We start from the raw sequence: 56596 nt of genomic DNA on the forward strand, positions 1-56596 counted from the left end.
AGCTTGCCCGAGTGGTATTCGCTCTGTTGAAGAACCAGAGCGAATATTTACCAAAAGGCATTTAGGGGCTAGCCCTGCACCATAGAATCTCCCACAGGGATTGCAGCGATCGCACGACTGAATATTTATTCCAATATTTGCAATTAGCGAATATTTATTCCATAAATAGCCCTCCTGAAAATAATTATTCAAAGGGCTCTTCTCATGCATGACCTCGGCATCGGTCTGATTGGCACCGGCTTCATGGGCCGTGCCCACGCCTTGGCGTTCAACAATGCCAGAGCGGTATTCGACCTCCCCCTGAACCTGACCCTGGCGGCCCTGGCCGATGCCGATCCGCAGCGTGCCCGGCAATGCGCCAACAGCTGGGGGTTCGAGACGGTGCATAGCGACTGGCAAAAACTGATCGACGACCCGAAGGTCCATCTGGTCGCCATCACCACTCCCAACCACCTGCATTACCCAATGGCCATGGCAGCGCTGGCGGCAGGCAAGGCAGTCTATTGCGAAAAACCCCTGGCGGTGTCCCTGGAACAGGCCGAACAGATGCGCCAGGCCGCCAAGGCCGCCGGGGTGGTCACGCGGGTTGGCTACAACTACCAGCACAACCCGATCATCCAATTGGCACGGGACCTCATCCAACGCGGGGAGCTGGGGTCGATCGTCAGTTTCCAGGGCGAGTTCAGCGAAGACTTCATGGCCAATCCGGCCTCGCCATGGTCATGGCGCTGCGAAGCGGCCCATGCCGGCGGTGCACTGGCGGATCTGGGCAGCCACTTGCTGGCGATGGCCCGTTACCTGCTGGGCGATGTCGAAGCGGTCTGTGCCGACAGTCAGACCGTACACACCCGACGCCCCGCCAGCGCCGGCAATTCCGAACAACGCGCCATCGCGGTGGACGATCAGGTCCACGCCCTGCTGCGCTTCAGCAGTGGTGCCCGTGGCACGGTGAGCAGCAGCTGGCTCAAGCACGGCTACAAGAACCACTTGGCGTTCGAGATCAGTGGCACTCTGGGAACACTGACATTCGATCAGGAACGGCTCAATGAACTGCGCCTGTGCCGCGCCGGCGAAACCGGTTTCCAGTGCCTGCTGGCCGGCCCGGATCTTCCTGGCTATGCCGCCTTCAGCCCCGCCGCCGGGCACCAGCTGGGCTACAACGAATTGAAAACCCTGGAGGTGCAGGAGCTGATCCTGGCACTGGCCGGCGAAGCAGGTCACGGTACGGATTTCGAAGAAGCCTGGGCGGTGGAACGCCTGGCGGCGGCGATTCGCCTGGCGGCGCGGGAACAGCGGTGGGTGAGGCTCACTGAGCTGTAACCCTCACTTAAGTGAACACGTTCCCTTGTGGCGAGGGGGTTCATCCCCTCGCCACAAGTTTTTGCTCAATTTCAATATTAGGTTTGCAATTCGGCCAGACGCGCCGCCAGTGCCTTGGCTTGACTGGCAACGTCGGTCACCGCGGTACTTTCCCACCACATCCCACGCAACGGCGGGCCCATGGCGAACAAACGTTCGGCGGGCTCGCCTTGAGCGTTGAGCACCGCACCGTCGGGACGGGCGGCGATGCCCAGGGCCAGTGGGCCGGGCTGGATCAGGCCGCGGGCCAGGAGCTGTTGCGGCAACGGTCTTGCGACCCGTCGCCAATCATATTCGATGCCACTGGAGTTGATCAGCGCGGCGCCCTGCACCATCGTTAACCCCGCCTCACCCCGCCGGCGTATGCGAATCCCCACTGTCCCCTCGGTAGACTCAACCAGCCCCTTGAACGACGCCGCCTGAATCCGCAGCCGCCCCTCTTCGTGCAGGCGCGCCACCAGTTCGGCACTCAACGGCGGCGAACGATGGTGATGGCTCTCCCACCACGGCCGGACGTGCCGGACGAATTGCCGACGCTGCACATCACTGGCCTGACTCCACAAGCGCCCGATATGGGCACGTACCGTGTCCAGCGGCGCCTGCCAATCGATGCCTTGGGCCTGGGCCTGACGGCATTGCTCACGCAGGGCTCTCATCAATTGGCGTGGCGAACGTAGGCTGTGATCTTCAGCGAGGAAATCCGCCCAGGCGGGCGGTTGGCGCCGCACATGGGGCAGCAAGCCATGGCGGGAAAACACTTCGATGGGCCCACGGTGCCCGGCCTGCTCCAGGGAAACCACGGCATCAACCATGGTCAGCCCCGAACCGATGATCAGCACCGTGGACTGCGGATCGAGCTGGCGCATCGCAGTCACGTCCCAAGGATCCAGGGCAGCGGCATTCAGGCCAGTGGACTCGGTTTGCGGGGTTCGTGCCGCCGGGAACATGCCAGTCGCCAGCACGGCGAAACGTCCACCCAGGGTCTGGCCGTCGTTCAGCGTCAGCAGGACCCGGTCATCGGCGAGTTGCAGGTCCACCACCTCCCCTCGCACATGCTCGGCCATAGAACCGTTCGATTCGCCCAGTGCCTGGGCCTCGGCCAAACGCTGTTGCACATACAGGCCAAACATTCCGCGAGGGGGAAACAGCTCACTGACCGGCACGTGCTGCTGGTCCGACTCGGGCCAGCCACCGGCTTCGATGAAAGCGGTCAGCCATTGGGTCAGGTCGTCGGCGTTGTCCGGATCGACGCTCATCCGTGCCGCATTGCCGTTCAAGGTGTGCCCCAGCTCCACGGCACTGTAGGCCTCGCCCCGGCCCAGTTCGCTGCGCGGCTCGACGATCAGCACCTTGCGTCGACCCGGCAGACGCAGCAATTGCGCCGCCAGCATGGTGCCGCTCAGACCGCCGCCGACAATGACCACATCGGCTTCACGGGCGATGTCGTTCGCCTGTTGCTCCGGCGTTGTATCCATACCGCTCTCCCCCAGGCGTCAAATCACCACGTTGCGTACAAATCGTACCGCCACCGGCCCCTCATTACGATAAGCGTGGGGCTGGTTGCTGGCGAACATGAAAAACTCCCCCGAGCCTATCCGCCGCTCTTCATCGCCCAGCAGCACAGTCAGGCACCCCTCGAATACATAGAGTTGCACGCTCCAGCCGTCGTTATCCGGTTCAGACGCGTAGCGTTCGCCCGGCTCCAGGCGCAACTCCCACAGTTCGACTTCGCGGCTGGCATTGGCCTTGGCCAGGAGCACGGCTTTGCTGCCGGGGATCGCGCCGGCCCAGGCCAGCTCGTTGATGCGGCTCGGATCACGGGCATCGGGCGCCTGGATCAAGTCGCTGAAAGCTACATCAAGGGCTTCGGCGACACGATCCAGGGTGCTCAGGCTGACATTCTTTTCACCGGCCTCGATGGCGACCAGCATCCGCCGGCTGACCCCGGACAACTGTGCCAAGGCCGTCTGGCTGAGCTGCGCGGCGTGTCGCAGACGGCGGACGTTCTGACTGACGTGTTGCAGGACTGAGGCGCGCTGGCCGTTTTCTTTGTGCACGGTATGGCTCATTTATCGAGATTGCGCATTATACTGCCCAACTTCGGACGCATTGTGCGTCCCCCTCCAATGGCGCGCAAGGTCATGGCATCGGTGAACTCCCCTCAAACTTCCTCCCGTTTCCTGCGGCTCAGCAAGGCCGAGTGCGTGCTGGTGCTGATCACCATGATCTGGGGCGGTACTTTCCTGTTGGTGCAGCACGCCATGACCGTCAGCGGGCCGATGTTTTTCGTCGGCTTGCGCTTTGCCGCCGCGGCGGCGTTCGTCGCGTTGTTCTCCTGGCGCCATCTACGGGACCTGACCCTGTTCGAACTCAAGGCCGGCTGCTTCATCGGCGTGGCGATCATGCTCGGCTACGGTTTGCAGACGGTCGGCCTGCAAACCATCCCCAGCAGCCAGTCGGCGTTCATCACCGCGCTCTACGTGCCCTTCGTGCCGCTGTTGCAGTGGCTGGTGCTGGGCCGGCGGCCGGGTTTGATGCCGAGCATCGGCATCATGCTAGCGTTCACCGGGCTGATGCTGCTATCCGGCCCCGCCGGCGCGTCGCTGAATTTCAGTCCCGGCGAAATCACCACGCTGATCAGCGCCATCGCGATTGCCGCCGAAATCATCCTGATCAGTACCTATGCCGGCCAGGTCGATGTACGCCGGGTGACCGTGGTGCAACTGGCAAGCACCGCGGTGCTGGCGTTCCTGATGGTCGTGCCGACCCAAGAGGCGGTTCCGGGATTCTCCTGGCTGCTGCTGTTCAGCGCGGTGGGCCTGGGCGCAGCCAGCGCGGCGATCCAGGTGGCGATGAACTGGGCGCAGAAAAGCGTCTCGCCGACCCGTGCCACGCTGATCTATGCCGGCGAGCCGGTGTGGGCCGGTATTGCGGGGCGCCTGGCGGGCGAGCGGTTGCCGGGGATTGCGCTGGTGGGTGCCGGTTTGATCGTGGCGGCGGTGATTGTCAGTGAACTCAAGACCCGGAATAGAGGTGCCATCGAGGCGGAGAAGGTGCTGGAACGGGAGGGTTGAGGCCTTTCCTTGAAACAACGCAAAACAGGAAAAATCCACCTATCTTGTAGGATTCTGCGACATCCTCGCGGTTGGTGATCAGACCTACGCCACGTATGATCCCCCGCAACCTCCCGCCGAATAGAAGCCTATGTCACTGATAGTTCTATTGCTTTTGCCCTTCATCGGCAGCGGAATCGCGGCGCTGCTGCCGCATAACGCCCGTAACGCCGAATCGATGCTGGCAGGCCTCATCGCGCTGGTCGGCACCGTTCAGGTGGCCTTGCTCTATCCACAGATCGTCGACGGCGGCGTGATCCGTGAAGAGTATCTCTGGTTGCCCAGCCTGGGCCTGAACTTCGTGCTGCGGCTGGACGGGTTTGCCTGGTTGTTTTCGTTGCTGGTGCTGGGCATCGGTACGTTAGTGTCGTTGTACGCCCGCTATTACATGTCACCGGAAGATCCGGTGCCGCGCTTCTTCGCGTTCTTCCTGGCATTCATGGGCGCCATGCTCGGGCTGGTGATCTCCGGCAACCTGATCCAGATGGTGTTTTTCTGGGAACTGACCAGCCTGTTCTCGTTCCTGCTGATCGGCTACTGGCATCATCGCTCCGACGCACGGCGCGGCGCCTACATGGCCTTGATGGTGACCGGGGCCGGTGGGCTGTGCCTGTTGGCCGGGGTGCTGCTGCTTGGCCATGTGGTGGGCAGTTACGAGCTGGACAAGGTCCTGGCGGCGGGCGACCTGATCCGGGCCCATGCCCTCTACCCCATCCTGCTGCCGCTGATCCTGATCGGCGCCCTGAGCAAAAGTGCCCAGTTCCCGTTCCATTTCTGGCTGCCCCACGCCATGGCCGCGCCCACGCCGGTCTCGGCCTATCTGCACTCGGCGACCATGGTCAAGGCCGGGGTATTCCTGCTGGCACGGTTGTGGCCGTCGCTGTCGGGCAGTGAACAATGGTTTTACATCGTCGGCGGTGCGGGGGCCTGTACGCTATTGCTGGGTGCCTACTGCGCGATGTTCCAGAATGACCTCAAGGGGTTGCTGGCCTATTCCACCATCAGCCACCTGGGGTTGATCACCCTGCTGCTGGGCCTGAACAGCCCGCTGGCGGCGGTGGCGGCGGTGTTTCACATTCTCAACCACGCCACCTTCAAGGCCTCGCTGTTCATGGCAGCCGGGATCATCGACCATGAAAGCGGCACCCGGGACATTCGTAAGCTCAGCGGCCTGGTGCGGCTGATTCCCTTCACGGCGACGCTGGCAATGGTCGCCAGCGCGGCGATGGCCGGGGTGCCGTTGCTCAACGGTTTTTTGTCCAAGGAGATGTTCTTCGCCGAAACGGTGTTCATTTCCGCCACGGCCTGGGTCGAGCTGGCGCTGCCGATCGTGGCCACCATCGCCGGGACCTTCAGCGTCGCCTACTCTCTGCGCTTCACCGTGGATGTGTTCTTCGGCCCGACGGCCACCGACCTGCCCCATACCCCCCACGAGCCACCGCGCTGGATGCGCGCGCCGGTGGAATTGCTGGTGTTCACCTGCCTGCTGGTGGGGATCTTTCCAGCCCAGGTGGTCGGTTCCTTGCTGGCGGCGGCCGCGCTGCCGGTCGTGGGCGGCGCCCTGCCCGAATACAGCCTGGCGATCTGGCATGGCCTCAATGCGCCGATGATCATGAGCCTGGTGGCGATGTCCGGTGGCGTCGTGCTGTACCTGCTGCTGCGCAAACAGTTCAAGCGCGGGCAGATCACCCATACGCCGCTCATTGGCCGGTTCAGCGGCAAGCATCTGTTCGAGCGCTGCCTGGTGCTGATGATGCGCACCGGCCGGCGATTGGAGCGACTCATCAGTACCCGGCGCCTCCAGGCCCAACTGTTCCTCCTGGTGCTGGCCGCGGTGCTGGCCGGGCTGATCCCGATGCTGCACAGCTCGCTGGTCTGGGGCGACCGGCCGAAAATTCCCGGCTCCATCGTCTTCGTCATCCTTTGGCTGCTGGCCATCGCCTGTGCCCTGGGTGCGGCATGGCAGGCCAAGTATCACCGTCTCGCGGCCCTGACCATGGTCAGCGTCTGCGGCCTGATGACCTGCGTGACCTTCGTCTGGTTCTCCGCCCCCGACCTGGCCTTGACGCAACTGGTGGTGGAAGTGGTGACCACGGTGCTGATCCTGCTGGGCCTGCGCTGGCTGCCGCGGCGGATCGAGGACGCATCGCCGCGGCCCAACAGCGAACGGCGCGCGCGGATCCGTCGCCTGCGGGACTTGCTGTTGTCCGGCGCGGTAGGTGGCGGCATGGCGTTGCTCTCCTACGCGATGCTGACGCGCCAGACGCCCAACGACATTTCTTCGTTCTACCTCAGCCGGGCCCTGCCCGAAGGCGGCGGCAGCAACGTGGTGAACGTGATGCTGGTGGACTTCCGTGGCTTCGACACCCTGGGGGAAATCACCGTGTTGGTGGCGGTGGCCCTGGCCGTGTTCGCCCTGTTGCGGCGTTTCCGCCCACCGAAGGAAAGCATGCAGCTACCGGCGCAGCAGCGCCTGCTGGCACCGGACGTGGTCACCGACCTGGTCAACCCGCGCCATGCCAGCGACACCGCATTGGGCTTCATGATGGTGCCCTCGGTGCTGGTGCGCCTGCTGCTGCCGATTGCCCTGGTAGTGTCGTTCTACCTGTTCATGCGCGGCCACAACCAACCGGGGGGCGGCTTCGTGGCCGGGCTGGTGATGTCGGTGGCGTTCATCCTGCAATACATGGTGGCCGGCACCCAGTGGGTCGAGGCGCAAATGAGCCTGCGGCCGCTGCGCTGGATGGGTACCGGGTTGTTGTTCGCCACGGCGACGGGCCTGGGGGCGATGGCCGTGGGCTATCCGTTCCTCACCACTCACACCTGGCATTTGGAACTGCCGCTGCTGGGTGATATTCACCTGGCCAGCGCACTGTTCTTCGACATCGGCGTATATGCCGTGGTGGTCGGCTCGACGCTGCTGATCCTCACCGCGCTGGCGCACCAGTCGGTGCGGGCCCACAAGCCGGCCCTGCAATCCAAAGCCGCCGCCCCTCTCAAAGGAGCCACCCCCTGATGGAAGAAGTCATCGCTATAGCAATCGGCGTCCTGGCCGCCTCCGGCGTCTGGCTGGTGTTGCGGCCGCGGACCTTCCAGGTGGTCATGGGCCTGTGCCTGCTGTCCTACGGCGTCAACCTGTTCATCTTCAGCATGGGCAGTCTGTTCATCGGCAAGGAGCCGATCATCAAGGACGGCGTACCCCAGGATCTGCTGCACTACACCGACCCGCTGCCCCAGGCCCTGGTGCTGACCGCCATCGTCATCAGCTTCGCCATGACCGCGCTGTTCCTGGTGGTATTGCTGGCCTCCCGGGGCCTGACCGGCACCGACCATGTGGACGGCCGGGAGCCCAGGGAATGATGTTGACACCCCATCTGATCGCCGCGCCCATCCTCCTGCCGCTGCTCACCGCCGCGTTGATGCTGATGCTGGGGGAAAAGCACCGCGCGCTCAAGGCACGGATCAATCTGTTTTCCAGTCTGCTGGGCCTGGGCGTTGCAGTATTGTTGCTGTATGGGACCCAGGAGCAGGCCCTGCCCGCGTCCATTGGCGTGTACCTGCCGGGCAACTGGCAGGCACCGTTCGGCATCGTCCTGGTGGTGGACCGCCTGTCGGCGCTGATGCTGGTGTTGACCGGCATCATCGGCGTCAGCGCCCTGCTGTTCGCCATGGCCCGCTGGCACGGCGCCGGGGCCAGCTTCCATGCCTTGTTCCAGATCCAGCTGATGGGTCTCTATGGCGCCTTCCTCACCGGGGACCTGTTCAACCTGTTCGTGTTTTTCGAGGTATTGCTGGCCGCTTCCTACGGCTTACTGCTGCATGGCTCGGGTCGGGCACGGGTGTCGTCGGGCTTGCACTACATCTCGATCAACCTGCTGGCTTCGTCGCTGTTCCTGATCGGCGCGGCGCTGATCTATGGCGTCACCGGCACCCTGAACATGGCCGACCTGGCGCTGAAAGTGCCTCTGGTGCCGGAAGCCGACCGGGGCCTGCTGCATGCGGGTGCGGCGATCCTCGCCGTGGCGTTCCTGGCCAAGGCCGGCATGTGGCCACTGAACTTCTGGCTGGTGCCGGCCTATAGTGCCGCCAGCGCTCCTGTGGCAGCGCTGTTCGCGATCATGACCAAGGTAGGCATCTACACGATCTTGCGCTTGTGGACCTTGCTGTTCTCCGGCCAGGCCGGCGCTTCGGCGTATTTCGGCGGCGACTGGCTGATCTACGGCGGCATGGCGACCATTGTCTGCGCGGCCATCGCCATCCTGGCGGCCCAGCGCCTGGAGCGCATGGCCAGCCTGAGCATCCTGGTATCGGCCGGCATCCTGCTGTCGGCCATCGGCTTCGCCCAGCCGAACCTGGTGGGCGCTGCGCTGTTCTATCTGGTGAGTTCGACCCTGGCGCTGTGCGCGCTGTTCCTGCTGGCCGAGTTGATCGAACGCTCGCGTTCGGCCAATGACCTGTCGCTGGAGGACGACCTCGATACCTTGCCGCGACCGCTGGAGTCGCTGCAACCGCCCAAGGGCACCAACCTCGATGACGAGCAGAAAGCCGTGGTCGGGCAAGTCATTCCCTGGACCATGGCCTTCCTCGGCCTGAGTTTCATTGCCTGTGCGCTGTTGATCGTCGGCATGCCGCCGCTGTCGGGATTCATCGGCAAACTGGGGCTGTTGAACGCCTTGCTCAATCCCCAGGGGCTCGGAGCCGACGTCGGCCAGCCGGTGTCGCCTCAGGCCTGGGGCCTGCTGGCGTTGTTGATCCTGTCCGGGCTGGCCTCGTTGATCGCTTTCTCGCGCCTGGGTATCCAGCGCTTCTGGACCCCGCAGGAACGACCCTCGCCGCTGCTGCGGCCGTTCGAGTGCCTGCCGATCCTTGCACTGCTCGGCCTGGGCATCGCCTTGACGTTCAAGGCCGAACCCCTGCTGCGCTACACCCAGGACGCGGCCAATGCGCTGAACACGCCGGAACACTACGTGATGTCAGTGCTCGGTACTCGGAGCGTTCCCGGCCCCGACGCCATCAGTGCCGTGCCGCAGGTGCAGCCATGAAGCGCCTGTTCCCCGCGCCATGGCTGTCCCTGGCACTCTGGGCACTGTGGTTGCTGTTGAACCTGTCCCTCAGCGCCGGGCACCTGCTGCTGGGGGCAGCGTTGGGCTTCCTGGCACCTTTGATGATGCGCCCGTTGCGGCCACGGCCCATTCGTATCCGCCGCCCCAGGGCGGTGCTGCGACTGTTCCTGCTGGTGGGGCGCGATGTGCTGGTGTCCAATCTGGCGGTGGCCTGGGGCGTGCTGAACGCCGGCCGGCGCCCGCCGCGCTCGCGGTTCGTCAAGGTACCGCTGGACCTGCACGACGCCAATGGCCTGGCGGCGTTGTCGATGATCACCACGGTGATCCCCGGAACGGTCTGGTCGGAACTGGCGCTGGATCGCCGCATCCTGCTGATGCATGTGTTCGATCTGGAAGACGAAGCGTCGTTCATCGCGCATTTCAAGGCCACTTATGAGCGGCCCCTGATGGAGATTTTCCAATGAGTCCGTTGCTGTCCAATGCGATTGTGCTGAGTCTGTTCCTGTTCTCCCTGGCGCTGGTGCTGACCCTGTTGCGCCTGTTCAAGGGGCCGTCGGCGCAAGACCGGGTCCTGGCCCTGGATTACCTGTACATCGTGGCGATGCTGATGATGCTGGTGCTGGGCATTCGCTACGCCAGTGACACCTACTTCGAGGCGGCGCTGTTGATCGCCCTGTTCGGCTTCGTCGGCTCGTTTGCCCTGGCCAAGTTCCTGCTGCGTGGCGAGGTGATCGAATGACCGGACAATTGTCACTCTGGATCGAGATCCCGGTGGCGCTCCTGTTGGTACTCGGCAGCCTGTTCGCCCTGGTCGGGGCCATCGGCCTGGTGCGCTTGAAGGATTATTTCCAGCGCATGCATCCACCGGCCCTGGCCTCGACACTGGGGGCCTGGTGCGTGGCGCTGGCCTCGATCATTTATTTCTCGGTGCTCAAGTCCGGGCCGGTGCTGCACGCCTGGCTGATACCGATCCTGCTGTCCATCACCGTTCCGGTGACCACCCTGTTGCTGGCCCGGGCGGCGTTGTTCCGCAAGCGCATGGCCGGGGATGATGTGCCGGCGGAAGTGAGTAGCCGGCGGAGTGCTCAGGCCCAGGCCACCGCCAGCAGCCCCGCGCCCAGCACGACGCACAACGGCGAATAGACCCAGGTGTCGAGCCGGGCGAAGGTCGATTCCTTGAATTCCTTGAAGAAGCCCACCAGGTTCGACTCGCCAATGGCCCGGGCAAACATCAGCAAGGCAATCGCACTGATCAGCCATTGCAGCGCGCGATGGGTGACCGGCGGCGCCAAAAGGCCGCCGCGCAGGCACACCAGCACAGCGATGAACAGCAGGGCCAGGGCCACCAACAGGGTCAACCAGCCCGAGGGGTCGAACGCCGGGCGCAGGATGTCCCCCTGCTTGACCGGAACCTGGGGGACCACCGCCTGGGCCGCCCAGCGTCCACCCAGGGCCCAGTACAAATGAATCAAACTGATGGTCGCAAACACCGCGACCAGCGTCCGTGCCAATAAAAGCGTCATTCGCCAGCCTCCTGGAAAAGGTTGAACAATCATCCTAGCTCGAATTTGGCATTTCGCAGGACGGGCGCAGATTGCCCGTTTCCAGCGGATGACACATTGCTCGGGATCAAGTGTTCAGACACCGGCAATCGACGCTACAGACCGGCAGACACTTTTTCCGCCACCTCGCTGGGCACCCAGGCCTGCCACACCTGCGGATGGGCCTTGAGAAAGGCCTGGGCAGCCTCACGGGGCGGTGTGCGCTTTTCGCTCATTTCGGCCAGGGCCTTGTTCAAAGGATCGATGGGCAGGTCGACCTTGCTGAAGAATTCGGCGATCTCCGGATACTGTTTCTGGAACGGCGCCGAGACGCCAATCGACAGTTTAGAGGCCAGGGAACGGGTCGGCCGGGGGTTGGGATTGTCGGCGTCGGTCAGGGTTTTCCACGCTTCGGCATCGAAGGGCGGCTCTTGTAGCTGCACCAGCTTGAATCGCCCCAGCAGCGGCGTGGGTGACCAGTAGTAGAACAGGATCGGTTTGCCCCGGCGAATCGACGAGGTGATTTCCGCGTCCAGCGCCGCGCCGGAGCCGCTGCGAAAATTCACATAACTGTCGGTCAGGCCATACGCCTTGAGCTTCTGCTTGTTGACGACTTCGGATGTCCAGCCGATGGGGCTGTTGAGGAAGCGCCCCTTGTCGGGACTCTCCGGGTCCTTGAACACATGCTTGTAGCGCGCCAGGTCGCTGACGCTGCGAAGGTCCGGCGCCAGGGGCTTGATGCCTTTGGCGGGATCGCCCTTGATCACGTATTCCGGCACCCACCAGCCTTCCGTCGCGCCCTTGACCGTATCGCCCAGGGCGATCACCTTGCCCTCGGCTTCGGCCTTGACCCATACCGGGCTGCGACCGGCCCACTCCTCGCCGATGACCTGTATGTCGTTATTGGCCAGTGCGGTTTCCAGGGTGATGGTGGTGCCCGGCAAGGTGTCGGTGTTCAAGTCGTAGCCTTTTTCGACGATGATCCGCAGGATATCAGTGATCAGGCTGCCGCTTTCCCAGTTCAGGTCGGCGAAGTGGATCGGTGCCGAAGCAGCCGATGCCGGGAACGATGAAGCCAACACAGCGCAGGTGGCCCAGGCAGCCAGCCACTGTCGAACTCGTTTCATGCGATGTTCCTCATACCAGACAGCAAGAGCTGAACGGTCCTGCGTAATCGAACGCAAGCCCCTGAATAATTCAGTCAACTGACTGTAGCCGAGGTTCCAGTAAAACGGTCGCCGCGCCTGGGTATCACTCGCTGGCCTTGAACGTCACCAGTTCGCCCTTGCGCCACTTCGCAGCCTTGGCGGTGACCGCCTTGAGGGTCTTGGTCAAACCTTCTTGCAGCTGTTCGTTCGCCGCATACACGGTCACCACGCTGTGGCCTTCCTTGAACAGGATGGCCTGGCCGCCCGGGGTCGTGACGAACGCGTAATCCCCAAGGCCATAGACCGTCAGTTTGATTTCGCGAAACCTGATTTCGAACTTGCCCCCTTCGCGACTGGGCAATACCGCCGCACGAAAATGATCGCCCACCTTGAGCTCGAGCCTGGGCTTGTCATCGACCACAAGAGCCGATTCGGTGTCGATTTCGGCGACGTAGATACCTTCGGCGGTCTGCTCGGTGATGTAGACGAAACGTGACTGGAACAGTTTGACCAGTTTTGCCCGCAGGTCACCCAGTACAAATAACGCATGCGTATCGAGATTACTTACTGCCAAGGAAACATCCCCATCTTGAAAACGGCCCGCTGCGCAGAAAGAACGGACCACGAGAACCCGTGCCGACTGCAGCGTCGCAATGACCTGTAACTGAAATTCGAAGTGAACGGCGCACCCTGTCCCGGGGCGAGAGAAGACTAAAGGATTGCCACTCTCGCCGTCTTTCCCAGGAGGTCGTCAGAAGCTGAAGGAAATAGCCACTCTGAGCATCGGAAAAGGTGGGACTACTAACTTTAGGGAAAATTCTCACTTAGAAAAGCATTTTTCTGACATCGAGCCTAAAAAAAATTGCTTTAGATAGGCGCAACCGTCCGCACAGCGCAACCGATTCTAGAGCAGCCGGCGGTACGGAGACTACGAAACACTTGGCAATTCGTCGGTAAACCATAGAAAAGGAATTCACATGGGCACTTTCACAACCTTGCGCCACCCCACTACACCACCCATCGTCAATCCCCATGACGCCTTTGACGGGATTCATTACCTGCCGGTCTCGCTGGTTCAACCGCGATATCGGGTCGTACTGGCCGGCAAGTGTTTTTTCCATATTGAAGAAACCTCGACTGGACGTGTAAGAGGTTTCCGCACCGATCATAACGAAGCCTGCTACCTGGCCAGGCATCTCGAGCGAAGTGCCGGAACACAGCAATAATCGAACTCCTGACGCGCGCTTGCCTCAGATAAAGGGACGCAACCGACGCGCCATGACGGCGCATGCCCAAAGGAGAACCCCATGGAACAGCCTTCTCACGAACTCAAGACCTTGTTCGATCAACTGGGCCTGCCCTCGGACGACAAAGCCATCGACAGCTTCATCGTGGCACACCCCCTGGACCCGGAGACAAAACTGGTGGAGGCCGATTTCTGGTCGGATCAGCAAAAGGACCTACTACGGGAATGGTTGCTCGCTGATGGCGAAGAGGCGGTGCTGGTGGATCAACTGAACGTGCGCCTGCACGACGGAAAATAGCGGCTCAACAGCATGTTTTGTGGGAGCGAGCTTGCTCGCGATAGCGGTGCATCAGTCGATACTTTGCTGACTGCACCATCGCTATCGCGAGCAGGCTCGCTCCCACAGGGGATTTGTGGTGCTCCCGGAACTTGCGGCCACTGAAGGCCCCTGTGGGAGCGAGCCTGCTCGCGATCAGCGGTGAGCCTGGCCTATCCAAATGAAAGCCTAGCGCGGCTTCTCGGGTTTGTAGCCCAACCGCAACCCACCCCAGTGGCGGCCCTTGATCATGATGGGCACGGACAGGTCATGCATCAGCTCGCCTGTGTCGCGGGTATAGGTCTGCAACAGCACCGGTTGCTGGTGGCTGCCGCATCGAATCCCGGTGCGATCGGAGAACTTGCGCTTGGTACGGTTGTTCAGCGTGTCGACGGCAGGATCGCCGGTCAACGGCTGGCTGAAGACTTTGTTGTGGGTCGGCACATACCCTTGCTGGGTACAGGCAATCGCAAACACCAGGCCTTCATGCCGGGCGAGCAAAGGCTCCTGGATGGCCGGCAGGACCTGGTCGGTATAACGGTCGAAGCGGGTCTGGAACTTGGCGGGATGGGTATTGGGAATGGCCTGGTAGTTACGATCGAACAGATCCTCCAGGCTGACACGCCCTTGATCGATATCCGCCTCGAATTGCGCGGCGATCTGGCTCGCGCCTTCACGCGCCAGGTCGTAGACCCGCTGGTGATAATCGTCGAGCCCCACCTCCGCCAGGCGCTCGCTGATGGTTTCGGCCTGGCCTTCCATCTGCACGGCCGCTTCGGCCAGGCGCTGGGTCTGCTGGTCGCTGATGGACAGGTCACTGCGCATCTGCTCGATGGCGTGGAACAGGCTGTCGAGTTGTTCGCGGTTGGTGTCGGTGCCCTGGGCGATGGCGCTGACCTGGGTTTCGACACCGGCGGCGAGCCGGGCAATGTTCTCCAGGTGCTGGCCGGTGTGCTCGACCTGCTGCACACCGCTGTCCAGATCGGCGGCCAGTTGGCGGATCTGCTCGACCACCTGGGCAGTGCGCTGCTGGATATCCGCCACCATGACGCCGACCTCGCCAGTCGCCGCCGCCGTGCGGCCCGCCAGGCCACGGACTTCGTCGGCAACCACGGCGAAGCCCCGACCATGCTCCCCGGCCCGAGCCGCCTCGATGGCCGCATTCAGCGCCAGCAGGTTGGTCTGGCTGGCAATCGACTGAATCACCAGGCTGACCCGCTGGATCTCGTCGCTGCGCACGCTCAAGGCCTCGATCAGCTCGCGGCTGTCGTTGGCCCGTTGGCTGAGTTGGTGCATGCGACTGATGGACTCCACCAGTTCGCTGCGCCCGGCAACGCTGCTGCGATGGGCTTCGCTGGCAGCGCCCAGGGCCTGCTGGCTGAGTTGGGAAGTGGCCTGTTCGGTGGCAATCATCGATTCGGCACTGCTGACGATCTGCGCCGCCGCATCGAGCTGCGACTGGACCTTGCCGGCCAGCTGCCTGACCGAATAGGCGACGCCGGCGGCCGACAACGCGTTATGACTGGTGGTGTAGGACAGGTCACGGGTCAGCTCGGCCAATGAGCCGGTATTCAACGAAGGCTGGGGCGCGATGACCAGGCGCGAGCGCAAGCGCGGCAACCAGACAATCAGCATCGCCAGGGGCAGGCCCAGGTACAACGACCAACCTCCCAGCACCATGCCGCACAGCAGCAAGGTCAGGGCAAGGCTCTGCAAGGTCGGCGTCAGCCAGCGCGCCGTGCTTTTCGTAGCCGATACCGAGGCAGGCACCGCCGCCAGAGATCCGTCTGTCGCCATGTTCGTCACCACACTTCTCGTTGTTATGCCCGCATTAAACGCCACTACGGAGCCATTATCCATGGTCCATTAGTCGCGTTCTTGCAGCAGATCAATGCAGGTGTGTGATTTTCGAGGAACGCTACATGGCCTGGCGGGAGCAAGCGCCCTCGCCCCAAGGTCTGTGCAGCCTTCGGTAGCTCGAATGGCAGGTAGTGGATCAGGCCTGACGCTGGTGCTTGTCGATCTGCTCGTGACGTTCCTGGGCTTCGATGCAGTACTTGGTGGTCGGGCTGATCAGCAGACGCTTGAGGCCGATCGGCTCGCCGCTGTCGTCGCACCAGCCGAAGCTTTCGTCGTTGATGCGATCCAAAGCCTGCTCCAGCTGGGGCAGCATGCGCTGGTCACGATCGATGGCGTTGACCAGCCAGGTGCGCTCTTCTTCTACGGAAGCAGCGTCGGCCGGGTCAGCCGGGGAATCCAGGCTTTCAATGGCGATTCGGTTCTGTTCGATGCGCTCGTGGGTTTCGACTTTCATGTTCTGCAACAGCTTGGTGAAGAAAGCCAGTTGCTCGGCGTTCATGTAGTCATCCGCCGGCATGGCCAGCAACTTTTCCTTTGTCATTGATATCTCTATAAAAAAACGTGCATTAAGGCGAATTATGGAGCGTCCCGCAGCGCAGCTGCCACGCTCGTCAGGAAGGCGCCGTCTATTCCAAGCGCCACCCGGCACTCAATTTACGAGGGGCGGCAGTCTAAGGCCGAGTCGAGGCCTCAGCAACCGAAAACATGGGAAAATGTCCGACAACCCCTTCAAATGTTCTCTGACAGGCTTTTAGCGATCATCGGAGTGCGTTTATAACAAGAAATTCGCTGTAATGGCTGTATTAAGAAGACAAATGGCAACGCCACGCGGGTCAGGCGTGGCGCTTTGTCGCAACTGGGCGGTCGTTAACGCTTGAGTTTGCGCTTGTTGCGATATTGGTCGATGACCACCGCTACCACAATGATCAGCCCCTTGATGATGTCCTGGATATAGGCATCGACACCCACGAATGTAAAGCCGCTGGCCATGACGCCGAGGATCAGCGCGCCGATCACCGTCCCGGTGATGCGCCCCACTCCACCGGCCAGGCTGGTACCGCCGATCACGGCCGCGGCGATCGCATCCAGCTCATAGGACATGCCCATGCCGGCCTGCCCGGTCGCGGCCCGCGCCGAAGCCACCACCCCGGCGAGACCGGCCAATAGCCCGGCGATGCTGTAGACGATGACCAGGTGCCGCTTGACGTTGATCCCCGAGGTACGCGCCGCCTGCATGTTGCCGCCGATGGCGTAAGTATATTTGCCGTACTTGGTGTAGCGCAGGGCAATATGGAAAATCACCGCCACCACCAGGAAGATGATCACCGGCATGGCGCCATGACCGATGGCAGTGTAGGAATCCGACAACATGCTCACCGGCTGGCCTTCGGTGTAGTAACGCGCCAGGCCGCGGGCCGATACCATCATGCCGAGCGTGGCAATAAAGGGCGGGATGCCAGTGATGGCGATAATGCTGCCGTTGATCGCCCCGGCCAGCAGCCCCACGCCCAACCCTGCCACCACCGGTATCCATGCCGGTAGATCGGTGAGGGACGGAAACACGGCACGGGCAAAATCCGAGGTCTGGGCCAGGCTGGCGGCGATCATGGCCGACAACGCCAGCACGGAACCGGACGACAGGTCGATGCCGGTGGTGATGATGACCTGGGTCACTCCGATGGCCAGCAGGCCGATGATCGACACTTGCAGGATCATCAGTACCAGGCGCTGGGAGTTCATCAGGAAACTCTGGTCGCGCATGATCCAGCCGAACAATTCGAACACCAGGCCAATGCCAATCAGCACCAGGAAGATACTCAGCTCTGTCGGTAACCGCCGGCGCGTCCTGGCCGGTGCGGCCGCGGGTTTGTTTTCCAGTATCGCGTTCATTGCCATCCACCTTTTTTGTTCGTTGGCGAGGGGATGTTCCCTGCCGGGCGGTGTAGTACGTCCCGGACGGGGCCGCTTCGCGGCCCGGCGGGAGCAAGCTCCCTCGCCACCATGTTGCTCGACGTTATTGATGTGTGCGGGTGTCAGGCCAGGCCGGAGGCCAATTGCATGACCCGCTCCTGGGTCGCTTCGCTGCGGTCGAGGGTGCCCATCAGGTCGCCTTCGTGCATCACCAGGACCCGGTCGCTCATGCCCAACACTTCCGGCAGCTCGGAGGAAATCATGATGACTGCCATACCCTCACTGGCGAGGTAGGCAATGAGCCGATAGATCTCGGCCTTGGCGCCAACATCGATGCCACGGGTCGGCTCGTCGAGAATCAGGATCCGCGGATTGGTCATCAGCCAGCGGGCCAGCAGCGCCTTCTGTTGATTGCCGCCGGACAGGGTGTCGATGCACTGCTCCAGGGACGGGGTCTTGACCCGCAGCTTCTTGCACATGTCTTCACACAAGGCGCGCAAGGCTTTCTGCTGGATGAATCCGTTGCCGACATAATGGGGCAACACGGCCATCTCCATGTTTTCCAGCACCGACAGGCACGGGAACAGCCCACTGAGCTTGCGATCCTCGGTCAGCAAGGCGAAGCCCTTCTCGATGGCCATGTGTGGGTCGCTGATGCGCACCGGTTGGCCGTCCAGCAGAATCTCGCCACCGGTACTGGGCGTGACGCCGAAGATCGCTTCAGCCACGTTGGTCCGTCCCGAGCCCATCAGCCCGGCGATGCCGAGGATCTCCCCGGCGTGCAGGTCGAAGGAAACCTCCTTGAAGACGCCGTCCAGGCTCAGGTCGCGTACCGACAACACCAACTCGCCAATGGGTTTTTCCCGTTCCGGGAACAGCTGGCTCAATTCCCGTCCGACCATCATCGAGATCAGACTGTCGCCGTCCATGCTGTCGGCCCGTTGCAAGCCGATGTAGCGGCCATCGCGAAACACCGCCACTTCATCGGCGATGGCAAACACTTCATTCATTTTATGGGTGATGTAGATGATGCCCTTACCCTGAGCCTTGAGGTCGGCAATGATCGAGAACAGGTGGGCGACTTCCGTTTCAGTGATGGCTGAGGTTGGTTCGTCCATGATCAGAATGTCGGAGTCATAGGACACCGCCTTGGCGATCTCCACCATCTGTCGCTCGGCAATACTCAGGTTGCCCACCTGCTCCTCGGGGTCGAGGTTGATCCGCAAGCGCTCCAGCAGCCTGGCGGTGCAACGGTGCATCGCCCCATGGTCGACCATGTGCAGGCCATTGAGCTGCTCGCGGCCGATCCAGATGTTTTCGGCGATGCTCATGTGGGGCATCAGATTCAGTTCCTGATGGATCATCGCGATGCCGGACTGCAACGCCGCCAGGGGCGTGTCGAATGTGACCGGCTTGCCCCGCAGGCGCAGTTCACCGGCGTCGGGCGGGTAGATGCCGGCAATGATTTTCATCAAGGTGGATTTGCCTGCGCCGTTTTCCCCCATCAGCGCCAGCACCGAACCGGGGCGTACCCGCAGCTCTACATCAGACAGGGCCACCACGCCGGGAAAACCTTTGCTGACGTTGACGACTTCCAGTAGATAGGGCTCGTCAGGTAGTGCGTCCGGCTGGGGAATCATCGCCGGGGCGCTCGATGCAATCGCTGAAGCGAACATGATCAGGTACTCCCTCGGCAAGGTCGGCGCGGCGACCCTGCCTGCTGGTTATGGGGTGGGACGTCACTTGAACTGATTGACGTTTTCCGGGGTGATCAGGCGATACGGCACCCAGACGGCTTGCTCGACCGGCTGTTTCTTGACCATTTTCACCGCCGTATCGATCGAGCCATCGGCCTGGCCCTTGGCGTCCTGAAACACCGAAACCGTCATATCGCCCTTCTTGATCGCTTCCAAGCCGTCCGGTGTACCATCGACACCGGCAATCAGTACTTGGCCCTTCCCTTTGTTCACATTCTTCAGGGCCATGGCAGCCCCAATGGCCATCTCGTCGTTGTTGGCCACCACGGCCTGGAAGTCGGTGCCCTGGGTCAGCCAGTCGCCGACCACATTCATACCCTTGTCCCTCAGCCAAGTGGCAGTCTGCCGCTCCTTGATCTTGATGTTCGGGTATTTCTTCAACACGTCCTCGACGCCCAGGGTACGGTTGGTGGTGGAGTTGTTGGCCAGGTCGCCCAGCAGGATCACGATGTCGCCCTTGCCGCCCATTTTGTCGGCCAGATACTGCATCTGCATGCGCCCCGCTTCCAGGTCATCGGAGGCCACGGTGACCACGCCTGCCGGCAGTTTCAGTTCATCAGGACGGCGGTTGACGTAGACCAGCGGAATCCCGGCGGCCACGGCGGCCTTGGTGATACGCGCGGTGGCAGCGGTGTCGACGGGGTTGACGATGATCGCATCGACCTTCTGGCTGATGAAACTTTCCACCTGACTCAATTGCTTGACCACATCACTGCGTGCGTCTTCGAACTGCAGGGTGACGCCGTCCGGCATGGACTTGGCTTTCTTGTCCATGGACTCACGCAGGTAAGTCAGCCAGGTGTCGTCGAACTGCGACATGCTGACCCCAATCTTCAGGTCCGCCAGGGCAGCGCCGCTGGTGAGCATCAACGACAGGGCCAACGAGGCGATACGGGTCTTGGTCTTCATGAACGGTCTTTCTCCACATTCTTGTTGGTTTTATGGATAAGGCGTGTCGGAACTCAGGAACGGGGCAAACGCACGATGGGCGCGCCGGGCATGCAACACACCACGGCACCGCTGCGCTGGATGCACAGGGATTCGAACAGGGGAAGGACTGCGGACAAGCGCAGCAGGTGTGGCAGGTGAAACGCAGAGCGGCTGAAGGTTTTCATCGACGGTACCTGGCTGTGTTTCTTGTTTTTGTTGAGTTCGCTGCTTGTTTAAAAAACCGTTGCACGAGCGGGAACTGGATGTCGGTAACCTGGAAAAGACTTTATTGGAAAATATTTTCCACATCAACAGATTTTAGAATTTTATTCGTTTTTTGTTCCATGGCCGATGGGCGTGGCCAACACCACGACTTCATGGCGTTCCGCGCTCTGCCGGGCAACGTCCAGCAAACGGGTAGTCGCCAGTGCATCACGGGGCAGGACTGGCAGCGGGCCAGCTCCCTGCAAAGCGGTTTGCAGGCGCTGATAGAATTCGATCCAACAACCGCGCTCCGATGTCACCCGCTCGCGCTCGGTGCCGTGCTCGAACCAGCCCCAGCGTCGATGTTCTTCGGTTCCCCAGCGTTCGCCCTCGGTCGCCGGACTCAACCCGGCCAAGGCCTGGGCCTCCTGCCCGTCCAATCCCTCGACGGTGTAGCAGCCCTGGGAACCACTGACCCGGAACCGTGGGCGCGGCGCGTTCTGCAGGCAATTGCCACTCAAGTGCGACACCACGCCGTTGACATGGCTCAGGGACATGAAGAAGCCATTGTCGAAAACCTGGCCTGGCTGTCGGTAGTCCAGCTCGGCGTACACCCGCACCACCGGCCCGAACAGCTGCAACGCCTGATCCACCAGATGACTGCCCAGGTCACGCAGGAATCCGCCACCGCTGCTTTTGCCGACGGACGTCGGTGAATAACGCTCGACGCTGGATTCGAACCGCAGGACCTGTCCCAGGACACCGGACGCCAACAATTTGCGCACGGTCAGAAAGTCCGAGTCCCAGCGCCGGTTCTGGTACACGCAGAGCGGCACGTTGTGTCGTTCGGCTGCCAGCACCATCGCCTCGGCCTGCTTGGCATCAGCGGCAAAGGGTTTATCGCTGACCACCGCCACGCCCCGCTCGATGGCCTCCATCACCAGCGCCGGACGACCGTCCAGAGGCGTGGAAACCACCACCGCGTCGATGCCAGCCGCCACCAATTGCTCCAGTGTGTCGAAAGCCTGGACATCGGGGTGTTCGGTCGCCAGTTGCTGGCGACGCTCGGCGGACCGGGTCACCACACCGACGAACGTCGCCCCGGGCAAACTGCTGATCAGCGGCGCATGAAAGAAGCGTCCACCCTTGCCGTAGCCCACCAGTCCGATTCGCATGGCAACTCCTTATTAAATCACTGAATCAACGCCCCCCCTGTGGGAGCGGGCTTGCTCGCGAAGGCGGTGGATCAATCGGCATCAATGTTGAATGTCAGGCCGCTTTCGCGAGCAAGCCCGCTCCCACAGAGATTGGGGTCAGCCGTAGAACCGCGGGCGCTCAGGCAGTTCCACCTTGACGATCTGCCCACTGCCCTGCGCCTCGATACAGGCATCCGCCGCTACCGCCGCGGCGAAGCCATCCCACGCCGAAGGGCCGTCCACCTGGCCGGCGCGAACGCCGTCGATAAAGGCCTGCAACTCGACGTCATAAGCGGCGATGAAGCGATCCTTCCAGTCCATCAGGATGGCATTGGACAGCTTGGCGCCGCTGCGCAGCTGCACCTGAGACGGTTCCGGCAACTTGGCGATGCCGGTCTCTCCCACCACTTCGCACTGAATGTCATAGCCGTACTGGCAATTGACGAACACTTCCACGTCGATGCGCGTGCCCTTGGCGGTTTCCAGCAGGACGATCTGTGGATCACGCAGGTGGGCCAGGGCCTTGCTGGTCTTGCGCGGAAATACCACTTGCACCGACACGTAGTCGTCGGCCAGCAGCCAGCGCAGCACATCCAACTCATGGATCAGGGTGTCGGTGATCGCCATGTCGGTCTTGTAGTTTTCACCCACGCGGGGGTTGCGGTGGGCGCAATGCAGCATCAGGGGTTCGCCGATCTGGCCGCTGTCGATCACCGCCTTGAGCGCCCGATAGCCTTCATCGTACGGGCGCATGAAACCGACCTGCACCAGTCGCTTGCCATGGGCCACCTCGGCCTCGACGATCCGGCGGCAACCTTCAGCCGTGACAGCCAGGGGCTTTTCACAGAACACCGGTTTTCCGGCGGCGATCGCCGCCAGCACGAATTCCTCATGACTCGGCCCCCAGGAGGTGACGAGGATCGCCTCGACTTCCGGGGCCTTGATCAGCGCGTGCCCATCGGGATAGACCTCGGCGGTCAGTTTCAGGTCGGCCACCACTTTCGCCGCCTGGGCCAGGTTGATGTCGGTCACTGCCACCACCTGGCTGTTGAGCAAGGTCTGGCTGCAACGACGGATATGGTCCTGGCCGATGGCCCCGGTGCCGATGACGCCCAGTTTCAAAGACATTTGGAACTCCTTGTTGTGTGATCAGTACTGACGGGCCTGGGCCAGTCGTTCATTGAGGGCCTTGGCGACGACATTGGTCCGGGCGCTGGTGGAGACTTGCGCCACACCGACCCGCCACCAGGACAGGTAGCCGTGAATCATGGTCTTGGGCAGGACCTTGATGTCGATCAGAGTCGAGACCGTTTGCCGCCGTGCGTCGGCCAGGGCCGCGTGCAGTTCGTCGAGGGTCTTCACCTTGTAGGTCTTGCAGCCGTAGGCCGCCGCACTCATGGCGAAATCCACCGGCACGAAACCGCCGTCGAGCTTGCCGGTGTCCGGGTTGCGGAAACGGAACTCGGTGCCGAAGCTGTCCATCCCGTTCCCCATCTGTAAATTGTTGATGCAACCGAAGGCCATGTTGTCCAGCAACACCACATTGATCTTGCGCCGCTCCTGGATCGAGGTCGCCAGCTCCGAATGCAGCATCATGTAGGAGCCGTCACCCACCAGGGCATACACCTCTTTATCAGGCTCGGCGAGCTTCACCCCCAGTGCCGCATTCACTTCGTATCCCATGCAGGAATAGCCGTATTCGAGGTGGTAGGTGTTCACGCCCTTGCAACGCCAACTGCGCTGCAAGTCACCGGGCAGGCTGCCGGCGGCGGCGACGATGATCGCATCATCCGCCAGGGTTTCGTTGAGGGTGCCCAATACCCGGCTCTGGGTCAGGCAGGAGCCGGTGAGCTCGATGAATTCGCGAAACACCGCCGGGTCCATGCCGTCGTTGATTTCCGGGATGAAATCCTCGGCCTGGTAATCGGCCTGGTAGACCCGGTCCACCTCGGCCTCCAGTTGCCCCTTGGCGGCGGCGATCCGCCCGCCCCATCCGGCACGGTAATCCCCCATGGCGGCGGACAGCGCTTCCAGCCCCACACGAGCATCGGCCAACAACTGCACGCCGTCGAGTTTCAGCGCATCGCATGGGCTGATATTGAGGTTGAGGAACTGCACATCCGGATGCTGGAACAGCCATTTGGAGCCGGTGGTGAAATCGCTATAGCGAGTACCGATGCCGATGATCAGGTCCGCTTCCTTGGCCAGCAGGTTCGCCGCCAGGCAACCGGTTTCGCCGACACCACCGACGTTCAGCGGATGGCTGGACACCACCGCGCTCTTGCCGGCCTGGGTCTCGGCAAAGGGAATATCGAAGCGTTCGGCAAAGGCCTGCAATGCGGCGTTGGCGCCGGCGTACTTCACCCCGCCGCCACAGATGATCAATGGCCGGCCCTTGCCCTTGAGCAGGGCCAGGGCATCGTCGAGCATCGCCGCAGTGGCCGGACGGCGGTCGATGCGATGCACGCGCCTGGCCAGGAAATAGTCCGGGTAGTCATAGGCTTCGCCTTGCACATCCTGGGGCAACGCCAGGGTGACCGCGCCGGTTTCGGCCGGATCGGTGAGCACACGCATGGCCTGGATCGCAGCGCTCATCAATTGCTCGGGACGGTTGATCCGGTCCCAGTATTTGCTCACCGCTTTGAACGCATCGTTGGTGCTGATGCTCAGGTCGTGGAACTGCTCGATCTGTTGCAGCACCGGGTCCGGTTGACGACTGGCGTAGACATCGCCGGGCAACAGCAGCAGAGGAATGCGATTGGCCGTCGCGGTGGCCGCCGCAGTCACCATGTTCGCCGCACCAGGGCCGACCGATGAGGTACAGGCGTAGATCTTCCGGCGCAGGTGCTGCTTGGCGAAACCGATGGCGGCGTGGGCCATGCCCTGTTCGTTGCGGCCCTGATGGACCACCAGGTCGCCGCTGTCCTGCTCCAGCGCCTGGCCCAGGCCCAGCACGTTGCCGTGGCCGAAAATGGTAAAGACCCCGGCAACGAACTTGCTCTGGACACCGTCGACCTCGACGTACTGGTTATCGAGGAATTTCACCAGGGCCTGGGCCATGGTCAGTCGTGTTGTGGACATGCTTGCACCTTTTCAAACGCAACTCGGTTCAAGTGTGGGAGCGGGCTTGCTCGCGAAGGCGGTATGTCAGGCAACACCCATGTTGGATGTACGGCCGCCTTCGCGAGCAAGCCCGCTCCCACAACGGGATCTTCATCAGGTCGATGCCGGTATCAGACCTGTGAATCCTGCAAATGGCTCATGCTCGCGCCCAACGCCTGGCGGATGTCGGCCAGTTCATGAACGCTCTCGGCGAACGGTTCGAAGGACAAGTAACCTTCATAGCCACCGGCCCGCAGCGCTTCGATCTGTGCGGCGTTGCCGAGGATGTCGGCCTTGCCCACCAACACCCGGTGGCCGTCGCGGATCGTCGCCAACGGCGCCTGGGCATCTTCCACGCCGGAGATGTGCACCAGCCCGGTGAGTTCGGGGAAGAACACCTGCTCACCCGCCAGATGGTGATGAAAGGTATCGTGCACCAGGCGGAACACATCCAGCCCGCCGATGGCCTTGATCGCTTCTACCGCCGTCTCCTTGCGGCGCAACGAGCACTCCTCGAACCCCAGGGGCTCGATGAAGCCGTAGATGCCAAAGGCCCTCAGGATCGGCGCCAGTTCGCTGAGCGCCGTACGCAGCCCCGCCGCGCGCTCGGCCTCGCTGCGTGGGTCGGCACGCTCGTTGAGCGGGCACATGACCAGGCCCTCGGCGCCACATTCGCGGGCATAGTCGGCCAACCTCAAGGCCTGGGCGCGGCGCTCTTCGTTCCACACGTCGAAGGGATAGAGGGCGTTGATCGACAACACCTTGATGCCCCTCTCTTCGCACAACTCGCGCACGCTGGCCGGCGCCATGCCGTTCTCGATCTCGACGCCTTTGAGATCGTTGCGGATCTCGATGGCATCGGTCTTCAAGGCCAGGGCCAGATCGATGAATTCGGGCAACGACAGGCGCGGGGCAACCATTCGGTTCAAGGCAAAACGCAGGGGTTTATTCATCTTGTTATCCCTCCAGTGTCCATACGAAACGGCGTGGGTGAGCGGGCAGCAAACGGTGTTCAGAGATCCAGCAACCAACTGTGCTGCGGGTCGTTATGGAACTGCCAGACCCGCTTCGGGCCGGCCATGACGTTCAAGTAGTACGACTCGTACCCGTAAGGCACGCTGACCGGGTGGTAGCCCTTGGGCACCACCACCAGGTCGCCGTTTTCCACGGCCATGGCCTGGTCGATGCTGCGGTCGTCGGTGTAGACCCGCTGGAATACGAAGCCCTGGGACGGATTGATCTGGTGATAGTAGGTTTCTTCCAGGAAACTCTGGTGCGGCAGGTCGTCGGTGTCGTGCTTGTGGGGTGGATAGCTCGACGAATGCCCCGACGGCGTGCGCACTTCCACCACCAGTAGCGAGTGGGCCGGTTCGCTGTCCGGCAGGATGTCGCAGATATACCGGGTATTCGCGCCCTTGCCACGCACGCTGCGCTTCATGCTGTCGGGGCGGATCAGCCGTGGGCCGTAATCGTTCTGGCTGGAACCCGGCGCGGCACAGACGGCGACCTGAACGTCGCTCAAGGCGATCACCTGGGCCTGGCTGCCGGGCGGCAGGTAGGCGGCGTAGGGCGATTTATCCTCGAACACCGACTGGCGATCGCCAAGGTTGTCCCAGGCGAAACTGCCCTGCCCCGGCGCTTCGCCCTTGAGACTGATGCGACCACTGAGCAGCACCAGGCACAACTCCTTGTCGCCGGCGGCCACCGGCAGGGTTTCGCCGAGGCTCAGGCGGTAGGCGGCGAACACGACGTACTCCAACTCGCCCTCGGGCAGTTGGACCATGGTCCGGCCAGCGGGCTGGTTCTTGATCAACAGACTCATGAGGAACTCCTTTCCAGCAACAAGGTGCGCAAAGTGTCGTAGCCCTTCTTGGCGTAGGCATAACTCGGCGCCACGGCCGGGTCCTGTTCGGCTTCCACCACCAACCACCCCTGGTAATCGGCGGCCAGCAGGACATCCAGCAACGCGGCGAAATCAATGTCGCCGTCCCCCGGCACGGTGAAGGTGCCGTTGACGATGCAGTCCGGAAAGCTCCAGAGATGGTTGCGCGCCAGTTGCACCACCGGCTTGCGCACATCCTTGAAGTGCACATGACAGACCCGCTCGATGTGCTTGCGCAACACCTGCAGCGGCTCGCCACCGCCCATGTAGCAGTGACCCGAGTCGAACAGCAGACCAACCTCGCTGCCGGTCAGGGCCATCAGCTTGTCGATGTCCGAGGGGGACTCGACATAGGCGCCCATGTGGTGGTGATACGCCAGGCGCACGCCTTGGGACAAGGTGAAGCGGGCCAGTTCGGTGAGCTTGTCGGCATAGGCCTGCCAGGCGTCGTCGGTGTGAAAGCGCGGCCGCTCGATCAGGGGAATGCGCTGGCCTTGGATAGAATCGGCGACTTCGCCATAGACCAGCACCGTGGCGTCGTTTTGCGCCAGCAACTGCACATGGGCGGCAATCGCGTCGATTTCCTCGGCCGCCGAACGTCGGGCCAGGCGGCTGGAGTACCAACCGGACACCAGCGCCAGGTCATAGGGACGCAGCACATCACCGACGCCCTTGGCGTCCCTGGGAAACTTGCCGTTGAGCTCGAACCCCTCGTAGCCGATGGCCTTGCCTTCGCTCAGCGCAGTGCTCAACGGCGTCTCACCGCCCAGGGACGGCAAGTCGTCGTTGCTCCAGGAGATCGGGTTGATGCCAATTCGAATAGCGGGCATGGCTGCACCTTTTATTGTTTTACATAGCAATTGAAAGCTGCGGAGGACCTTGGTGGGAGCGAGCCTGCTCGCGATAGCGGTTTGTCAGGCAACTGATTATTAACGGTTAGTCCGCTATCGCGAGCAGGCTCGCTCCCACACTAGGTTCAGTGTTCGCACTATTCAGCTTCGGGCAGCACGCCATGCCTCGATCAACTCCACAAACGTGCCCTGCACCTGCCCGATCAGCGTTTCATCATCGATTTCCCCCGCCAGCCAGGCCCGGCTCGGCTCTTGGAAAATCGTGCGGCCCACGGCAAATCCCCGGCAGGTCGTGCTCTGGCTGGCCTGGCGAAACCCCTCGGCCAAAGCGGCAGCCGGGGCGTTGAGCCCCAGAAGCACGACCCCACGACAGTACGGGTCGCGCTGCTGGATCAGCTCGTCGAGCTGTTTCCACTCCTGCGCTGTCTGGGCTTCGATCTTCCACCACGCCGGGTAGATGCCCAGGTTGTAGAGGCGTTTGAGCGCGCGGTACAGCACATCAGGATGGGGCGACGGATGATCCTTCGGCGGAATGACCTCCAGCAGCAATTCATGGCCGCTGACCTGTGAGGCCTTGTAGAGTCCCATCAGTTGGGCCTCCTGCTCCAGGCGCAGCAGCGGTTCGTCGTCGGGGTGGAACTGCACCAGGCACTTGATGATTTGTTCGCTGGGCCAGGCGATCAGGTTGCTGCCGATGGAACGCCCGTGTTCGAACGCCAGCGGACGCGAGCCTTGCACCTCCACCGGGCGGGCAACCCACCAGCCGCGCCCGGTGGCGGCGTTCAACGAGTCCTGGCCGAAGCGTTGATCGGCCAGCAAGCCGACATCGGCCTCGACGCCCTGGCGCTGCAGGTCGGCTTCGACCCGTTCCACCGCCTGGATGAACAGTTGCTTGAGGGCAGCAATGCTACTCAAGTCTCGATCACTCTTTTGCGCCAGTTCCACCAGTTGCCACCGATGGTCGAAGGCAAAGATGAACAGTTGCTTCCAGGCCTTGCGCGGCACGCTGACCTGATGCAACCGCTGCAACGCGAGGTCCTGGTCCGGCCGGGTGATCGGCACCGGGCTGTCGAACAAGTAGTCGAGTTCAGCCCGGGTCGGCATCGCCGGCGCACAGCCGTGACGCGACACCACCAGGCCACCGCAGGCATTGGCGAGCTGGCAGCAGCGTTCATCGCTGGCGTCCTCCAGCCAGCCGGCGAGGAAGCCCGACATGAAGGCATCGCCGGCACCCAGTACATTCAGTACCTCAACGCGGACACCCGGATAAATGGCACCGTCCTCGAGTCGGGCCGGGATGGCGCCGTGTATCACCGTGCAACCCTGCGGGCCGAGCTTGACCACCAGGGTGGCCGCCGTCAGCGAACGGACAGTACGCAGTGCCGTCAGCAGGTCTTCGCTGCCGCCGGCAATCAGGAATTCTTCTTCGGTGCCGACGATCAGGTCGAAACGCGGCAGGATGCCTTGCACATGCTGGCTGACTTTCTGGTCGGCGACGAAACGGGTTTCCCCGTCGGCCTTGCCCGTCACGCCCCAGAGCACCGGCCGGTAGTCGATGTCCAGTATGCGTTTGACGTTGTGCCTGTCGGCATGATCCAGCGCCTGGAGGCTGGCGTTGTAGACGCCTTCAGCAGAGAAATGAGTGCCGGTGATCAGCAGCGCCTTGCTCGAAGCGATGAAGGCCTCGTCGATGTCTTCGGCGCGCAGCGCCATGTCGGCGCAGTTGTCCCGATAGAACACCAAGGGAAAGGTTTCCCGATCCTTGATGCCCAGCAAGACCAGGGCGGTCAGGCGCTCGGGGTCAACCTTGATGCCGCTGACATCGCAGCCTTCGCGGGCCAGGGATTCCACCAGGAAACGGCCCATGTGGTCGTCCCCTACCCGGCTCAGCATCGCCGACCTGAGCCCAAGTCGCGCGGTACCGAAAGCGATGTTGGCCGATGAGCCGCCCAGGTATTTGGCGAAGCTCGACACATCCTCCAGCCGTGCCCCGACTTGCTGCGCATACAGGTCCACGCCCAGGCGTCCCAGGCAGATCACATCCAATTGACGCCCACTGGCAAAACGAGTCTGGCCCATGCTGGCTCCTGTTATTTTTATCAGCCTGCGTTCGCTGCCGGACCGGCGCCAACGCTCTTGGTGGGTGCAGACTAAAACGAGCGAGGAGCAAAAATCAATAATTTTTCTATAAATTTTTATGTGGAATATATTTTCCAATAAACTGCAAATCAGCTGTGTCAGACACGGTGCGTCGGTTCAGTCATGGATTGCGACGTTACCCGTCATGATTTTCCCTGCGCCTACGCTGTAGACTGCGAGCAGCCAACTTATTGTCGAGGGCCGGTCTTTCAGCGGACGGCTCTATAAGAACAAGCCAGAAGGATTATCTATGACCCGCCCCGATCTGCCGGCGCCATCCGAGCGCGCGTCCGAGGCCGCCCTCGCCAGCCCTCCGATCAATGCCGAGCGTCTGTTGCAACTGATTACCGATGAATATGAAAGCCTGCCGCGCCAGCTCAAGCGCATTGCCAGCTACATGAGCCAGCAAAGCGACCGGATCATGGTCGATCGCATCAGCGACATCGCCCGCGAGTGCGAAGTGCATCCCTCGGCCATCGTGCGCTTCTCCCAACGGTTCGGCTTCAGCGGGTTCAGCGAAATGCAGGCCTTGTTCCGCGAGGCCTATACCCACAAGACCACACCGGTGCAGAACTATCAGCAACGCATTCGCAGCATGATCGCCAACAAGTCGCAGAAAGCCAGCGGCGGCGACCTGGCACGCGAGTGCATCAACGCCACGCTGTCGGGCATCGAACGACTGGGGCTGGAATTGGACGACCAGGCGTTCGACAAGGCCGTCGACCTGGTGGTCAATGCCGACAATATCTATGTGGTGGGCGTGCGACGCTCCTTCGCCGTGGCCGATTACCTGGTCTATAACCTGCAACACACCAACAAACGCATCCATCTGGTGTCCGGCCTGGGGGGCAGTTATCGCGAGCAGATGCGCAGTGTCCGGGCCAATGATCTGGTGATCGCCATCAGCTTCACGCCCTATGGCAAGGAAACCCAGCACTGCCTGCGCATCGCCCAGCATCACCAGGCCAAGACGCTGATCATCACCGACAGCAACCTGTCGCCCCTGGCAAAACGCGCCAACACCATACTGCTGGTGAACGAAGGCAGCTCCTTCGCCTTCCGCTCGCTGAGCGCCACCCTGTGCCTGTGCCAGGCTCTGTTCATTGCCGTGGCCTATCGGCTGGAGCTCAAGGTGGATGAGATTCATGAACAGGTGGGGTTCGAGGATTAACGCTCAACACCATTCCCACAGGGTCCTGAGGTGATCGCAGACTTGGCGTTCACTGCAAATCCCCTGTGGGAGCGGGCTTGCTCGCGAAGGCGGAGTGTCAGCAAAACATCTGTTGACTGACACTCCGCCTTCGCGAGCAAGCCCGCTCCCCCAAAGTCCGCGCGCGGCTGCAACTGTGTGTTCACCCGACAGGGTTCTTCTGTCTCAGGCCAGCTCAACATCCTTCGGCTCAGCAACCCTCGTCGTCACCTCGAAGCGATCCGCCAGGAACGGTGTGATATCCAACGGCAGCGGCTCGTTGTTCACCAGCCTGTCCAGCAGCACCCCGGTGATGGCCGAGGTCAGGATGCCGGTGCGGAAATGTCCGCAAGCATTCAGATACCCTTCCACCCCTCGCATCGGCCCCAGGATCGGCAATTCATCGGGAGAGCCCGGACGCAGGCCGGCCCAGGTTCGCTTGAGATTGATGTCGGCCAGTTGCGGGATGCACCGCATCGCCCCTTGCACCAGCCCCTCGATCTCCGGGTAGGTGGTGGTCACGTCAAAGCCTTTGTCTTCCGTGGTGCTACCAATGAGGATTTCACCATTGTCTTTCTGCGCCACGTAGCAGTCGCTGGTGGTCAGGCAGCCGTTGAGAAGCTTCGGCATGCGCTCGGTCAGCAGGATCTGCCCCTTGACCGGCTTGACCGGAATCCGCACGCCGGTGGCCTGCTCGCTCAGGTCGGCCGCCCAGGCACCGCTGGCATTGATCAGGGTCCGGCAGTTGAAGGTGCCGGCCTCGGCGGTGTCTACTCCCGTCACCCGCGCCCCGCTGCGTAGCACCTCGGTAACGTGGGTGTTGAAATACAGGTCGACACCATTCTGCCGGGCACCTTCGGTGTAGGCGTCGGCCAGTCGGAACGGGCTGACCTGGTGATCGCACAGGAACTCCAATGCACCCCGAGCCTCGTGGCTGACGCTGGGCTCGGCCTCGCGCAGGGCGGTCTGGTCAAGCCAGCGCACCTGATCGGCCAGGTGAGGAATGCAGGCGACGATGTGCTCGGCATACAAGCGATCCTCGTCGTCGTAGATCACGAACTTGAGCCCGGTTTCCTCGAATTTGATATCCATGCCATGGTTGTCCAGCAACTCCCGGTGCAATTGGGGGTACATCGCGTTGGACTGCAAGGCAAAGTCGAAGAACGACTGGGGCAGGATATGCGGCGTGCTGGCATCTACTGCCACGGCGGCGCCCTGGGTCTGGCGCTTGCGGTTGGCCGACATCATGCGAAAGAAGATCACCCCACAGCCCAACCCCACCGACTCGCCGATGGCCCACAGGCCGCCGGCCGAAGCGCGGGTCGCGTTGCCGGGGCGCTTGGCGTCGATCAGGGCGACTCTCAAGTGCTTGCGCTTGGACAATTGGTAGGCACAGGAAGCGCCGATCACACCGCCACCGGCGATGACCACATCGTAATCCCTGATCTCTGGATGCTTAATCATGGCGGGCGGCCTCCATGCCAACATTGCGGAACGCTGAAAACGGTATCGGATCGATCGGAAAGCGTGGCCGTAGCCAGCCGACGTCGGCGCGCCCAGTGGCCTCGCGCAGGCGGTCGCTGCAATACCCGACGCACATCCGCCCCTGGCAATCGCCCATGCTCACCCGGGTGCGCATCTTCAGGCTGGCGATGTCCTGCACGCCCTGTTCAATGGCCCGGTCGATGTCCGCGCGGGTGGCGTGCTCACAGCGGCAGATCACCGTATCGGCCGTCGGCAGCGCGGTTAGTCCGGCTCCGCGCCGGGTGTAGCGGTCCACGGCTGCACGGAAGCGGAGGATCCGGTCCAACTTCGCCTGATATTGCCCCCGGCGTTCGAGGGCGGCATGGGAGTCCAGCACATTGCATTGCATCAGCACCGACAGCGCAGCGATGCGCCCGCTCAGCATGGCCGCTTCACCGCCGCGAATCCCGCCCATGTCACCGGCCAGGTGGATGTGCGCCTCGCTGCTTTGCTGCCAGGCATCAGACACTGCACGCAGATAGCCATCGTCGCTGAAACCATGCTCCAGGCCCATCTGCTGGCTCAACTGGGTGCGCGGTATGAAACCGTAGCCGACCGCCAACGTCTGGGCCGGCACCTGTTCGGCACGTTCGAGGTCGGGTTTCCAGTCGCTGGAATATGGTGCAACGGTGACCATGTCCAATTCGCCCTCGCCATGGGCCTGCACCACGCCCCAGCCATAACGCACGGGTATGCGATGACGCTTGAGGTAGGCCAGCATGCTCAGGCCATCGAGGAAAAGCTGCGGCTTGTTCAGCAACGCCAGGCTTTGCTTGGCAATCGTGCCGAATGCGCAGGCTTCATAGACACCGGCCACGGCCACGCCCGCGGCATGCAACTGACACGCCACCAGCGGCAGCAACGGACCGGTACCGGCAATCACCACCGGGCTCGGTGGCCTGACCACCCCGCTCTTGATCTGCAGTTGCAGGCCTCCCAGCAGCATCACCCCGGGCAGCGTCCAGCCGGGGAAAGGCACGCTGCGCTCATGACAACCGGCCGCCAGGACCAGGTGGGAATAGGCGACCTCGCAGACACGCTCCTCGGCATCCAGCAGCATCAGCGCCCGCAGCCCCTCGGCCCCGACGACGCGGTGGTTGAACCGGACGTCGATCAGCCCGGCGTGTCGGTCGAACTCGCCGTGGAGTTTTTCCAGGGCTTCGCTGTAGCGCGGTCCCAGGTAGTCGAGGCTGATGCCATCACGCAACGGCCCGCGATACACCACGCCACCCAGACGCGGCGCCTCTTCAAGCAACGTGCAGCGCAGCCCATGGGCCGCCAGCTCGATGGCGGCTGCCATACCGGCCGGCCCACCGCCGACGATCACCGGAGCGAGGTTCATGGCGCCTCCGTTTCGACGATGCGGTTGGTCCGGGTTTCGATCTGCATACCGGGGCGTACCTGGGTCTGACAGGCGCGGCGCTTGTAACGACCGTCGATCCTGACCAGGCAGCATTGGCACACGCCCATGCCGCAGTAGGCGCCGCTGATCTGGCCATGATCGTTGCGGGCGACCTGGCGCTGCCCCTGGGACTGGATAACGGTCAGGACGGTTTCGCCCCGGGCGGCATTGACGATCCGCCCGTCCAGGTGCACCGTCATGTCGGGCCGGGTCAAGGGTTGGATATCGAATTTTTGGCGTAGAAGGTCTTGAGGCTGCATGATGCGGCTCTTCCTTGATGTGAATGCTTTATCGAAGACCGGTGAGGTCTCGGCTCCTTGCAGCACACCATCACCGGTTAGCGTCGGTACCCGACGGCGACAGCGCGCCAAGGCAGGGCAACGGACGCAACATAATGGTGCGCACTCGATTCATGTTAGGGATTATTTGTGACCAAGTGTTGATCCAGGCCAGTGAAACCACTTGCCCGTCCATGAACTTTTTTTCAGAAAGCCGACAGGATTTCTTTGGCAGAATGCTGCGCAATGGCATCAATTTCTCAACCCGGTACCGCCCATGAACCGCATCCTGACCATCGAAGACGACGCCGTGACCGCCCGTGAGATCGTCGCCGAACTGACCCGTAACGGCCTGAACGTCGACTGGGTCGATAACGGCCGCGAAGGCCTGGAACGAGCAGTGAGCGGCGACTACGACCTGATTACCCTCGACCGCATGCTGCCCGAGCTCGACGGCCTGGTGATCGTCACTACCCTGCGCACCATGGGCGTGGCGACGCCGATCCTGATGATCAGCGCCCTTTCCGATGTGGATGAGCGCGTACGCGGCCTGCGGGCCGGCGGTGACGATTACCTGACCAAACCGTTCGCCACCGATGAAATGGCCGCCCGGGTCGAGGTGCTGCTGCGGCGCAATAATGGCGCCCGGGAACCGGAAACCATCCTGCGGGTGGCCGATCTGGAACTGGATCTGATCAGCCGTGAGGCCAGTCGCAACGGGCAACTGCTCAGCCTGCTGCCCACCGAATACAAATTGCTGGAATTCCTGATGCGCAACAGCGGGCAGATTCTTTCGCGCATGATGATTTTCGAGGAAGTCTGGGGCTATCACTTCGACCCCGGCACCAACCTGATCGACGTCCATATCGGTCGCCTGCGCAAGAAAATCGATCCGCCAGGCCTGGAACCGCTGATTCGCACCGTGCGGGGTTCGGGCTATGTCATTGCTGAACCCCGCTAAGGGCTGGCGCTCTTCCAGCAGCCGCCTGCTGGCGCTGTACAGTGCGCTGTTCGTGCTCTGGAGCGCGATTTTGATGGGGGTCATGTACTACGAGGTGTTCGGCTACCTCGACAGCCTGGCCAAACACTCCCTGATGCAGCGCCAGCACCTGTTCGCCCGCATCCACGGCGATCAACTGGAAGATGCGCTCATGGCCAGCCTGACCCTGGACGATCGCGGCGTCGACGCCTATGGCCTGTTCGATCCACAGTTGCGCCACCTGAGCGGGCCGATCCAGCGGATTCCCGCCGACCTGCCGCTGGACGGCAAAATCCACATATTGAGCGATTGTGTCGACTACGACGATCCGGGCGTGCCCTCCGACAGTTGCGACGCCGTGGCGAACCGGACCCAGGACGGACGCTGGCTGGTGCTGGCGCGGGACAACGGCTCGCTCTTCGCAGTGACCCGTATCATTCTCCACGCGCTGTTATGGGGTGTATCGCTGACCATCCTGCCGGGGATTGCCGGCTGGCATCTCTTGCGCCGCCGACCGTTGCAACGCATCCGCAAACTGCAGGCCAGTGCCGAGGCCATCGTCGCCGGCGACCTGACCCATCGCCTGCCGCTGTCGAGCCGGCGGGATGAACTGGACATGCTGGCGGCGATCGTCAATGCCATGCTCGATCGCATCGAACGCCTGATGAACGAGGTCAAGGGCGTGTGCGACAACATTGCCCATGACCTGCGCACACCGCTGACGCGCCTGCGCGCCCAGCTCTATCGTATCCAGCAGCAAGCCGCGGATGGATCCCCCGAAGCCTTGCAGATGGATCAGGTGCTTGCCGAGACCGATACGCTGATGGCGCGGTTCCGAGGCTTGCTGCGGATCTCCGAGCTGGAAGACCAGCAGCGTCGCTCGGGCTTCGTGCGCGTCGACCCGCTGCAGTTGCTACAGGAACTGCATGATTTCTATCTGCCCCTGGCCGAGGAAGGCGAACTGATCTTCAGCCTCGAAGTGCCCGAGACCCTGCCTTTGCTCAACGGCGACCGGGCCCTGCTGTTCGAAGCGGTGTCGAACCTGCTGAGCAACTCCATCAAGTTCACCCCGGCGGGAGGCAAGGTGGCCCTGCGCGGTATCGATCAGGGCGACAGCACCCGCATCGAGGTGCTCGACTCCGGCCCAGGCATTCCGGAACCGGAGCGCAAGGCCGTGTTCCGCCGCTTCTATCGAGCCGAGGGCAGCAGCCACCATGGCGGGTTTGGCCTGGGCCTGTCGATCGTCGCAGCGATTGTCAACTTGCACGGGTTCACACTGGAGGTAGGCAGCAGCGAATACGGCGGTGCGCGGTTGGCACTCGATTGCCGGGCGACGCTGCTGTAAGAATTACCTGTGGCGAGGGAGCTTGCTCCCTCGCCACAAAAATGGACTAGCCACAACTGGATCAGCCAGCGGGATCGGTGCGATGCCCAGGGGTTTTCTGCAGCTCATACCGCAATTCATCGATCAGCTTCGCCAGGCTTTCTTCGGAGCGAACGCTGTCAAGGTTCAAGCCACTCACTACCAGGTCCACCTCCCCACTTTCGCGGCGATAGAGACGGACGGTCAGGGTGCCGTCACCGTTGAGGCTGCATTCGCAGGACAGCGGCGAGAAACTTTCTTCGAGTCGGGCGCGCAGGGGGGCTAACTGGGTCATGGACGGCACCCTCAACGCAAGCAACACAAGGGAGTGGCATACAACACCGGGCTCTTGGTTCCAGCAGACATCCTGTCGATGGCACGTTGGCTTCGATCACTACACATTACGGCGTATTCCTTGACTGTTTCGTAGGGACGCGGCACCGTTGTTGAAAGTGCCGCACCCTCACATCCTAAGCAGCCACCTGCCCGCCAGATACCCGAATTTGCACTAACCCTTCCGGTGCATTTGCACTGGCTATCATGGTGCCTTCATGTTCCAGTCATTCCCGAACAGACCGCGCTCCCGGGCCCAGACAATGGCCTCGCTGCGGCTGTGGACGTCCAGCTTCGAATACAGCGTAGCAACGTGATTTCGCACGGTATTGGGCGCCAGTTTCAAACGTGCGGCGATCTCCTTGTCTGCCAGGCCCTGGCAAATGAGTCCCAGCACATCACGTTCACGGGCGGTCAGTTCGGTGTAGGAGGTACTGGGCAGTTGCGTGTTGATGCTCTTCACGTTGGCCAGCTTCTCTATCAGCGTACGGCTGAACCAGGACGCATCCTTCATCACCTCCTCGATCGCCGCCACCAGTTCCAGTTGCGAGCGCTTGCGTTCGGTAATGTTCACCAGGACCAATAGATAACAAGGCTGGTCCTGGATGATCACGGTGTCGGCCGCCACCTCGCAGTCGATCATTTCGCCGCCCTTTTTGCGGACCTTGACGTCGACATTGGACACCGTCGCGGTCTTCTCCAGACGGGCAAACAACGTGGCACTGGCGTCCTTGTCGAGAAAGCCGATTTCCGCCACTGTCTTGCCAAACAGTTCTTCACTGGCGTACCCGGTGGTTTCGAGAAAGGCGTCGTTGATTTCCAGCAGCAGTTGCTCGGCGCTGCACACCAGGGTGGGCACGGGGGACAGGCGAAACGACTTGGCAAAGCGCTCCTCGCTCTGGCGCAGCGCCGTTTCGGCCTTGCGTCGCGGCTCCATGTCCATGAAGGAAAACAGCATGCAATCTTCGTCGTGCAAGTCCAGTGGCTGGCCGGCGACGATCACTTGCTTGCTCGTGCCCTCCGGCAACCTCAACTCGGCCTGCATCTGCGGAATGGTCGCGCCCTGCCCCAGGCGCTCGATGGCCAGCTCACGGCGCTCGGCGGCCTCCAGCACGTCCAGCTCGTAGACCGAACGGCCGATCACCTGCTCACGGCTGTAGCCGGTCATCTCCAGGAAGCCCTGGTTGACCTTGATGTAGCGCAGATCGCTGAGGCGGCAGATCACCGCCGGCGCCGGGTTGGCGGCGAAGGTTTTCTCGAACCGCTGTTCGGCGCTGGCCCACTCCGTGGCGTCGCTGAGAATCAGCACCAGCAAGGTCGGTTCGTCGTTGCGATCGGTCAGCACCATGCTGCGGATGCGGTGGACCCAGGTGCGATCCGGATCGGCCACCGGGGTGACCTCCACCAGCACATCACTGAACTCATCGCCACGGGCGACCCGGGCGATGGGGTAGCTATCCTCCGTCAATGGATGGTTGTTGCGATAACGCAAATGGAAGCGCCGGGCGTACTCCCGGGCATTGGCGCCCAGTTCCGCGAGGCTCCTGACCCCATGCATGTTCAGCACGGCCTGGTTGGCCCAGGCAATGGTCTGGTCGATTTCGATCAACATCACCCCGTCCGACAGTCCGGCGATGATTTGCAGCAATTGACGACGATTGGTCTCCGTGGTCGGGACGTCCTGGCTCATTGGGTCTCCATAGGTCAGAAGCGCATGGAGGTTACGACCGTCCGTGGTCGCCGTGCGTTCCCTTGCAGGCGGTGGCGAAACCGCCGCCCCACTCGTTCAAGCCGCCATGCGTCCCTCGGCGATGGCCTGGGACGCGGCCAGCATTGCCCGCAGCAGCACCGCGCAACCGGCGGCAAGGTCGTCGGGGGCGGCGTTTTCAATCTCGTTGTGGCTGATCCCGCCTTCACAGGGCACGAAAATCATGCCGGCCGGGCCCAGTTCGGCGAGGAAAATCGCGTCATGGCCGGCGCCGCTGACGATGTCCATATGGGACAGGCCCAGACCCTGGGCGGCACCGCGGACGGCGTCGACACAACCCCGGTCGAAGTACAGCGGCGGGAAGTCGGCGGTGGGGGTCAACTCGTAGCTCAAGCCGTGTTGCCGGCAGGTGTCGTCGATGACCTGCTTGACCTCGGCGATCATCGAGTCCAACCGCGCCGGTTCCAGGTGACGGAAATCCAGGGTCATGCGCACCTCGCCCGGGATGACGTTTCGCGAGCCCGGGTAGGCCTGCAGGCAACCGACGGTGCCGCAGGCGTGGGGTTGATGGCCCAGGGCCGCGCGGTTGACAGCGCCGACGATGATCGATGCGCCAACCAGGGCGTCCTTACGCAGGTGCATCGGGGTCGGACCGGCATGAGCCTCGACCCCCCGCAGCGAGAGGTCGAACCACTTCTGCCCCAGGGCGCCCATGACGATGCCGATGGTCTTGTGTTCATCTTCCAGAATCGGGCCCTGTTCGATGTGCGCCTCGAAATATGCGCCCACGGGATGGCCGGTGACCTGACGCGGACCGGCATAGCCGATGGCATTCAGCGCCTGCCCCACGGTAATGCCTTCGGCGTCGACCTTGGCGAGGGTTTCTTCGAGGGTGAATTTCTCCGCGAACACCCCCGACCCCATCATGCACGGCGCGAAGCGCGAGCCTTCTTCGTTGGTCCACACCACCACTTCCAGAGGCGCTTCGGTTTCGATGTTCAGGTCATTAAGGGTGCGCAGCACCTCCAGCCCGGACAACACGCCAAAGCAACCATCAAATTTGCCACCGGTGGGCTGGGTGTCGATGTGGCTGCCGGTCATCACCGGCGGCAGGATCGGATTGCGCCCCGGACGACGGGCGAAAATATTGCCCACCCCATCGATGCTGACGGTGCAGCCGGCCGCCTCGGCCCACTGCACGAACAAGTCCCGGGCCTGGCGATCGAGGTCGGTCAAGGCTAGCCGACATACACCGCCCTTGACCGTGGCGCCCAAGCGGGCCAGGTCCATGAGTGACTGCCAGAGGCGGTCACGGTTGATGTGTTGGTGGGTGGATTGCAGGACGTCGACGGGGGCGTTCATGGAGATCTCCTTCAAAACATTTATCTCGCGTGTAATGCGATCCAGCGTGGGAGCGGGCTTGCTCGCGGAGGCGGTGTGTCAGTCGATATTGATGTTGACTGGCAGATTGCATTCGCGAGCAAGCCCGCTCCCACAGGACCGCATACATCCCTTATTGCAGCGGTGACTTGACGACAGCTGGGCTGGCGCCTTGCAACACGCACAACCCGTAATAAATCACCCCACCCAGCGCCGAGCCGGTGAACCAGCCGTAGCTGTAGAACCAGTTGAACGCATCGCTGCCCAAGGACAGCAGCGTCAAGGCCACCGGCACGCCGAAGGCGATGAAACCGTTCCAGTTCCACGCCGGGTAAACGTCGTCGCGGTACAACCCGGCCAGGTCCAGTTGTTGTTTCTTGATCAGGAAGTAATCCACCACCATGATCCCGGCAATCGGCCCCAGCAGGCTCGAATAACCCAGCAGCCAATTGGAATACACCGACTCGAGGCTGACGTCGGAGATGATCCAGCCGAGTTTCTTCAGCAGTTCGTGGGCCATCAGCGCCAATCCCACCAGCCCGGTCAGCATCACCGCCTTGGAGCGGCCGATCAGCTTGGGCGCGAGGTTCTGGAAGTCATTGGTGGGCGAGACGATGTTGGCGGCGGTGTTGGTCGAGAGCGTGGCGACGATAATCAGCACCATGGCCAGCGCCACCCACAACGGGCTCTGGATATGCCCGATCAAAGTCACCGGGTCGGAGACGGTCACGCCCACCAGTTTTTCCGAGGCGGCGGTCATGACCACGCCGAGGGAGGCGAACAGGAACATGGTCAGCGGCAAGCCGATGATCTGTCCCACGATCTGGTCCTTCTGGCTCCTGGCATAACGGCTGAAGTCCGGAATGTTCAACGACAGGGTTGCCCAGAAACCGACCATGGCCGTCAGCCCCGCCAGGAAGTAGCCGGTCACGCCAGCCCCCTCGGGCCGTTTGGCCGGGACCGCCATCAGTTCGGTCAGGGAGACATTGGGCAAGGCCCATACCAGCAGACCGGCCCCCACCAGCACCAGCAGCGGCGCAGACAGGGTTTCCAGCCACTTGATCGATTCGGCGCCGCGCAGCACCACCCACAGGTTCATCACCCAGAACATCATGAAGCCGAGTACCTCGCCCGTGCCCCCCAGGCTCTTCCAGCCCTCGAACACCGAACCGAGAAACAGGTGGATCGCCAGCCCGCCGAACATCGTCTGGATCCCGAACCAGCCGCACGCCACCAGGGCGCGGATCAGGCAAGGGACGTTAGAACCGATGACCCCGAAGGACGAGCGCAACAGCACCGGGAACGGAATGCCGTATTGGGTTCCGGCAAAGGCGTTCAGGGTCAGCGGAATCAATACGATGATGTTGGCAAACAGAATCGCCAGCAGCGCCTCGCCCACCGTCAGGCCGAAATAGGCAGTGAGTACGCCGCCGAGGGTATAGGTCGGCACGCAGATCGCCATGCCGACCCACAGGGCAGTGATGTGCCATTTGTTCCAGGTTCGCTCATGCACCTTGGTCGGTGCGATGTCGTGGTTGTAACGGGGGCTCTCGAGCACGTCGCTGCCGGCTTCAAGCTCAAACAACCCGTCGCGCTCGGTCACAGTTGATCTGGTCATGTCCGCTCCACTGTTTTCATTATTTTTGTTCATCGACGGGGCGATGGCCGGAGGACTTGCAGTAAGGCACGCGTACTACCACGGCTCAACGGCAGTCAAGCCGCTGATTTGCCGTAACAAATCTCGCTCAAATAACGATCCTGTCAAGCTCGTCAAAATGACCTGGAAGCGCAAAATCCTGCGTTTTTTTGTATTTAATCGTTAGTTTTCAATCAATTATTTAAAAAACCGACTTATCGAAAATAATCTTGCTCATTTCAATATCTCCAACTAGCGTCTAATCCTGACAGCAGTGACAGGAACACCCTCTCGCTGCACACCTTGATCGATACAACATCAAGAACCGACATCAGTCGGTCATGCCTGCGAGGAACTCGGAATGTCTCTGTTGATCCGTGGCGCCACCGTGATTACCCATGATGAAAGTTACCGCGCCGATGTGTTCTGTGCCGACGGCATGATCAAGGCCATCGGCGAAAACCTGGATGTTCCGGCCGCGGCCGAAGTGCTCGACGGCAGCGGTCAATACCTGATGCCCGGTGGCATCGATCCCCATACCCACATGCAGTTGCCATTCATGGGCACAGTGGCCAGCGAAGACTTCTTCAGCGGTACAGCCGCAGGCCTGGCCGGCGGGACCACATCGATCATCGACTTCGTGATTCCCAATCCCCAGCAGTCGCTGATGGAAGCTTTTCACCAATGGCGCGGCTGGGCCGAGAAAAGTGCCAGCGACTACGGTTTCCACGTCGCAATCACTTGGTGGAACGAGCAGGTCCGTGAAGAAATGGCCGAGCTGGTCAACCACCACGGCGTGAACAGCTTCAAGCATTTCATGGCCTACAAGAATGCGATCATGGCTGCCGACGACACGCTGGTGGCGAGCTTCGAACGCTGCCTGGAGCTGGGCGCGGTGCCCACCGTGCACGCCGAGAACGGCGAACTGGTCTACCACCTGCAACGCAAGCTGTTGGCCCAGGGCATCACCGGACCCGAAGCCCACCCGCTGTCACGGCCCTCGCAGGTGGAAGGCGAAGCCGCAAGCCGGGCCATCCGCATTGCCGAGACACTGGGCACGCCGTTGTACCTGGTGCACGTTTCCACCAAGGAGGCATTGGACGAAATCACCTATGCCCGCAGCAAAGGCCAACCGGTCTACGGTGAAGTGCTGGCCGGGCACCTGCTGCTAGACGACAGCGTTTATCGCCACCCCGACTGGCAGACCGCCGCCGGTTTCGTGATGAGCCCGCCCTTCCGTCCTCGCGGACATCAAGAGGCACTGTGGCACGGCTTGCAATCGGGCAACCTGCACACCACCGCCACCGACCATTGCTGTTTCTGCGCGGAACAGAAAGCCGCTGGTCGTGAGGACTTCAGCAAGATTCCCAACGGCACCGCCGGTATCGAAGACCGCATGGCCGTGCTCTGGGACGAAGGGGTCAACAGCGGCAAATTGTCGATGCAGGATTTCGTCGCCCTCACCTCCACCAACACCGCGAAAATCTTCAACCTCTACCCACGCAAGGGGGCGATCCGCGTCGGCGCCGACGCCGACCTGGTGCTCTGGGATCCCCAAGGCAGCCGCACGATTTCGGCCAAGACCCATCATCAGCAGGTGGATTTCAACATCTTCGAAGGCAAGACCGTGTGCGGCGTGCCCAGCCATACCATCAGCCAGGGTCGGCTGGTGTGGGCCGACGGTGACCTGCGGGCCGAGCGCGGTGCCGGGCGCTATGTCGAACGACCGGCGTATCCGGCGGTGTTCGATCTGCTGAGCAAGCGGGCTGAGTGGAATAAGCCAACCGCCGTGAAACGCTGACATCCAGGCCTGCGGCCTTCGCGAGCAAGCCCGCTCCCACATTGGATCTGGGATAGACGCAGATATGTGGTGTGCCGCAAATCCCTTGTGGGAGCGGGCTTGCCCGCGAAGGCGTCAGTCCAGACACCGAAAAAACCACTGCCCACCAGAGGCAGCACCTCAAACACCGTGAGGCCCATTCCATGATCCAGCCCTTGAGTCACCTTCCCCATTCCCAGGAAGACCCGGCCACCCTCGCCGCCCGCTTCAGCGACCTGGCGCCACCGCTCAACGCCAGGCAAGCGCATCTGGAAGCGTCCCGATGCCTGTATTGCTACGACGCCCCATGCGTAAACGCTTGCCCGAGCGAAATCGATATTCCTTCGTTCATTCGCAACATCCACCAGGACAACGTCCAAGGCGCGGCCCAGAAAATCCTCTCGGCCAACATCCTCGGCGGCAGTTGCGCCCGGGTCTGCCCCACAGAGGTCCTGTGCCAGCAAGCCTGCGTACGCAACAACGCCCACGAATGCGCGCCGGTGTTGATTGGCTCGCTGCAACGCTACGCGGTGGACAACGCCCGCTTCAGTGAACACCCGTTCAAACGGGCTGCCGCCACCGGCAAGCGCATCGCCGTGGTCGGTGCCGGCCCGGCGGGCCTGTCCTGCGCTCACCGCAGTGCGATGCACGGCCATGACGTGGTGATTTTCGAGGCTCGGGACAAAGCCGGTGGCCTCAACGAATACGGGATCGCCAAGTACAAGCTGGTGGACGATTACGCCCAGCGCGAGCTGGACTTCCTGCTGGAGATCGGCGGCATCGAAATCCGCCACGGCCAGAAGCTGGGGGAAAACCTCAGCCTGAGCGACTTGCACCAACAGTTCGATGCGGTGTTCCTCGGCCTCGGCCTGGCCGCCAGCAAACAATTGGGCCTGAGCGATGAGCAAGCGCCGGGGCTGCTGGCCGCCACCGAGTACATCCGTGAACTGCGCCAGGCCGACGACCTCAGCCAGTTGCCGCTGGCCGATCGTTGCATCGTGCTCGGAGCCGGCAACACCGCCATCGACATGGCCGTGCAGATGGCTCGCCTCGGCGCCCGGGACGTCAGCCTGGTCTACCGTCGTGGCCTTGAAGACATGGGGGCCACCTTGCATGAGCAAGACATCGCCAAGGCCAATCAGGTGCGTCTGCTGACCTGGGCCCAACCGCAACAGGTATTGCTCGACGACGCCGGGCATGTGCGGGGCATGCGCTTTTCCCGTACCCATCTTGAAAACGGTCGACTGGTCATCGGTGCCGAGACCTTCGACCTGGCCGCCGACGCCGTTTTCAAAGCCATCGGCCAAGCCTTCGATGACAACGCGCTGGTGGACCCACTGGCCCGGGAACTCAAGCGCCAGGACGGGCGGATCCTGGTGGACGAACACCTGCGCACCAGCATTCCCGGTGTCTATGCCGGCGGCGATTGCACCAGCCTGGACCAGGACCTCACCGTGCAGGCGGTGCAGCACGGTAAACTCGCCGCCGAGGCGATCAACGCTCAACTGATGCTCAACGTGGAGGCTGCGTAAATGGCCGATCTGTCGATTGTCTTCGCCGGCATCAAAGCCCCCAACCCGTTCTGGCTGGCCTCCGCGCCGCCCACCGACAAGGCCTACAACGTCGTCCGCGCCTTCAAGGCCGGCTGGGGTGGCGTGGTCTGGAAAACCCTCGGTGAGGATCCGGCAGCCGTGAATGTGTCCTCGCGTTATTCGGCCCACTACGGTGCCAATCGCGAGGTCTTGGGCATCAACAACATCGAGCTGATCACCGACCGTTCCCTGGAGATCAACCTGCGGGAAATCACCCAGGTGAAAAAGGACTGGCCGGACCGGGCCTTGATCGTGTCGCTGATGGTGCCCTGTGTCGAAGCCTCCTGGAAAAACATCCTGCCCCTGGTGGAAGCCACCGGCGCCGATGGCATCGAGCTGAACTTCGGCTGCCCCCACGGCATGCCGGAACGGGGCATGGGCGCGGCGGTCGGCCAAGTGCCGGAGTACGTCGAACAGGTGACCCGCTGGTGCAAGACCTATTGCTCGTTGCCGGTGATCGTCAAGCTCACGCCGAACATCACCGACATCCGCGTCGCCGCCCGGGCCGCCCATCGCGGTGGCGCGGACGCGGTGTCGCTGATCAACACCATCAACTCCATCACCAGCGTCGACCTGGAGCGCATGGTCGCCCTGCCCAGCGTCGGCAGCCAGAGCACCCATGGCGGTTACTGCGGTTCGGCGGTCAAGCCCATCGCGCTGAACATGGTCGCCGAAATCGCTCGCGACCCGCAGACCCAGGGCTTGCCGATCTGCGGCATCGGCGGCATCGGCAGTTGGCGCGACGCGGCGGAATTCATCGCCCTGGGCAGCGGCGCGGTGCAGGTGTGCACGGCGGCGATGCTGCACGGTTTTCGCATCGTGGACGAGATGAAGGACGGCCTGTCGCGGTGGATGGACGAGCACGGCCACGCCAACCTCCAGGCGTTCTCCGGTCGCGCGGTGGGCAACACCACCGATTGGAAATACCTGGACATCAACTACCAGGTCATCGCCAGGATCGACCAGGAAGCCTGCATCGGATGCGGTCGCTGCCACATCGCCTGCGAAGACACCTCACACCAGGCCATTGCCAGCCTCAAGCAGGCGGACGGCACGCGTAAATATGAAGTGATTGATGAGGAATGCGTGGGCTGCAACCTGTGCCAGATCACCTGCCCGGTGCAGGATTGCATCGAGATGGTGCCGGTGGAAACGGGCAAGCCATTTCTGGACTGGGACCATGATCCGCGTAATCCCTATCATGTAGCCGTTTGAGAGCTGCGGTGCCTGGACTGGCGCCATCGCGAGCAGGCTCGCTCCCACAGGGGATCGCATTTCCAATGTGGGAGCGAGCCTGCGCGCGATGGCATCATCAGCCCTACCACAACACTAAGGCTCCAACCCGATCCCCCGCAAAATCACCCCGGTCACCGTCTGCACTGCCCGTTCGAATTGCATGTCGGACAGCGGCTGGTGGTCATTGAGAATATTGATCTGGTGGTCGAAGTCGGCGTAGTGCTGGGTCGAAGCCCAGATCATGTAGAGCAGGCTCGAGGGCTCCACCGGGAGGATGCGTTTGTCCTCCACCCACTGGCGGATCTTTGCTTCCTTCATCTTGGCCCATTCATAGAGGCTGGCGTCCAGCGCCTGGCCCAGGGTCGGGGCACCATGGATGATTTCGTTGGCCCAGACCTTGGAGCCATAGGGTCGGCTGCGGGAGTGGTTCATCTTGGCGCGGATGTAGCTGCTGAGCACCACCCGCGGGTCGTCGAACATTTCGAAGCACAAGGCATCCTGTTTCCACACCTCCAGCAGATCGAACAGCACGGCGCTGTACAGTTCGCTTTTGGTGCTGAAGTAGTAATGCAGGTTGGAACGCGGCAATTGCACTTCGGCGGCGATGTCGGCCATGGCGGTGCTGCCGAAGCCTTTCTCGGCAAAGACCTTCTCGGCGGCCAACAGGATTTTCTCAACGTTACTGCGACGAATCTCGATCTTGTGATTGCCCATGAGGGCTCCCTGGCAACAGCGTTGCTCAAGACTAGCATCCGCCCACTGTTGAAAACACTGGGGGCTCGTTCCCCATTTGACCGTGCAAGTTCAGGCGGATGTACACAATGCCCCTGTGGCGAGGGAACTTGCTCCCTCGCCACAGGGGGTGGTGGTGAGTCGGCTAGCGCTTCCCTAAATCCCCTCGCCACAAGAGACCGCACCGTCAATTAGATCGCGGGCATTCGACTAATGTCTTAGACCAGTCATCGCACAACCAATCACCCTACCCACTATCCTCAAACCACAGATCTGCCCCGGCGCTACGCCTGCGATCTTGACCTCGCCCAGCAACAGCCATTGAAACGCCTCATCTTGAAGCACAGCCGAGTTGGACAATTCCGATAATGGCCAGTTGACAATGAGCAGCCGCTTCCAAATAATCCCCCCATGTTGTACGACGACGTATGACAAAAATAAAAAAAACAAAAAAGTAGGAGCGTCATAGTGAGCACACGTGTCCGTTTTTCGCCCGATCACCGTCCAAACCGCCGTACCCTTCTCAACGCCAGCCCCGCCCTGGTCCTGCTCGGTTGCAGCAGCCTCGCCGCGTTTCTGCCAACGGCCGCCAGTGCCGAAGGCTTCGTCGATGATGCCAAGGCCACGCTGAACCTGCGCAACGCCTATTTCAACCGCAACTTCACCAACCCGAACAACGCCCAGGGCAAGGCCGAGGAATGGACCCAGAGTTTCATCCTCGACGCCAAGTCCGGTTTCACCCAGGGCCCGGTGGGGTTCGGCATGGACGTGTTGGGCCTGTACTCGATCAAGCTCGATGGCGGTAAAGGCACCGCCGGCACCCAGCTGCTGCCGGTGCATGACGACGGTCGTCCGGCCGACGACTTCGGCCGTTTGGGCGTGGCCCTGAAGGCCAAGGTGTCGAAGACCGAATTGAAGGTCGGTGAATGGATGCCGGTGCTGCCGATCTTGCGTTCCGACGACGGCCGCTCCCTGCCGCAAACCTTCCGCGGCGGCCAGGTGACCTCCACCGAGATCAGCGGCCTGAGCCTCTATGGCGGTCAGTTCCGCGGCAACAGCCCGCGCAACGATGCGAGCATGGAAGACATGTTCATGAACGGCCGCCCGGCCTTCACCTCCGACCGCTTCAACTTCGGCGGCGGCGAATATGCCTTCAACGACAAACGCACCCAGGTCGGCGTCTGGTACGCGGAACTGAGCGACATCTACCAGCAACAGTATTTCAACCTGACCCACAGCCAGCCCATCGGCGACTGGACCCTGGGCGCCAACCTCGGTTACTTCACCGGCAAGGAAAACGGCAGTGCCCTGGCCGGCGACCTGGACAACAGAACCGCGTTCGCCATGCTCTCGGCCAAGTACGGTGGCAACACCTTCTACGTCGGCCTGCAGAAACTCAGCGGCGACGATGCCTGGATGCGTGTCAACGGCACCAGCGGCGGCACCCTGGCCAACGACAGCTATAACTCCAGCTACGACAACGCCAAGGAAAAATCCTGGCAACTGCGCCACGACTTCAACTTCGCCGCCGTCGGCGTGCCGGGCCTGACGTTGATGAACCGCTACATCAGCGGTGACAACGTGCACACCGCCACGGTGGACGATGGCAAGGAATGGGGTCGCGAGACCGAACTGGCCTACACCGTGCAGAGCGGCGCGTTGAAGAGCCTCAACGTGAAATGGCGTAACTCGACGATGCGCCGGGACTTCAGCACCAACGAGTTCGATGAGAACCGTATTTTCATCAGCTACCCGATCAGTTTGTTGTAAGGCGGTTGGGTGAGTCTGCTGGTGAGGGAGCTGCTGGGTCGGCGCCTTCGCGAGCAGACTCGCCCCCACAAGGAAAGGTCACCCTTTGCCCGCGGTCATATGGCCTATACAACGGATATCACTCATTGTTTGCTCAGGTAATGCCATGACTACGACACCGATTCGCCACCCCCTCAATCGCCTGCTGCTGACCGGCGCCGCCGGCGGCCTGGGCAAAGTCCTGCGCGAGCGCCTCAAGCCTTTCGCCCGTCATATCCGGCTTTCGGACATCGCCAACATGGCCCCGGCCATCGATGAAAGCGAAGAAGTGGTGCCGTGCGACCTGTCTGATAAGCACGCCGTGCACCAACTGGTGGAAGGTGTCGATGCCATCCTGCACTTCGGGGGTGTTTCGGTGGAGCGCCCGTTCGAAGAAATCCTGGGCGCCAACATCAGTGGCGTGTTCCACATCTATGAAGCCGCCCGCAAGCACGGTGTCAAGCGGGTGATCTTCGCCAGTTCCAACCACGTCATCGGCTTCTACAAGCAGGACGAGGCCCTCGACGCCCTCTCCCCGCGTCGCCCGGATGGCTACTACGGCCTGTCCAAGTCCTACGGCGAAGACGTCGCCAGTTTCTACTTCGATCGCTACGGCATCGAGACCGTGAGCATCCGCATCGGTTCGTCGTTCGCCGAGCCACAGAACCGCCGGATGATGAGCACCTGGCTGAGTTTCGACGACCTCACCCAACTGATCGAATGCTCGCTCTACACGCCAAAGGTCGGCCACACCGTGGTCTACGGCGTGTCCGCCAACCGCGACGTCTGGTGGGACAACAGCCACGCCGCGCACCTGGGTTACCAACCCAAGGACACTTCCGAGATTTTCCGCGACAAGATCGAAGCCCAGCCAATGCCGGCCGCCGATGACCCGGCCAGGATCTACCAGGGCGGTGCGTTCGTCGCAGCCGGCCCGTTCGACGACTGATTGGCCTGTTTCCATGGGATACGAACGTACAAAGGAATCACCATGCAAGCCGAATTGATTGTCGATGCGCGCAACGCCGTCGGGGAGAGCCCGGTATGGGTCCCCGAGGAAAACGCCCTGTATTGGGTAAACATCCCCAGCGGCGGCCTGCAACGCTGGAATGCCAGCAGCGGAAAAGTCCAAGGCTGGGAAGCTCCCGAAATGCTTGCCTGCATTGCCCGTCACCAGGACGGCGGCTGGGTCGCGGGCATGGAAAGCGGTTTCTTCCGCCTGCATCCCCATGACGACGGCAGCCTGGACAGCGAACTCTGTGCGAGCGTCGAGCACAGCCGCGTCGACATGCGCCTCAACGATGGCCGTTGCGACCGCCAGGGCCGCTTCTGGGCCGGCAGCATGGTGCTGAACATGGCCGCCAACGTCGATGAAGGCCGGATGTACCGGTATGAAGCCGGGCAGCGCAGCCCGGTCGAGGCGCAACTGAGCGGTTTCATCGTGCCCAATGGCCTGGGCTTCAGCCCGGATGGGCGGACAATGTACCTCTCCGACTCACACCCGTTGGTCCAGCAGATCTGGGCTTTCGATTACGACATCGACAGTGGTACGCCGTCCAACCGGCGTCTGTTCGTCGACATGCTGCCCCTGGCCGGTCGCCCGGACGGCGCGGCGGTAGACGCCGATGGTTGCTACTGGATCTGCGCCAACGACGCCGGCCTGATCCACCGTTTTACCCCGGATGGCCGACTGGATCGTTCGCTGGCCGTACCGGTGAAGAAACCGACGATGTGCGCCTTTGGCGGCAGCCGTCTGGACACCCTGTTCGTCACCTCAATCCGCCCCGGCGATGACAACGACCCGCAATCCCTGGCCGGTGGCGTGTTCGCCCTTCACCCCGGCGTCAAGGGTCTGGCTGAACCTGCCTTCGGAGGACGGAAACACTCCGCGAACTGATCTGCTTTGCCGCTTCACATCGATAGACATAAAAACAACAACACTGGAGATTGAACATGAATTTCAAACGCACACTTTTGATCGCCGCTTTGCCCCTGGCCTTCCTGGCGCAGGCGGCTCATGCCCTCGATATCAAGATCGCCGACATCCACCCCAAAGGCTACCCGACCGTGGTCGCCGAGGAGTCCATGGGTAAAACCCTGGAAAAGGAGAGCAACGGCGAGCTGAAGTTCAAGTATTTCCCAGGTGGCGTACTGGGTTCTGAAAAAGAAGTCATCGAACAGATGCAAGCCGGCGCGATCCAGATGTCTCGCGTGAGTTTGGGCATCGTCGGCCCTGTGGTGCCGGACGTGAACGTCTTCAACATGCCGTTCATCTTCCGCGACCAGGCGCACATGCGCGCCGTCATCGACGGTGAAGTGGGCGATGCGATCCTCGACCGGATCACCAACTCCGAGTTTGGCCTGGTGGCCCTGGCCTGGATGGACGGCGGCACGCGCAACCTCTACACCAAGAAACCGGTGCGCAAGCTCGAAGACCTTAAGGGCATGAAGATTCGTGTCCAGGGCAACCCGATGTTCATCGACACCATCAATGCCATGGGCGGCAACGGCATCGCCATGGACACCGGCGAGATCTTCAGCGCCCTGCAGACCGGCGTGATAGATGGCGCGGAAAACAACCCGCCGACCATGCTCGAACATAACCACTACCAGAACGCCAAGTTCTATAGTCTGACCGGTCACCTGATCCTGCCCGAGCCGATCGTGATGTCGAAAATCACCTGGAACAAGCTCACGCCGCAGCAACAGGACATGGTGAAAAAAGCCGCCAAGGCGGCCCAGGCCGAAGAGCGCGAGCTGTGGGACAAGAAGTCCGCTGCCAGTGAAGAAAAACTCAAGGCAGCTGGCGTCGAGTTCATCACCGTCGACAAGAAACCTTTCTACGACGCCACCGCACCGATCCGGGCCAAATACGGCGCGCCATATGCCGATCTGATCAAGCGTATCGAAGCGGTCCAGTAACCCCTCTCGATCTGTACTCATGAAAAGGCTGGGCGCGCCTGCGGTTAAAAGGCGCGCCCGGTTACGGTGGAACCCGATGAAGAATTCACTGCTGCGTATCAACGACACGATTTACATGACTTGCATCTGGGTGGCCGGCCTTTCTGTCCTTGCCGTTGCGCTGATGATTCCGTGGGGGGTGTTTGCCCGCTACGTACTCGGTACCGGTTCAAGCTGGCCAGAGCCCACCGCCATCCTGCTGATGATCGTATTTACCTTCATCGGTGCCGCCGCCAGCTACCGCTCCGGCTCGCACATGGCCGTGGACATGGTCACCAGCCGGCTGCCCCCGCGCTGGCAAACCCTGGCTTCGGTTTTCACCCAGCTCTTGATGGCTGCGGTGTGCATTTTCATGACCATCTGGGGCACCAAGTTGTGCATGACCACCTGGAATCAATTCATGAGCGCCATCCCCACCCTGCGCGTCGGCATCACCTACATGCCGATCCCGATCGGCGGTTTCCTGACCCTGATTTTCGTCCTGGAAAAACTCTTGCTAGGTGATCAAAGCCAGCGTCGGGTCGTGCAGTTCGACCTGGTTGAAGAAAACGAAGGTGCCGCTTAATGGACGCTCTGATTCTGCTGGGCAGTTTTTTGTTGTTGATCCTGATCGGCATGCCGGTCGCCTACGCGCTGGGCGCTGCCGCCCTGATCGGTGCGTGGTGGATCGATATTCCGTTCCAGGCCATGATGATTCAGATAACGGGCGGCGTGAACAAGTTCTCGTTGTTGGCCATCCCCTTCTTCGTTCTGGCCGGTGCGATCATGGCCGAGGGCGGCATGTCCCGCCGCCTGGTGGCATTCGCCAGCGTGTTGGTAGGCTTCGTGCGCGGTGGTCTGTCATTGGTCAACCTCGTGGCCTCGAGTTTTTTTGGCGCGATCTCCGGTTCCTCGGTAGCCGATACCGCTTCGGTCGGTTCGGTGCTGATCCCGGAAATGGAACGCCGCGGCTATCCGCGTGAGTTCGCCACCGCTGTCACCGTCAGTGGTTCGGTGCAAGCGCTGCTCACGCCGCCAAGCCACAACGCGGTGCTGTACTCCCTCGCCGCTGGCGGCACCGTTTCCATCGGATCGCTGTTCATGGCGGGCATCGTCCCCGGCATCATGATGAACCTCTGCTTGATGGCGCTGTGTCTGGTCTTTGCGAGGAAGCGCAATTACCCCAAGGGCGAGGTGATTCCGCTCAAGCAAGCGTTGAAGATCTGCAAGGAAGCCATGTGGGGCATGATGACCCTGTTCATCATCCTCGGCGGCATTCTCTCGGGCGTTTTCACCGCCACCGAATCGGCCGCCATTGCGGTGGTGTGGGCATTCTTCGTGACCATGTGCATCTATCGCGACTACAAGTGGAGCGAGTTGCCGAAACTGATGCACCGTACGGTACGCACCATCTCCATCGTGATGATCCTGATCGGCTTCGCCGCCAGCTTCGGCTACATCATGACGCTGATGGAAATCCCGGCGAAGATCACCACTGCGTTCCTGACGCTGTCGGACAACCGCTACGTGATCCTGATGTGCATCAACGTGATGTTGCTGCTGCTGGGCACCGTGATGGACATGGCGCCGCTGATCCTGATCCTGACGCCGATCCTGATGCCGGTGATCGTGGGCATTGGTGTGGACCCGGTGCAGTTCGGCATGATCATGCTGGTGAACCTGGGGATCGGCCTGATTACCCCACCGGTGGGCGCAGTGCTGTTCGTCGGCTCGGCCATTGGCAAGGTCAGTATCGAAAGCACCGTCAAGGCCCTGCTGCCGTTCTACGCCATGTTGTTCCTGGTGCTGCTGCTGGTGACTTACGTCCCGGCCATTTCGCTCTGGTTGCCGCATCTGGTGTTGTAACTCGAAGCACATCCCCTTTGCGGCGAGGGATTCATTCCCTCGCCGCAACAGCGTTCACATAGAAACCCTTGCACCGCCCTCCTACCCTGCAGACAACGCCCACATGACTTCCCTCCTGCACCTAGAAGACGAACTCACCCACCTTACCCTGGCGCCTCACCTGGGTGCCAGCCTGGTCAGTTGGACCTTGCGCAGCAACGGCCAGCCTCTGCTGCGCCCGCCCGCACCCCAGGCCCTGGAAAACCGCCTGCCCGGCAAGCTCGGCTGTTTTCCATTGATCCCCTGGTCGAACCGGATCGCCAAAGGCGGCTTCGATTGTCCCGGCGGCTGGCTGGCATTGGAGACCAACAGCCCCAACGATCCGTTTCCGATCCATGGCAGCGCCTGGCAGCAACCGTGGCAGGTGATCGAACAGGGCCCTCAGGAGGCGTTGCTGCAACTGCACAGCCAATACCCATTCGCCTATTGCGCCAGCCTGCGCATCCGCCTGGACGGCGGCCAGTTGCACTTCGCAATGCATATCACGCACATGGCCGAACAGCCGGCCTGGCATGGGTTGGGCTTGCATCCCTACTTTCCCCGGACCCTCAATACCCGCCTGCAAACCCGCGCCACCGACGTCTGGCTATGCGACGCCACGAAGCTGCCGACGGAACTGAGTGCCGTCCCCGCGCACTGGAACTTCCAACAGCCTCGCGTGCTGCCGGATACCCTCGTGGACAATGGTTTCGGCGGTTGGGACGGACACTGCCTGATCGAGCAGCCCGACCTGGGCTATGCATTGGAATGCCAGGCCAGCGGCTGCGATTACTTCCTGCTGTACTGCCCCGTGGGCCTGGATTTCTTTTGCATCGAACCGGTCAGCCACCCGGTCAACGCCCACCACCTGCCGGGACGGCCGGGGTTGCGTTTGCTGGAGCAAGGGCAATCGGTAGCGATGGAGTTTTCGATGCGGTGCCGGTTGTTGTGACCACAACCTGTGGCGAGGGGATTTATCCCCTCGCCACAAAAGCATCACAAGCTACAGGGTGTAAGTACGCTACGCCCGCACGAGCATATACACCGCCACCCCCAGACACACCCCGGCAAACCCCACCTGTAACACCCGGGCCGGGATCCGGGACGCCAGCCGCCGGCCCAGCACCATGCCAACAATACTGGCCACGATGAACACCGCCCCGACCTGATCGATACGCACCCCCGCATGCAAGGCCCCTGCCACGCCGATCAGCGAAATCAGGCTGATGACCATCAGCGAGGTTGCGACGATCCCGCGCATCTGCACGTCGGTCAGTTGCTTGAATGCCGGCACGATCAGGAAACCACCGCCCACGCCCAGCAGGCCGGACACCACCCCGGTCACCGCACCGAGCGTCGCCAGCGTGGCAGTGCAGCGCGGGGTCCAGGCCAGGCGTCCGGTCTGGCGGTCGAGCATGCAGTTTTTCTGACCCCAACTGGCGGCGCCATGATCGCTGGGTGCCACTTGCGGCGTTTCACGACGCAACATGCGCGCCGCCACCAGCACCATCAGCAGGCTGAACAGCATCATCAGGATTTTTTCCGAAAGCTGGTGGGCAAGGTAGATGCCCAGCGGCGAAAACACCGCGCCCAGCAGTGCGATCAGCAACGCCGCGCGATAGCGCACCAGGCCATGGCGCAAGCCATCGATGGCGCCCACCGCCGCCGCACTGCCCACGGCGAACAACGCCACGGGCGCGGCCTGAGTCATGGTCAAACCCAGCCCCAGTACCAACGCCGGAACCGCGAGGATGCCGCCCCCGGCCCCGGTCAATCCCAGGACCAGGCCCATGACCACGCCGAAAAAACTTGCCAGCAACATAAGATTCTCTCAAACAGCGCACACCTGTTGGCAGGTGCGATCGCATTTGCAGGACGCCTTGGCCCTCACTAAGCTGCGGACCATATGTTGCTAACCTTACGTGTTGCAACCGGTTCCTTCCGCACAGGTTAGTCGTCATGCCCGCGCAGATCCAAAGCTTCCTCGACCCCGCTTCAAAGACCTACACCCATGTCGTTTATGAGCAGGACGCCGGGCAATGCGCGGTGGTCGATCCGGTGCTCGACTACGACCCGGCCTCGGGGCGCAGCGGCACCACGCAGGCCGACCGGGTGATCGCGTTCGTGCGGGAACACCGGTTGACCGTGCAATGGTTGCTGGAAACCCACGCCCACGCCGATCACCTCTCCGCCGCGCCTTACCTGCGACGGGAACTGGGTGGCAAGATCGCCATCGGCGAGTCCATCGGCCAGGTCCAGAACGTGTTCAAGGCGCTGTTCAACCTCGAAGCGCAGTTTGCCGTGGATGGTTCGCAGTTCGATCATCTGTTCGGCCCCGATGAAACATTCTTCATCGGCAACCTCAAGGCCACTGCGCTGCACGTGCCCGGTCATACCCCGGCGGACATGGCCTACCTGATCGACGACGAGGTGATCCTGGTGGGTGATACGCTGTTCATGCCCGATGTCGGCAGTGCCCGTTGTGACTTCCCGGGCGGCAACGCCCACCAGCTCTACGCCTCGATCCACAAGCTGTTGGCCTTCCCCGCCGGCGTGCGGTTATATGTGTGTCATGACTACCCGCCGGAGCATCGCGAGCCCCACTGCATGAGCACCGTGGGCGAACAGCGCCGGCACAATATCCACGTTCACGATGGCATCGACGAAGCCACCTTCGTCGCCATGCGCACCCAGCGCGACGCCACGCTGGGCATGCCGACGCTGCTGTTGCCGGCGATCCAGGTCAATGTGCGGGCAGGCAACCTGCCGCCGGCCGAGGCCAATGGCGTGACCTATCTGAAGATTCCGCTCAACCAGCTTTGAGAAAGCCTGTGAGAGCTGTAGTCGGTTCGCACTTCACTGACGCGGACCACCCTTGTGGGAGCGGGCTTGCTCGCGAAGGCGGTGTATCAGTCGACGTTGATGTCGCCTGATACACCGCCTTCGCGAGCAAGCCCGCTCCCACATTGGGCCGGCGGTGACGCGGTATTGAGGTTCAGGTACCCAACGTCAACCCATTCGCCGGCAGCGGCAATGCCGTCTTGTAGCGCACCTGCTTGAGCGCGAAGCTGGAGCGGATATTCGCCACGCCCGGGACCTTGGTCAGGAAGTCCATCATGAACCGCTCCAGGGACTGGATCGTGGGTACCAGTACGCGGATCAGGTAATCCGGATCGCCCGCCATCAAGTAGCACT

53 protein-coding genes (1 of these 53 cut by a window edge) are annotated in these 56596 nt (G+C 62.0%); 25 read left to right on the forward strand and 28 right to left on the reverse strand.

Translation table 11 applies throughout. The annotated features are described in order from the left end of the window. Positions 1-204 precede the first annotated feature (204 nt). Positions 205-1320, forward strand: a complete 1116-nt coding sequence (locus tag FBX99_RS23700) for a Gfo/Idh/MocA family protein (protein ID WP_145133107.1) — start codon at positions 205-207, stop codon at positions 1318-1320. 77 nt (positions 1321-1397) lie between these two features. Here the strand turns inward: FBX99_RS23700 and FBX99_RS23705 are convergent, their stop codons facing one another. Together FBX99_RS23705 and FBX99_RS23710 are read right to left on the reverse strand one after the other, a co-directional pair. After that, positions 1398-2834 (reverse strand): FAD/NAD(P)-binding protein, encoded by a 1437-nt coding sequence (locus tag FBX99_RS23705; RefSeq protein ID WP_145133109.1) that lies wholly within the window; start codon positions 2832-2834, stop codon positions 1398-1400. Between the two features lie 18 nt (positions 2835-2852). Beyond that, positions 2853-3416, reverse strand: coding sequence for a helix-turn-helix domain-containing protein (locus FBX99_RS23710; protein WP_144925119.1), 564 nt, complete (start codon positions 3414-3416; stop codon positions 2853-2855). 3 nt (positions 3417-3419) lie between these two features. Between FBX99_RS23710 and FBX99_RS23715 the strand changes: the two genes are divergently transcribed. The 7 genes from FBX99_RS23715 (at position 3420) to FBX99_RS23745 (ending at position 10678) form a co-directional block, all read left to right on the forward strand. Then, positions 3420-4433, forward strand: a complete 1014-nt coding sequence (locus FBX99_RS23715; protein ID WP_371921398.1) for a DMT family transporter — start codon at positions 3420-3422, stop codon at positions 4431-4433. Between the two features lie 130 nt (positions 4434-4563). After that, entirely contained in the window at positions 4564-7488 is a 2925-nt protein-coding gene (locus FBX99_RS23720; RefSeq protein ID WP_145133110.1) for a monovalent cation/H+ antiporter subunit A, read from the forward strand. Next, positions 7488-7832: a Na+/H+ antiporter subunit C gene (locus tag FBX99_RS23725; protein ID WP_003180540.1), complete on the forward strand. Its 345-nt coding sequence runs from the start codon at positions 7488-7490 to the stop codon at positions 7830-7832. Before FBX99_RS23720 ends, FBX99_RS23725 begins: the two co-directional genes overlap by 1 nt. After that, complete coding sequence (locus tag FBX99_RS23730) at positions 7829-9514, forward strand: monovalent cation/H+ antiporter subunit D (RefSeq protein ID WP_144925131.1); 1686 nt, start codon at positions 7829-7831, stop codon at positions 9512-9514. The genes FBX99_RS23725 and FBX99_RS23730 overlap by 4 nt, the downstream gene beginning before the upstream one ends. Continuing rightward, the gene (locus FBX99_RS23735) at positions 9511-9999 is read left to right on the forward strand and encodes a Na+/H+ antiporter subunit E (RefSeq protein ID WP_144925134.1); all 489 of its coding nucleotides are present in this window, start codon (positions 9511-9513) and stop codon (positions 9997-9999) included. Before FBX99_RS23730 ends, FBX99_RS23735 begins: the two co-directional genes overlap by 4 nt. Continuing rightward, positions 9996-10274: a K+/H+ antiporter subunit F gene (locus FBX99_RS23740; protein WP_144925137.1), complete on the forward strand. Its 279-nt coding sequence runs from the start codon at positions 9996-9998 to the stop codon at positions 10272-10274. Before FBX99_RS23735 ends, FBX99_RS23740 begins: the two co-directional genes overlap by 4 nt. After that, positions 10271-10678, forward strand: coding sequence for a Na+/H+ antiporter subunit G (locus FBX99_RS23745; protein WP_144925140.1), 408 nt, complete (start codon positions 10271-10273; stop codon positions 10676-10678). Before FBX99_RS23740 ends, FBX99_RS23745 begins: the two co-directional genes overlap by 4 nt. On the opposite strand, the gene FBX99_RS23750 is transcribed toward FBX99_RS23745, so the two are convergent. From FBX99_RS23750 to FBX99_RS23760, 3 genes are all read right to left on the reverse strand, one after another. Then, on the reverse strand, positions 10621-11058 hold the full coding sequence (locus FBX99_RS23750; protein ID WP_047700908.1) for a DUF3995 domain-containing protein: 438 nt from the start codon (positions 11056-11058) through the stop codon (positions 10621-10623). The genes FBX99_RS23745 and FBX99_RS23750 overlap by 58 nt on opposite strands. A 134-nt stretch (positions 11059-11192) precedes the next feature. After that, positions 11193-12203 carry an ABC transporter substrate-binding protein gene (locus FBX99_RS23755; protein WP_144925143.1) on the reverse strand — a complete coding sequence of 337 codons (1011 nt, stop codon included), beginning with the start codon at positions 12201-12203 and terminating at the stop codon, positions 11193-11195. A 124-nt stretch (positions 12204-12327) separates the two neighbouring features. Continuing rightward, positions 12328-12798, reverse strand: coding sequence for a hypothetical protein (locus FBX99_RS23760; RefSeq protein ID WP_144925146.1), 471 nt, complete (start codon positions 12796-12798; stop codon positions 12328-12330). Positions 12799-13201: 403 nt separating this feature from the next. On the opposite strand from FBX99_RS23760, the gene FBX99_RS23765 reads away from it, so the two are divergent. Together FBX99_RS23765 and FBX99_RS23770 are read left to right on the forward strand one after the other, a co-directional pair. Continuing rightward, the gene (locus FBX99_RS23765) at positions 13202-13450 is read left to right on the forward strand and encodes a hypothetical protein (RefSeq protein WP_144925149.1); all 249 of its coding nucleotides are present in this window, start codon (positions 13202-13204) and stop codon (positions 13448-13450) included. Positions 13451-13531: 81 nt separating this feature from the next. Continuing rightward, positions 13532-13768, forward strand: coding sequence for a DUF2789 family protein (locus FBX99_RS23770; RefSeq protein ID WP_144925151.1), 237 nt, complete (start codon positions 13532-13534; stop codon positions 13766-13768). Positions 13769-13975: 207 nt separating this feature from the next. Here FBX99_RS23770 and FBX99_RS23775 read toward each other — a convergent pair whose 3' ends face one another. The 13 genes from FBX99_RS23775 to iolC all read right to left on the reverse strand — a co-directional run bounded on the left by FBX99_RS23775 (position 13976) and on the right by iolC (position 29558). Continuing rightward, the gene (locus FBX99_RS23775; RefSeq protein WP_371923888.1) at positions 13976-15646 is read right to left on the reverse strand and encodes a methyl-accepting chemotaxis protein; all 1671 of its coding nucleotides are present in this window, start codon (positions 15644-15646) and stop codon (positions 13976-13978) included. Between the two features lie 136 nt (positions 15647-15782). Beyond that, on the reverse strand, positions 15783-16187 hold the full coding sequence (locus FBX99_RS23780) for a TraR/DksA family transcriptional regulator (protein ID WP_024780047.1): 405 nt from the start codon (positions 16185-16187) through the stop codon (positions 15783-15785). Positions 16188-16513: 326 nt separating this feature from the next. After that, complete coding sequence (locus FBX99_RS23785; RefSeq protein WP_042731369.1) at positions 16514-17536, reverse strand: ABC transporter permease; 1023 nt, start codon at positions 17534-17536, stop codon at positions 16514-16516. 143 nt (positions 17537-17679) lie between these two features. Next, positions 17680-19233, reverse strand: coding sequence for a sugar ABC transporter ATP-binding protein (locus FBX99_RS23790; RefSeq protein ID WP_144925157.1), 1554 nt, complete (start codon positions 19231-19233; stop codon positions 17680-17682). 63 nt (positions 19234-19296) lie between these two features. Next, on the reverse strand, positions 19297-20223 hold the full coding sequence (locus tag FBX99_RS23795) for a sugar ABC transporter substrate-binding protein (protein WP_144925161.1): 927 nt from the start codon (positions 20221-20223) through the stop codon (positions 19297-19299). Positions 20224-20276: 53 nt separating this feature from the next. Further along, positions 20277-20429 carry a hypothetical protein gene (locus FBX99_RS28965; RefSeq protein ID WP_178112045.1) on the reverse strand — a complete coding sequence of 51 codons (153 nt, stop codon included), beginning with the start codon at positions 20427-20429 and terminating at the stop codon, positions 20277-20279. Between the two features lie 141 nt (positions 20430-20570). Continuing rightward, positions 20571-21623, reverse strand: a complete 1053-nt coding sequence (locus FBX99_RS23800) for a Gfo/Idh/MocA family protein (RefSeq protein WP_144925165.1) — start codon at positions 21621-21623, stop codon at positions 20571-20573. 138 nt (positions 21624-21761) lie between these two features. Beyond that, positions 21762-22772, reverse strand: coding sequence for a Gfo/Idh/MocA family protein (locus tag FBX99_RS23805; RefSeq protein WP_144925168.1), 1011 nt, complete (start codon positions 22770-22772; stop codon positions 21762-21764). A gap of 21 nt (positions 22773-22793) precedes the next feature. After that, positions 22794-24725, reverse strand: coding sequence for a 3D-(3,5/4)-trihydroxycyclohexane-1,2-dione acylhydrolase (decyclizing) (gene iolD, locus FBX99_RS23810; protein ID WP_145133114.1), 1932 nt, complete (start codon positions 24723-24725; stop codon positions 22794-22796). 152 nt (positions 24726-24877) lie between these two features. Next, complete coding sequence (locus FBX99_RS23820; RefSeq protein WP_144925174.1) at positions 24878-25699, reverse strand: TIM barrel protein; 822 nt, start codon at positions 25697-25699, stop codon at positions 24878-24880. Positions 25700-25758: 59 nt separating this feature from the next. Next, entirely contained in the window at positions 25759-26568 is an 810-nt protein-coding gene (gene iolB / locus FBX99_RS23825) for a 5-deoxy-glucuronate isomerase (RefSeq protein WP_145133116.1), read from the reverse strand. Then, entirely contained in the window at positions 26565-27458 is an 894-nt protein-coding gene (gene iolE / locus FBX99_RS23830) for a myo-inosose-2 dehydratase (RefSeq protein WP_145133118.1), read from the reverse strand. Before iolE ends, iolB begins: the two co-directional genes overlap by 4 nt. A 162-nt stretch (positions 27459-27620) precedes the next feature. Next, positions 27621-29558: a 5-dehydro-2-deoxygluconokinase gene (gene iolC / locus FBX99_RS23835; protein ID WP_144925184.1), complete on the reverse strand. Its 1938-nt coding sequence runs from the start codon at positions 29556-29558 to the stop codon at positions 27621-27623. A gap of 310 nt (positions 29559-29868) precedes the next feature. Between iolC and FBX99_RS23840 the strand changes: the two genes are divergently transcribed. Further along, entirely contained in the window at positions 29869-30789 is a 921-nt protein-coding gene (locus FBX99_RS23840; RefSeq protein ID WP_144925187.1) for a MurR/RpiR family transcriptional regulator, read from the forward strand. Between the two features lie 204 nt (positions 30790-30993). Here the strand turns inward: FBX99_RS23840 and hcnC are convergent, their stop codons facing one another. From hcnC to hcnA, 3 genes are read right to left on the reverse strand one after another with little or no spacing between them, the layout of a single operon-like run. Then, positions 30994-32271 (reverse strand): cyanide-forming glycine dehydrogenase subunit HcnC, encoded by a 1278-nt coding sequence (gene hcnC / locus FBX99_RS23845; protein WP_145133120.1) that lies wholly within the window; start codon positions 32269-32271, stop codon positions 30994-30996. Further along, positions 32264-33673, reverse strand: a complete 1410-nt coding sequence (hcnB, locus tag FBX99_RS23850; protein WP_144925194.1) for a cyanide-forming glycine dehydrogenase subunit HcnB — start codon at positions 33671-33673, stop codon at positions 32264-32266. Before hcnB ends, hcnC begins: the two co-directional genes overlap by 8 nt. Then, positions 33670-33993, reverse strand: a complete 324-nt coding sequence (hcnA, locus tag FBX99_RS23855; RefSeq protein WP_144925197.1) for a cyanide-forming glycine dehydrogenase subunit HcnA — start codon at positions 33991-33993, stop codon at positions 33670-33672. The genes hcnB and hcnA overlap by 4 nt, the downstream gene beginning before the upstream one ends. Before the next feature lie 295 nt (positions 33994-34288). Here hcnA and FBX99_RS23860 point away from each other — a divergent pair, with 295 nt between their 5' ends. Both FBX99_RS23860 and FBX99_RS23865 read left to right on the forward strand, forming a co-directional pair. Next, positions 34289-34972: a response regulator transcription factor gene (locus tag FBX99_RS23860; protein ID WP_047700891.1), complete on the forward strand. Its 684-nt coding sequence runs from the start codon at positions 34289-34291 to the stop codon at positions 34970-34972. Beyond that, positions 34950-36335: a HAMP domain-containing sensor histidine kinase gene (locus FBX99_RS23865; protein WP_145133122.1), complete on the forward strand. Its 1386-nt coding sequence runs from the start codon at positions 34950-34952 to the stop codon at positions 36333-36335. Before FBX99_RS23860 ends, FBX99_RS23865 begins: the two co-directional genes overlap by 23 nt. Before the next feature lie 61 nt (positions 36336-36396). Here the strand turns inward: FBX99_RS23865 and FBX99_RS23870 are convergent, their stop codons facing one another. The 4 genes from FBX99_RS23870 to FBX99_RS23890 all read right to left on the reverse strand — a co-directional run bounded on the left by FBX99_RS23870 (position 36397) and on the right by FBX99_RS23890 (position 41392). Next, positions 36397-36648, reverse strand: coding sequence for a DUF1652 domain-containing protein (locus tag FBX99_RS23870; protein WP_144925203.1), 252 nt, complete (start codon positions 36646-36648; stop codon positions 36397-36399). A gap of 243 nt (positions 36649-36891) precedes the next feature. Continuing rightward, positions 36892-38376, reverse strand: coding sequence for a helix-turn-helix transcriptional regulator (locus tag FBX99_RS23875; RefSeq protein WP_145133124.1), 1485 nt, complete (start codon positions 38374-38376; stop codon positions 36892-36894). A gap of 96 nt (positions 38377-38472) precedes the next feature. Continuing rightward, positions 38473-39756: a Zn-dependent hydrolase gene (locus FBX99_RS23880; RefSeq protein WP_145133126.1), complete on the reverse strand. Its 1284-nt coding sequence runs from the start codon at positions 39754-39756 to the stop codon at positions 38473-38475. Between the two features lie 151 nt (positions 39757-39907). Further along, the gene (locus tag FBX99_RS23890) at positions 39908-41392 is read right to left on the reverse strand and encodes an NCS1 family nucleobase:cation symporter-1 (RefSeq protein WP_144925215.1); all 1485 of its coding nucleotides are present in this window, start codon (positions 41390-41392) and stop codon (positions 39908-39910) included. Here FBX99_RS23890 and FBX99_RS23895 point away from each other — a divergent pair. The 4 genes from FBX99_RS23895 (at position 41391) to preA (ending at position 46036) form a co-directional block, all read left to right on the forward strand. Then, the gene (locus tag FBX99_RS23895; protein ID WP_144925218.1) at positions 41391-41597 is read left to right on the forward strand and encodes a hypothetical protein; all 207 of its coding nucleotides are present in this window, start codon (positions 41391-41393) and stop codon (positions 41595-41597) included. The genes FBX99_RS23890 and FBX99_RS23895 overlap by 2 nt on opposite strands. Before the next feature lie 174 nt (positions 41598-41771). Continuing rightward, entirely contained in the window at positions 41772-43211 is a 1440-nt protein-coding gene (hydA, locus tag FBX99_RS23900; RefSeq protein ID WP_144925221.1) for a dihydropyrimidinase, read from the forward strand. 182 nt (positions 43212-43393) lie between these two features. After that, a complete protein-coding gene (locus FBX99_RS23905; RefSeq protein WP_145133130.1) occupies positions 43394-44761 on the forward strand; it encodes an NAD(P)-dependent oxidoreductase in 1368 nt (455 codons plus the stop codon). Then, complete coding sequence (preA, locus tag FBX99_RS23910) at positions 44762-46036, forward strand: NAD-dependent dihydropyrimidine dehydrogenase subunit PreA (protein ID WP_145133132.1); 1275 nt, start codon at positions 44762-44764, stop codon at positions 46034-46036. Between the two features lie 114 nt (positions 46037-46150). On the opposite strand, the gene FBX99_RS23915 is transcribed toward preA, so the two are convergent. Beyond that, entirely contained in the window at positions 46151-46771 is a 621-nt protein-coding gene (locus tag FBX99_RS23915) for a TetR/AcrR family transcriptional regulator (protein WP_144925230.1), read from the reverse strand. A 558-nt stretch (positions 46772-47329) separates the two neighbouring features. On the opposite strand from FBX99_RS23915, the gene FBX99_RS23920 reads away from it, so the two are divergent. From FBX99_RS23920 to FBX99_RS23950, 7 genes are all read left to right on the forward strand, one after another. Beyond that, complete coding sequence (locus tag FBX99_RS23920) at positions 47330-48559, forward strand: OprD family porin (protein ID WP_256677807.1); 1230 nt, start codon at positions 47330-47332, stop codon at positions 48557-48559. 145 nt (positions 48560-48704) lie between these two features. Further along, positions 48705-49526, forward strand: a complete 822-nt coding sequence (locus FBX99_RS23925; protein WP_145133136.1) for an NAD(P)-dependent oxidoreductase — start codon at positions 48705-48707, stop codon at positions 49524-49526. A gap of 42 nt (positions 49527-49568) precedes the next feature. Next, the gene (locus tag FBX99_RS23930; RefSeq protein ID WP_145133138.1) at positions 49569-50474 is read left to right on the forward strand and encodes an SMP-30/gluconolactonase/LRE family protein; all 906 of its coding nucleotides are present in this window, start codon (positions 49569-49571) and stop codon (positions 50472-50474) included. Between the two features lie 56 nt (positions 50475-50530). Further along, complete coding sequence (locus tag FBX99_RS23935; protein WP_144925241.1) at positions 50531-51499, forward strand: TRAP transporter substrate-binding protein; 969 nt, start codon at positions 50531-50533, stop codon at positions 51497-51499. 76 nt (positions 51500-51575) lie between these two features. Then, the gene (locus FBX99_RS23940; RefSeq protein WP_144925244.1) at positions 51576-52103 is read left to right on the forward strand and encodes a TRAP transporter small permease; all 528 of its coding nucleotides are present in this window, start codon (positions 51576-51578) and stop codon (positions 52101-52103) included. Beyond that, entirely contained in the window at positions 52103-53383 is a 1281-nt protein-coding gene (locus tag FBX99_RS23945; RefSeq protein ID WP_144925246.1) for a TRAP transporter large permease, read from the forward strand. Before FBX99_RS23940 ends, FBX99_RS23945 begins: the two co-directional genes overlap by 1 nt. 103 nt (positions 53384-53486) lie before the next feature. Further along, on the forward strand, positions 53487-54353 hold the full coding sequence (locus tag FBX99_RS23950; protein ID WP_144925249.1) for an aldose 1-epimerase: 867 nt from the start codon (positions 53487-53489) through the stop codon (positions 54351-54353). 69 nt (positions 54354-54422) lie between these two features. On the opposite strand, the gene FBX99_RS23955 is transcribed toward FBX99_RS23950, so the two are convergent. Then, the gene (locus tag FBX99_RS23955) at positions 54423-55223 is read right to left on the reverse strand and encodes a sulfite exporter TauE/SafE family protein (RefSeq protein ID WP_144925252.1); all 801 of its coding nucleotides are present in this window, start codon (positions 55221-55223) and stop codon (positions 54423-54425) included. 137 nt (positions 55224-55360) lie between these two features. Between FBX99_RS23955 and FBX99_RS23960 the strand changes: the two genes are divergently transcribed. After that, on the forward strand, positions 55361-56224 hold the full coding sequence (locus tag FBX99_RS23960) for an MBL fold metallo-hydrolase (RefSeq protein WP_145133140.1): 864 nt from the start codon (positions 55361-55363) through the stop codon (positions 56222-56224). A gap of 172 nt (positions 56225-56396) precedes the next feature. On the opposite strand, the gene bkdR is transcribed toward FBX99_RS23960, so the two are convergent. Next, a protein-coding gene (bkdR, locus tag FBX99_RS23965; RefSeq protein WP_003202929.1) for a Bkd operon transcriptional regulator BkdR crosses the window boundary here: on the reverse strand, positions 56397-56596 show its final stretch. It continues 289 nt past the right edge of the window; 200 of the gene's 489 nt are visible here — the last part of the coding sequence; its start codon lies beyond the right edge, outside the window — the gene reads right to left on this strand; its stop codon occupies positions 56397-56399.

This window comes from Pseudomonas sp. SJZ074 (assembly GCF_007828215.1).
Classification (GTDB): Bacteria; Pseudomonadota; Gammaproteobacteria; order Pseudomonadales; family Pseudomonadaceae; genus Aquipseudomonas.

Bases quoted from the DNA above. Each gene is read 5' to 3' on its own strand.
- FBX99_RS23700 (WP_145133107.1), top strand. From the start codon at position 205: ATGCATGACCTCGGCATCGGTCTGATTGGCACCGGCTTCATGGGCCGT.
- FBX99_RS23705 (WP_145133109.1), bottom strand. From the start codon at position 2,834: ATGGATACAACGCCGGAGCAACAGGCGAACGACATCGCCCGTGAAGCC.
- FBX99_RS23715 (WP_371921398.1), top strand. From the start codon at position 3,420: ATGGCTCATTTATCGAGATTGCGCATTATACTGCCCAACTTCGGACGC.
- FBX99_RS23720 (WP_145133110.1), top strand. From the start codon at position 4,564: ATGTCACTGATAGTTCTATTGCTTTTGCCCTTCATCGGCAGCGGAATC.
- FBX99_RS23725 (WP_003180540.1), top strand. From the start codon at position 7,488: ATGGAAGAAGTCATCGCTATAGCAATCGGCGTCCTGGCCGCCTCCGGC.
- FBX99_RS23730 (WP_144925131.1), top strand. From the start codon at position 7,829: ATGATGTTGACACCCCATCTGATCGCCGCGCCCATCCTCCTGCCGCTG.
- FBX99_RS23735 (WP_144925134.1), top strand. From the start codon at position 9,511: ATGAAGCGCCTGTTCCCCGCGCCATGGCTGTCCCTGGCACTCTGGGCA.
- FBX99_RS23740 (WP_144925137.1), top strand. From the start codon at position 9,996: ATGAGTCCGTTGCTGTCCAATGCGATTGTGCTGAGTCTGTTCCTGTTC.
- FBX99_RS23745 (WP_144925140.1), top strand. From the start codon at position 10,271: ATGACCGGACAATTGTCACTCTGGATCGAGATCCCGGTGGCGCTCCTG.
- FBX99_RS23750 (WP_047700908.1), bottom strand. From the start codon at position 11,058: ATGACGCTTTTATTGGCACGGACGCTGGTCGCGGTGTTTGCGACCATC.
- FBX99_RS23755 (WP_144925143.1), bottom strand. From the start codon at position 12,203: ATGAAACGAGTTCGACAGTGGCTGGCTGCCTGGGCCACCTGCGCTGTG.
- FBX99_RS23765 (WP_144925149.1), top strand. From the start codon at position 13,202: ATGGGCACTTTCACAACCTTGCGCCACCCCACTACACCACCCATCGTC.
- FBX99_RS23770 (WP_144925151.1), top strand. From the start codon at position 13,532: ATGGAACAGCCTTCTCACGAACTCAAGACCTTGTTCGATCAACTGGGC.
- FBX99_RS23775 (WP_371923888.1), bottom strand. From the start codon at position 15,646: ATGGATAATGGCTCCGTAGTGGCGTTTAATGCGGGCATAACAACGAGA.
- FBX99_RS23780 (WP_024780047.1), bottom strand. From the start codon at position 16,187: ATGACAAAGGAAAAGTTGCTGGCCATGCCGGCGGATGACTACATGAAC.
- FBX99_RS23785 (WP_042731369.1), bottom strand. From the start codon at position 17,536: ATGAACGCGATACTGGAAAACAAACCCGCGGCCGCACCGGCCAGGACG.
- FBX99_RS23790 (WP_144925157.1), bottom strand. From the start codon at position 19,233: ATGTTCGCTTCAGCGATTGCATCGAGCGCCCCGGCGATGATTCCCCAG.
- FBX99_RS23795 (WP_144925161.1), bottom strand. From the start codon at position 20,223: ATGAAGACCAAGACCCGTATCGCCTCGTTGGCCCTGTCGTTGATGCTC.
- FBX99_RS28965 (WP_178112045.1), bottom strand. From the start codon at position 20,429: ATGAAAACCTTCAGCCGCTCTGCGTTTCACCTGCCACACCTGCTGCGC.
- FBX99_RS23800 (WP_144925165.1), bottom strand. From the start codon at position 21,623: ATGCGAATCGGACTGGTGGGCTACGGCAAGGGTGGACGCTTCTTTCAT.
- FBX99_RS23805 (WP_144925168.1), bottom strand. From the start codon at position 22,772: ATGTCTTTGAAACTGGGCGTCATCGGCACCGGGGCCATCGGCCAGGAC.
- iolD (WP_145133114.1), bottom strand. From the start codon at position 24,725: ATGTCCACAACACGACTGACCATGGCCCAGGCCCTGGTGAAATTCCTC.
- FBX99_RS23820 (WP_144925174.1), bottom strand. From the start codon at position 25,699: ATGAATAAACCCCTGCGTTTTGCCTTGAACCGAATGGTTGCCCCGCGC.
- iolB (WP_145133116.1), bottom strand. From the start codon at position 26,568: ATGAGTCTGTTGATCAAGAACCAGCCCGCTGGCCGGACCATGGTCCAA.
- iolE (WP_145133118.1), bottom strand. From the start codon at position 27,458: ATGCCCGCTATTCGAATTGGCATCAACCCGATCTCCTGGAGCAACGAC.
- iolC (WP_144925184.1), bottom strand. From the start codon at position 29,558: ATGGGCCAGACTCGTTTTGCCAGTGGGCGTCAATTGGATGTGATCTGC.
- FBX99_RS23840 (WP_144925187.1), top strand. From the start codon at position 29,869: ATGACCCGCCCCGATCTGCCGGCGCCATCCGAGCGCGCGTCCGAGGCC.
- hcnC (WP_145133120.1), bottom strand. From the start codon at position 32,271: ATGATTAAGCATCCAGAGATCAGGGATTACGATGTGGTCATCGCCGGT.
- hcnB (WP_144925194.1), bottom strand. From the start codon at position 33,673: ATGAACCTCGCTCCGGTGATCGTCGGCGGTGGGCCGGCCGGTATGGCA.
- hcnA (WP_144925197.1), bottom strand. From the start codon at position 33,993: ATGCAGCCTCAAGACCTTCTACGCCAAAAATTCGATATCCAACCCTTG.
- FBX99_RS23860 (WP_047700891.1), top strand. From the start codon at position 34,289: ATGAACCGCATCCTGACCATCGAAGACGACGCCGTGACCGCCCGTGAG.
- FBX99_RS23865 (WP_145133122.1), top strand. From the start codon at position 34,950: ATGTCATTGCTGAACCCCGCTAAGGGCTGGCGCTCTTCCAGCAGCCGC.
- FBX99_RS23870 (WP_144925203.1), bottom strand. From the start codon at position 36,648: ATGACCCAGTTAGCCCCCCTGCGCGCCCGACTCGAAGAAAGTTTCTCG.
- FBX99_RS23875 (WP_145133124.1), bottom strand. From the start codon at position 38,376: ATGAGCCAGGACGTCCCGACCACGGAGACCAATCGTCGTCAATTGCTG.
- FBX99_RS23880 (WP_145133126.1), bottom strand. From the start codon at position 39,756: ATGAACGCCCCCGTCGACGTCCTGCAATCCACCCACCAACACATCAAC.
- FBX99_RS23895 (WP_144925218.1), top strand. From the start codon at position 41,391: ATGTCCGCTCCACTGTTTTCATTATTTTTGTTCATCGACGGGGCGATG.
- FBX99_RS23890 (WP_144925215.1), bottom strand. From the start codon at position 41,392: ATGACCAGATCAACTGTGACCGAGCGCGACGGGTTGTTTGAGCTTGAA.
- hydA (WP_144925221.1), top strand. From the start codon at position 41,772: ATGTCTCTGTTGATCCGTGGCGCCACCGTGATTACCCATGATGAAAGT.
- FBX99_RS23905 (WP_145133130.1), top strand. From the start codon at position 43,394: ATGATCCAGCCCTTGAGTCACCTTCCCCATTCCCAGGAAGACCCGGCC.
- preA (WP_145133132.1), top strand. From the start codon at position 44,762: ATGGCCGATCTGTCGATTGTCTTCGCCGGCATCAAAGCCCCCAACCCG.
- FBX99_RS23915 (WP_144925230.1), bottom strand. From the start codon at position 46,771: ATGGGCAATCACAAGATCGAGATTCGTCGCAGTAACGTTGAGAAAATC.
- FBX99_RS23925 (WP_145133136.1), top strand. From the start codon at position 48,705: ATGACTACGACACCGATTCGCCACCCCCTCAATCGCCTGCTGCTGACC.
- FBX99_RS23930 (WP_145133138.1), top strand. From the start codon at position 49,569: ATGCAAGCCGAATTGATTGTCGATGCGCGCAACGCCGTCGGGGAGAGC.
- FBX99_RS23935 (WP_144925241.1), top strand. From the start codon at position 50,531: ATGAATTTCAAACGCACACTTTTGATCGCCGCTTTGCCCCTGGCCTTC.
- FBX99_RS23940 (WP_144925244.1), top strand. From the start codon at position 51,576: ATGAAGAATTCACTGCTGCGTATCAACGACACGATTTACATGACTTGC.
- FBX99_RS23945 (WP_144925246.1), top strand. From the start codon at position 52,103: ATGGACGCTCTGATTCTGCTGGGCAGTTTTTTGTTGTTGATCCTGATC.
- FBX99_RS23950 (WP_144925249.1), top strand. From the start codon at position 53,487: ATGACTTCCCTCCTGCACCTAGAAGACGAACTCACCCACCTTACCCTG.
- FBX99_RS23955 (WP_144925252.1), bottom strand. From the start codon at position 55,223: ATGTTGCTGGCAAGTTTTTTCGGCGTGGTCATGGGCCTGGTCCTGGGA.
- FBX99_RS23960 (WP_145133140.1), top strand. From the start codon at position 55,361: ATGCCCGCGCAGATCCAAAGCTTCCTCGACCCCGCTTCAAAGACCTAC.